The organism is Arcanobacterium haemolyticum DSM 20595, assembly GCF_000092365.1.
GTDB classification, from domain to species: Bacteria; Actinomycetota; Actinomycetes; order Actinomycetales; family Actinomycetaceae; genus Arcanobacterium; species Arcanobacterium haemolyticum.
Genome location: NC_014218.1, coordinates 576715 through 634385, shown reverse-complemented (window position 1 = coordinate 634385; position 57671 = coordinate 576715). Strand labels below are relative to the sequence as shown.

Genomic DNA, 57671 nt, shown 5'->3' with positions numbered 1-57671 from the left:
CCAGTTGTTGTTGCGCTTCGATGATCCGTCTGCCGGGCGCGTACTGGTGAATGGCGTGGACGCACGCACGATCCGCCTTGATGAACTGCGTTCACACATCGCATTAGTAACCCAGAAGAATCAGATCTTGGACGCCACGATTGCCGATAACGTTCGGTTGGGTAAGCCAGATGCTACCGATGAAGAAGTATGGGCAGCCCTTGAGATGGCCGAGTTTGCAGGCGAAGTGCGCGATATGCCAGACGGCCTGGCAACTCGCACCGGCCAGGACGGCACCCAACTATCGGGCGGTCAAGTGCAGCGTTTGGCCCTTGCCCGTGCGTTGATTACCAAACCATCCGTGCTGGTGTTGGACGAATTCTCTGCCAACTTGAACGTTGAACTGGATGCCCGCATCCGCGAGCGCCTTGCTGCAGAACTCCCCGGTGTCACGATCATCGAGATCAGCCATCGGTTGGCACATACCGAAGGCACCGATCAGGTTGTGAGTTTCGGATAAAGTTTGCCAACCTGCCCACCAACCTGCCGGAACACCGGATCTCCTCCCAACACTCCGGTTTTACCCGGCGCGCCGGCACTAAAAAGCGGCTGGGAGAACAGGAGTGCTCTATATGGCACTCCTGTTCTCCCAGCCGCTTTTATGTCCCCTGCTAGAGTGGTGCACATGGCTACGATTGGTTTTATTGGTGCAGGTTAGATGGCGGCGGCGATCATGCATGGGCTGGTTGCTCACGCGCCGGGGCATGATCTCCTATTTTCTCGCCGCAATCAGCAGGCAGGGAAAGCTCTGGTTACTGAACTTGGTGCAACTTATGTTCCCGATAATCGTGAGGTAGCAGCTCACTCCCATATCCTTATCGTTGCAGTGAAGCCCCACAATGTTGGCCAGGTGCTTGACGAAATTCGAGACGTGGTTGATCCAACCAGCGTGGTTGTCTCCATTGCGGCCGGGGTTTCACTCGACACGCTGGCGTCCCACTTACCTGCCTCGCAGGCGATCAGGCGATCGCGGGATGCTCCCCTGCGTGGACCTACACATATATTGATGCCCTTGCACGCGCGGCTTTGGCCGAAGGAATGACGAAGAAGGATGCAGTTCGATGCGCCGCACAAGCCGTCATGGGATCTGCTCAGATGGTGTTAGATCAGATCGATTCGGCTGTGCCTACAGAGCTTATTGATCGCGTAACCTCTCCCGGCGGAACTACGATCGCCGGCTTGCTTGCTATGGAAGAGGCCGGGTTCTCTCCGGCTGTTGTGGCAGGTGTACGGGCTGCCGTTGCACGCGTTAAAGCCTAGCCTGTGGAGAACTGCAGTTATCCACCAATGAGGTAACGTGACACCTGCCACCCGGAAGTATATCGAGAACACGCGCGTAAACATGGAACAATAGAACCATGACTGAAAATAATTCCGCATTGCTCGATAACACCGAGGTTCCGGACAAGGTATCACTCGAAGGCCTCGAAGGCCGCTGGGGTACGGCTTGGGCCGAGAACGGCACCTACCGATTCAATAAAGAGACCACGCGCGCGCAGGTCTACTCGATTGATACTCCTCCCCCAACCGTCTCCGGTTCGCTTCACGTGGGCCACGTGTTCAGCTACACGCACACTGATACGGTTGCGCGTTACAAGCGAATGCAAGGAATGAATGTCTTTTACCCCATGGGCTGGGATGATAACGGCCTTCCAACCGAACGCCGTGTACAGAACTACTACGGCGTGCGCGTGGATCCGTCCCTGCCATACGTTCCAGATTTTGTTCCACCACATGATGGCGGCGATGGAAAATCGATCAAGTTCGCAGATCAGATGCCTATTTCCCGGCCTAACTTCATCGAACTGTGCTGGAAGCTCACTCAGGAAGATGAACAGCAGTTCGAAGCTCTCTGGCGCCACCTTGGCCTTTCCGTGGATTGGGAGCAGAATTACCAAACCATCGGCGCGAAGGCGCAAAAGGTTGCTCAGGCGGCTTTCATTAAGAACTTAGAACGCGGCGAAGCCTACCAGGCTCAGGCCCCTGGCCTGTGGGATATTACGTTCCAAACCGCAGTTGCTCAGGCAGAACTTGAAGCTCGCGAATACCCAGGCGCATACCACGCCTTGGCCTTCCACCGTACTGATGGTGGAGATGATGTCATCATTGAAACCACCCGCCCAGAACTCTTGCCTGCGTGTGTGGCCCTGATTGCTCACCCAGATGACGATCGCTACAAGGACTTGTTCGGTACCACCGTTCGTTCGGCCGTGTTCGGTGTGGAAATCCCAGTGTTGCCACACCCACAGGCTGAAATGGACAAGGGCGCTGGCATCGCTATGTGCTGTACGTTCGGTGATGTTACTGATGTGGTGTGGTGGCGTGAACTCGATCTGCCAATGCGTTCCGTGCTTGGCAAGGATGGCCGCCTGCTCAACGAAACCCCAGAATGGATCACCGATCCAGCTGGCGTTGCGATGTATGAAGAAATGGCTGGCAAGACAACCTTCTCTGCCCGCAAAGCTCTGGTTGAAAAGCTGGTTGAAACTGGCGAAATGATTGGCGATCCAAAACCAACCACGCGTATGACCAACTTCTTCGAAAAGGGCGATAAGCCACTTGAAATCGTTACGTCCCGCCAGTGGTACATCCGCAACGGTGGCCGCGCCCACGAAGAAGCTAACGGCAAGGATCTACGCGATAACCTGCTGGCTCGTGGCGAAGAAGTTGCTTTCCACCCTGATTTCATGCGCGTGCGCTACAACAACTGGGTTGAAGGTTTGAACACTGACTGGCTGGTTTCCCGCCAGCGCTTCTTCGGCGTCCCACTGCCACTCTGGTACCGCGTTACCGAAGCCGGCGATGTCGATTATGACGATGTGATTGTTCCATCCATCGATCAACTTCCAATCGATCCAACCACCGATGTTCCTGCAGGTTTCACTGCTCAGCAGCGCGGTGTGGCTGGTGGCTTCGTTGGTGAAGTTGACATCATGGATACCTGGGCAACATCGTCCCTCACCCCACAGATTGCTGGTGGCTGGCTCACGGATGAAGATCTCTTCTCCAAGGTCTACCCAATGGATGTTCGCCCACAAGGCCAGGACATCATCCGCACCTGGCTCTTCTCTACCATGGTTCGTGCGCATCTTGAATTCAACGATGTGCCATGGAAACATGCGGCAATCTCCGGCTGGATTTTGGATCCAGATCGCAAGAAGATGAGTAAGTCAAAGGGCAACGTTGTTACCCCAATGGGCTTGCTTGAAAAGCACGGTTCTGATGCTGTTCGTTATTGGGCTGCATCGGCTCGCCTCGGTACGGATGCTGCGTTCGATGAACAGCAGATGAAGATCGGCCGCCGTTTGGCCATGAAGCTTCTGAACGCATCTAAGTTCGCATTGCAGATGGGCGGCGCTGGAGTCAAGGTTGATCTTGATTCTTCCGCGGTTACTGAACCAATCGATCGCGCCATGTTGGCTGAACTTGCTGGCGTTGTGGAACAGGCAACCCAGGCATACGAAAACTACGATCACACCCGTGCACTCGAAGTTTCCGAAACCTGCTTCTGGACCTTCTGCGATGATTACCTCGAATTGGTGAAGGATCGTGCATACGATCGCGATGGCAAGTATGCACAAGCAGGCCAGGAAGGCGCAGTCCGTTCCGCCCGCGTCGCGCTCAACTTGGCTGTTGATACGTTCGTTCGCCTCTTCGCTCCAGTTCTTCCATACGCTACGGAAGAAGTCTGGTCCTGGTACCGTTCCGGTTCCGTTCACCACGCACAGTGGCCATCGATCGTTCCACTCGCCCAGGCTAGTGGCGATGCCGATCCTGCAACCCTGTCTGCAGCAGGCGTGGCTTTGGCCGCACTGCGCAAGGTGAAGTCCGAAAACAAGGTTTCCCAGCGCACGCCATTCCTAGAAGTCACCCTCTCTGTTCCAGAGCAGGATGAAGCAAAGGTAAAGGCAGTTCTTGGCGATCTTACCGCAGCCGCTCACGTGGCTGGTGATTTCACGGTTGAAGTCAGCGATGTTGACGCCGCAACTGTTGGCGCTTACATCCTGGCAGAACCAGAACCCAAGAAGTAAGTAACTCGCTTGGTGGGCGTATCAGAAAAGGCTTTCTGATACGCCCACCATCACATTAAGCACGATCAAGCTGGAAAGAAAACATGGACGAACTCATTGAGTATTTGAGTCTGACTCCTGTGGAAGCCGCGGGCGTTGTTATCGGAACCATCGTGATGTATGCGCTGTTCGGCATCATCTTGCACATGTGGGGTTCACGCCTACGCGCATCAAACTCCCCCATCACTATGGCTGTAGCCGCCCTCATGGGCGCCATTGCCGCTCGCTCCACACTTGGCCCCAACCCCACAATGCTTGCAGGCATCATTGCCCTCGCTACCCTCTTGATCATGGAACGCCTCTTCGGACGAATCCGCCAGGCCACCAAACATATTCATTTCCATCAACCACACGAATCAAAAGCAACCCCGCAATCACGTACGCCTTCGGACGAAGCGAGCGCACGACGTCGTCGTCAAATATCCCTTTCCCGCCGATCCAAGTAGGCTAAAGAAAGATTGCCGTAAATCACGCGGTTAAAATGTCACCACAACCTCTAAACTTACGGTATCGTAAGGATAGGTAATGTTTTAAGGAAGGATAACCGTGAGCAAGTTTATTGAAGATGAGGGCGTTGCTTTCATCCCCGGACTCGTCAAAATCTCCGAAAGCATGACAGTTCCAGGAACCATCCGCCGCTTCGGTGAAGAACGCGCGAAACAAGTTGTGATCGAACGTAAATCCAACCTAGGCAACAACTGGGTCCCAGTCACCTGGCACCAACTCATCGAAGAAGTACGCGCACTTGCCCGCGGGTTCATCGCCATGGGCGTCAAACCAGGCGATTGCATCGCAATCATGGCACACACGTCCTACGAATGGACCCTCTTCGATTTCGCCATCCAATTCGCAGGCGCTCACTCCATCCCAATCTATGAAACCTCCTCCACATCGCAAGCAGAATGGATCGTTGAAGATGCCAACATTCGCTTCGCCGTGGTTGAAAACCGAGGAATGTATAACGTACTTTCCCCCGTCCTAGCCAAATTCGATCACTTCGAAGATATTTTCGTGATTTCCGAAGATGCCCAGGGGCGAATCTCCGATCGCGGCTCTATGGCAGACGATCACATCATCGACGAACGTATCGATTCTCTTAAGGCCGACGATCTCTGGACCGTCATCTACACCTCCGGCACCACCGGCCGTCCAAAGGGCGCCGAACTCACCCACCGCAACGTGCTTCATGTTGCCATGAACGGCCCGATCGATGAAGGCCTCACTAACGTGATCTCCTACAAGGGATCCCGTACCCTGCTCTTCCTGCCACAAGCCCACGTGTTCGCGCGCTTTATTAACCTTGTTGCCATGTTCGCCAACGCCACAGTCGGATATTGCGACACGAAGAACCTCGTGGCAGACATGCAATCGTTTAAGCCAACCTTCATCCTGGCTGTTCCGCGTATCTTCGAAAAGATCTACAATTCTGCTGATGCGAAGGCTGGCAAGGGCGTGAAACTGCGCTTGTTCCGTACGTTCGCCAAGGTAGCTATCGAATATTCGCGTGCACTCGGCACGCCAGAAGGACCATCCGCCAAGCTTTCTGCCCAGCACCGTCTAGGTGACAAGCTGGTGTACTCCAAGCTACGTGAAATCACGGGCGGCAAGTTGCGATACGCGATTTCGGGCGGTGCACCATTAGGCGAACGCCTCGGTTCATTCTTCCGCGGCATCGGCTTGACTGTACTGGAAGGCTACGGCCTAACCGAAACCTCTGCCCCAACCACGGTGAACCGTTCGAACGCCATGCGCGTTGGGTCTGTTGGCCCAGCCTACCCAGGCTGCTACGTGAAGATCGCTGAGGATGGCGAAATCCTTATCAAGGGTGATCACGTATTCCGTGGCTACCGCAACAACCCCGAAGCCACGAAGGCCGCCTTCACTGAAGACGGCTGGTTCCGCACCGGCGATATTGGCCGTATTGACGACGACGATTTCGTTTGGATCACCGGCCGCAAGAAGGAACTGATCGTTACTGCGGGTGGTAAGAATGTGGCTCCAGCTGAACTTGAAGATCGTTTGCGCTCCCACCCGATCATTTCGCAGGTGGTTGTTGTTGGCGATCAGAAGCCGTTCATCGGCGCGCTTGTAACGCTGGACGCTGAGGCGCTGCCACAGTGGCTAGCTAACCACAACCTCCCATCCATGACCGTGGCTGATGCGGTGAAGGATCCGCAAGTGTTCGCGGCTATCGATCGTGCAGTGAAGCGCGTGAATGAAAAGGTTTCCCGCGCAGAATCCATCCGCAAGTTCACGATCCTCCCAACGGATTTCACGGTAGAGAATGGATACCTCACCCCATCGCTCAAGCTAAAGCGCAATGTTGTTCTTGAAGCGTTCGCGGGTAAGGTCCGGGAGATCTACGGCGAATAATTGGGTTGGCTTTCTTTAACCGTACGCTGATATGTGGGACGATTAGCACAAGCTAATCGTCCCACATATCGTTATCTCACGGTTGAACAATCAGACGCTGATGAATTCCAGAATGAACCTTTGGCCATCCCGCAAGAATCGATCCTTTATATCGAACATCCAAAGGAGTCCCATCAATCCGAGTGATGTTGACTCCGGTTTCCTGACAGATTAAGAGCGCAGCAGCTATGTCCCACGGAGACACCCAAAGGTGAACAAAGGCACCTGCACGAGAGGACGCCACTTCAACCAGTTCCAAGGCTGCAGAACCATAGCGCCTATGCCCACGCGATTCTCGTAAAATTTCTTCGAGCCGCGGAAGAGCACATATTTCTTTAAGATCTGTAATGATAACTACGTCTGTGTAGTCTCGATCGTCTTGGACCTCAGAAATGGCCTCGTCGTTACAGTAGGCTCCTTCACCTCGAATAGCCGTATATATTTTCGCTCCAGCAACATCTGCTACAACAGCTACCACTGGTATACCGTTTTCACATAGTGCCAATGAGATAGCATAATCTCGATGAGTTTCTATATAATTCATCGTCCCGTCAATCGGATCGAGCACCCAGACCCGCCCCGAAAATGTATCGATCGTATGGCTCTCTTCCCCAAGGAGCGGATAGCCTGTTTTCTCTGTAAGGCGTTCTGCAATATATTCTTCGATTTCTTTATCGACTGCCGTAACCAGATCGTTTCGTGATGTTTTGGTAGAGACAGCAAGCTTCATGCCAGGATTCGATGCAATGTTACTTGCCTCTTTCACAACGTCGATTGCTATGTCACGTAAGTTTCTATGAGTTAGATCGGTATTCATAACCCCTCCTATGTTAATTGCAAACTATCACACGGCAGAATTTCGCTTATCCTCACGCAACATTCGTTCTTCAAAAAATGCGACGATAGACAAGCATACTAATCCAAGGCAAGCCGAGATGATGAGCACAGTGAAGGTTGAGCCCCAACCGTGAAAAACATGCCCAAATAGTGTCAGACCGTCCTTTTGGGGATCTGCGATACGTCCTAATAGAACTTTTGCCATCGAATCGCCGAAGACGTACCCAAATGCTCTAGGAACTGCATTGACCACAACAGTGGCATTTTTCGGTGCGAAACCAATGACACAAATTCCGATCAGAGTGACCGGTCCAAAAATTAAGAAGCCGATAAAGAATAGTGCAGAATAAACCACTACCGGAGTCGTAGCATATGAGTATAGCCAAATGGGGAAAATAACTAACGCAATACCGATGGCTGCGGTAAATGCGCGACGTCCGCCGAGTTTATCGGAGAAATATCCCCAGAGAAGCGAGCCGCATAAGCCACCAATTTCCAACGCGAATGTTGTATTTACAGCTGTGTACTGAGAAAAGCCAAGCTCACTTTGAGTATAGAGAACATTCCAATTATCAATACCAATACGGACCGTATAGGCTGCAACATTAGCAATACATAACAACCATACGGCCGGGTTCTTCACAACATATCGATAGAGAATTTGTCCCTTAGTCATCTCTGTTGACACGGTATCTACATGTGCCCGTGGCTCATCAAAAATCTCTTCTGGGGTGTTCCAGCCTAATTCTGCAGGATCATCTTTTCCATAATAGTAGGCCCAGATTCCGATTGGGATGGCAACAACACCTGGAACGATGAACATTCCCGCAACAGATCCTTCAAAAAAAGTATTAGCTCCCCATACGGCTAAAATTCCTGCGATCATTGCACCTAAGTTGTGAGACGCATTCCACCATCCGATAAAACGTCCGCGCATTTTTCGTGGAGTCCACCGGTTCATTGTTGAGTTCGAGCAAGGGCCTCCTGGCGCTTGAAATAGGCCATTAATTGACCATAGTAAGATCAAAAATCCGTACGGATGACGCATCGTCATAAGTACAAGGCCAATAATGACCGATAAAAGTCCGGCCGCAGTAACTAAGAATCCCAGTGCTTTCTTCGTGTTTTTCCCGTCAAAGTAGAAGCCCAAAAACAGACCGCCAAACCCATACGTTAAAGAGAATGCGAATCCGATTAGCCCTAGCTCTGTCGTTGAGAATCCAGCCTGGCTCATCAATTCCGGTTGAGCTGCTTTAAAGTTTGTGCGAAGAAGATAAAATGCTCCGTATCCGATCACGAGCACAGAATAAACTTTGACAAATTCAGACAGCCACTTTTTCCGTTGCTCGCGCAGAGCAAGTCCTGCTGATTCGCGTCTATTTATGGCAAAGAGAGTACGTTTTTTCATGCGCCTACAACTCCTTTGTTGTATCTTTCTCTTCATTGAGAATGAATGAACATGACATTTACACGTCACGATGTGACACTTAAATAATATTCAAACGATTGAATAGAGTCAATAAGCAAATTCTAATTGTTCAGACATACAGAATTAAGGTTTTACAAATAGGTAAAATGCGCATCTCCGATTGAGCCAATGCGCTATCGTCTCATCAACGACGACGTGTACTGCCCCGAATCACCGCATACCCATCAACGCGATGTTGACACGTTTCAATCTGTGCTTTCGATCTACGCTCAATCACTCGTTTAATAGCGATCTGGGAAATAGAGTGTGCTCTCCGATCAATTGATGTGAGATCGAAAGCGCGAGATTTCGCAATAGACGAATTGTCACAACCTGCAACTGCCACATACTCAGGCACGCGAATTCCAGAACGTACCAATGCCATGACTGCTCCTTGAGCACATTGATCGTTATAGCAAATAAGAGCAACCGGATCGTGTATATCGCGCAACATGTCGCGCCTATCCGGTAGGAGATTCTGGCTCATCAGCTCATGAACTGACTGGTATCCATCATCAACCTGGTTTCCGGCTGCAACCCGTTTAACACCTATGCCCTCTCGGGCGGCAGCAGCATCTAATGCGCTCTTCCTCACTTGTGCCGAAATACCATCAGGACCATCAAGATAAAAAACCTTACGATATCCCTGTTCTTTTAGATGCGCAAGAAGTTCTTCCATGCCCCGTTCATTTGACGATGTCACTAAATCGGTGTTGATCCATGGCGACCATTGCCCAATAACAAGCGAAGGCTCAAGACTTTCCGGTACTTGAGCTAACGAATACGGATTGACAACAATCGTGTCACTAATTCGGAATTGTGCTAAACGCTCAAGAGCCTCTTTATATCCACCAGAAACTCCAACATCCTCAGCAACGATGTGATATCCATACTCGCTTGCAACCTGCTGCATGTGCAACACGTATTCGGAATGAAGCTCTTGGGTCAATTCCGCCACAACACCAATGATCCGCGGATGGTTAGTCCGCAATAACGCGCCAGTGATATCGGGGCGATATCCCAGATCGTTAGCTATAGAACGAACCTGTTCTTTCGTTTCTAACGTTAATCTAGGATCGTCACGTAACGCGAGAGAAACTGTGGATACTGAAATATTCAGATGCTCTGCGATATCCCGCATCGTCACTCGCGATTGTTTCACTACCCCAACCTTCTATTCCAGTTTCCCTCCGGTTGCTCAAGCAGTCTGTCCCTTAGCGCCGCGAAGAACACAGCGCGGCTCAGCATCCCCGGCTACAACATCTTCGTCGATAACAACCCGTTCCACATCATCGCGCGACGGGATGTCGAACATGAGCTCGCGCAACAGGTTTTCCATAATAGAGCGAAGACCGCGTGCTCCGGTGCCTCGGGCGATCGCTTCCTCGGCGATCGCCCGCAACGCGGCCGGCGTCATATCCAGAATCACCCCGTCTAGAGCGAACATTTTTTGGTACTGCTTGAGCAGGGCATTCTTGGGGGTGGTGAGGATTTGTACGAGGTCGTCTACGGTGAGTTCTTCAACGTTGGTGATGATTGGCAGGCGCCCGATGAGTTCGGGGATGATGCCGAATTTGTGGAGATCTTCCGGCGTGACCTCGCGGAAGACTTCTGCTCCGTGATCGGCTTCATGTAGTTTGGCGCCAAACCCGATGCCTCGCCGCCCGGTGCGTGAGGAAACAATATCTTCCATCCCGGCAAACGCCCCGGCAACGATGAACAGCACGTTGGACGTATCGATGTCGATGAATTCTTGTTGCGGGTGTTTGCGCCCGCCCTGCGGAGGCACGGATGCAACGGTTCCTTCGATGATTTTTAGGAGGGCTTGCTGCACGCCTTCGCCCGATACGTCGCGGGTGATGGATGGATTTTCAGATTTGCGGGAGATTTTGTCGATTTCGTCGATGTAGATGATGCCACGTTGGGCGCGTTCGACGTCGTCTCCTGCCGCCTGGATGAGTTTGAGCAGGATGTTTTCTACGTCTTCACCTACGTATCCGGCTTCAGTGAGCGCGGTGGCGTCAGCAATTGCGAATGGAACATCGAGCATTTTGGCGAGCGATTGTGCCAGATAGGTTTTCCCGGTTCCAGTTGGCCCCATCAGGAGGATGTTGGACTTGCCGATTTCAACGTCGTTTGGTGATTGCTTCGCGAGCGATGAGCCTTGTTGTGAGCGGATTCGCTTGTAGTGGTTGTACACTGCCACAGCGAGTGTTCGTTTGGCGCGTTCTTGCCCTACCACGTATTGGTTGAGGAATTCGAAGATCTCGGCGGGTTTTGGTAGCGGTTTTTCATCATGTTTTTGGGCATCGTTGCCAAATTCTTCTTCGATGATTTCATTACAGAGTTCGATACACTCGTTGCAAATGTAGACTCCCGATCCTGTGATGAGCTTGCGCACCTGGCGCTGGCTTTTTTGGCAGAAGGAACACTTGAGGGTGTCTGCCGCGTCGGCCGTGCGTGTCACGGGAAGTCTCCATTCGTTGCAAGTTTTGTTCAGCTTCTATTCCACACCATATTTGGCGCGGTGGGAAGTGTTTGGGTTTTGGGCGTGTATTGGACAACGACGACGGGGCCAAACGTTACGTCCAGCCCCGTCACCTTGGGTTTATGCATGTTGTTCTGTGCTAATCACTGTGCAATTTGTGGGTTTACGGCTTTGCGTGAGGTAAGTACCTGATCGACCAGGCCGTATTCCTTGGCTTGCTGTGCTGTGAGGATCTTGTCACGGGCAATATCCTTCTTGATAAGTTCACGATCACGGCCGCTGTGTGCGGCGAGTGTATCGATCAGCCAGTCGTTCATACGATCGATTTCATCTGCCACGATGGCGATGTCGGAAGCTTGGCCTTGAACGCCTTCCATGGCTGGCTGGTGGATGAGCACCCGCGCGTTTGGCAGCGCGAGGCGGCGGCCTGGTGCGCCAGCAGCAAGAAGGACTGCTGCCGCGGAGGCTGCTTGGCCAAGGCATACTGTCTGGATCTGTGGCTTGATGTATTGCATCGTGTCGTAGATCGCGGTGAGCGCAGTGAAGGATCCACCTGGCGAGTTGATGTACATGGTGATTGGCGATTCTGGATCGATTGATTCCAAGACGAGCAACTGTGCCATGACGTCGTCAGCAGAGGCATCGTCCACCTGAACACCAAGGAACACGATGCGATCTTCAAATAGCTTCGCGTATGGATCTTGGCGCTTGTAGCCGTATGGTGTGCGCTCTTCAAAGTTTGGGAGGATGTAGCGGTTGGATGGCATCATTGGTGCGGTGCCGCCTGGCATCATTGAGCCCATCATCTGATTCGGGTTGATCATGTGCGTGTCCTTCCTCAGTTTTCGCCTAGTTCGGCTGCATTGCGGTCTACTCCGCCGCCGCCAACTACGGATGATGAGTCTTCGATAATGTGATCCACGAAGCCGTATTCGAGTGCTTCGCGTGCGGTGAACCAGTGGTCACGATCGGAGTCAACGAGGATCTGTTCTACGGACTTTCCAGTGTGCTTCGCGTTGAGTTCGGAAAGTTCCTGCTTCATTTGAAGGATGAGATCGGCGTTGATACGGATTTCGGTTGCGGTACCGCCAGCGCCACCGAGTGGCTGGTGCATCAGGACACGGGTGTGTGGGGTGATGTAACGCTTGCCCTTGGCGCCTGCCGTGAGGAGGAACTGCCCCATGGATGCCGCAAGGCCCATGCCCACGGTTGCCACGTCTGGCTTGATGTATTGCATGGTGTCGAAAATTGCCATACCTGCGGTAACGGAGCCGCCTGGCGAGTTGATGTAGAGGTAGATGTCTTTTTCTGGATCCTCAGCGGCAAGCAAGAGCAGCTGGGCGCAGATCATGTTGGCGTTCTCATCCTTGACCTGATCGCCAAGCCAGATGATGCGCTCTTTGAGGAGTCGGTTGTAGATTGAATCGCCGAGTCCGAGGCCGTTGGAGCTGCCTCCGGCGAGCTGTGGCGTGGTAGTCACGTATTCCCCTTCGTTGTGGCGTTTATGCCGTGCTTCTTCATGAGTGGCGTTAGAGGCAGAAAAGTTTTCTTGCATGGCGCTCACACATCCATATATGAGAGTACCGTGCTACCGGTCTTCTTTCCTTGATTGCCCATCACTTTTCGCTCATGGCGTTGGAAGATGAGGGAAGGGCCGCGCGAACGCGGCCCTTCCCCGTGGCACTAATAATCAGTCAGCAAGTGCCATGATGGTCTTGCGGGCCTTGCCAGCCTTTTCGGCGTCGAGTACGCGTGCCTTTTCGGCGTCGTCAGCAGATTCGATGTAGGCAATGACTTCGTCAACCTTGTGAGCGGATGGATCGAATTCGCCAGCTTCAGCAGTAGCTTCAGCCTTCTCCTCTACCTTGTCAGCCTTCTTTTCGGACTTGGCAACAACCTTGACTTTCTTTTCCTGTGCGGAGAAGTCTGGCACGGTTTCGCCTTCTGGAGCTTCGCCGAGGATGTCGGTTACGTCAATGACGGTGCCGTTTTCGTCCTCAACCTTTGCCAAACGCAGAGCTGCGATGAGGCCCTTGTTGCGGGCGATTTCGCCGGCGAATGCGCCGATCTGGTTGGTCTGTGCTGCAGCCTGGATGAACTGGTTTGGATCCATGCCGTACATCTGTGCCTGGGACACGAGGAACTCGATGAGTTCGTCTTGTGCAACGTCAACGTTGAATGCCTTGGCGTATGCGTCAAGGAGAAGCTGGGTGCGGAGTGCTCCTTCAACTTCGCCACGGATTTCTTCGCCGTGAGCGTCGTCTGCTTCCTTGCCTTCGCGTTCGAGGTGGTTCTTCACTTCTTCAGCAACAACGGATTCTGGGAGTGGGAACTGGACGGCTTCGAGCAGCGCGTCAGCAAGCTTCTGGGTGCCTTCTGCCACGGCGTCGTTGCCCTTGTTCTTGCCTGCAGCCTTACGCAGGTCTTCCTTGAGTTCGTCGAGGGTGTCGAATTCGGAAGCGAGCTGAGCGAATTCGTCGTCGGCTTCTGGAAGAACGGATTCCTTGACGGTGTGAACGGTGATCTTGACCTGTGCTTCTTCACCTTCGTGTGCGCCACCCATGAGCTTGGCGGTGAATTCAACTTCGTCGCCAGCCTTTGCGCCGGTGAGGGCTTCGTCCTGACCAGCGAGCATGTTGCCTTCGCCAATCTTGTAGGAGATGCCTGCAACGTCGTCGATTTCTTCGCCGTCGATCGTGGCAACCATATCGATGGTCACGTGATCGCCCTTGGCTGCTGCACGCTCAACAGTGTTGAGTGTTGCGAAACGTTCGCGGAGGGCGTCGAGTTCTGCGTCAACGTCAGCGTCAGAAACCTCAACGGACGCAACCTTCACGGTGAGCGTGGCTGGGTCTGCGAGGATGATTTCTGGGCGTACATCAACTTCAACGGTGAACTTGAGGGCGGTGGTGTCACCCTTGCCCTTCATTTCTGGGACTTCGTCGATAGCGATTTCTGGGCGGGACATTGGGAACACGTCAGCTTCGGCAACGGCCTGCTGGTAGTACTTGTCCATACCATCGTTGATGGCCTGTTCAATGATGTAGCCCTTGCCGATCTTGGCTTCGAGGATGCGGCGTGGCGCGTGACCTGGGCGGAAGCCTGGAATGTTGACCTGCTTTGCGAGGGTCTTGGCGGCCTTCTCGTATTCTGGGGCAAATTCTTCAGCCGTTACTTCGACGGCAAGCTTGACGCGGGTCTCGCTGAGGTACTCAACGGAATTCTTCACTGGGATTTCTCCACTCACGTTTGTCGGGGGCCGAAGCCCATTGGGTTCGCCGCGGTGGCGAACGTCTGATCGAGGCGCGAGGCTTTCATTTCCAGCCTTTAACGTAACGACGCCGGAGGGGCACGTTGCGTTTGCGCATACCGTTCCATGATAAAACATTCCGAGGTTTTATAGTGAGTTCGCACGCATGAATGTAGACACAGAATATGAATGGAGCCAATGATCCTTCATCTCCTTTAGGAGTGACCGAAAGATGGTGCCCCTATCTACACAACCAGTCGATTAACTAGGGACTAGCTTTCCTATATATAAGGAATAAGAATCTACGCACAAACATTAATAAAAACCTCTTTAGGGTAACTCATTGCTATTTATGAGAGAGCGAAGACGCAGAAGAGACCGTGAGAGTCTCAGCAATATATTATTCATTTCCCTGAAAGGATCTGGTAAGAAGATTCCTTACATCTTACCTTTCAGATCTTTCAGCAGTTCCTCAACAACTTTCCCACCAGACCACCAGTGAGTGATTTTAGAGTATGCGCCCGCTCTATGAGCGATAGGAAAATCAGAAGAATCTCAGGCGTAGCCACTAGTTCTAGCTATGGCACAAGCAAGAGAAAGTGTCCCCTACCGGACACATGGCGCGAAACATCCACACCCAAAAACAGCCACCCCACCCGAAAACACCAGACCAAAACATAAAAAGTCCCCCGACATATGTGCGCATATGTCGGGGGACTTCACATGGTCGGGATAGCGGGATTTGAACCCACGACCTTCCGCTCCCAAAGCGGACGCGCTACCAACCTGCGCTATATCCCGTCTGCTCTAAAAACTTTAGACAAGTTTTTTCAAAAAACCTAATCAGATTCATTTTTGAGGCTCGGATCACGTTGAAGCGGGATTTTTTGCATCCCTAGAATGGAACCTGCTATTATTACGGAGTCGGTTTAGGCCGGCAAAGCGAGTGTAGCTTAATGGTAAAGCCTCTGCCTTCCAAGCAGATGACGCGAGTTCGATTCTCGTCACTCGCTCTTTTCATACCCTTTCACTTATCTCCTGAAGAATTCCCGCGAGACCACTCCGCTTGTTTGCGAGTTCACACATTTTACACGGCACCCCAACACCCGGACTTTTCCTTAACTTCTCAAGGCTTCTGCCGTGATCAGTCAACTTAACATTGTGAGACACCCCTTGAAGAACTTCAAGAAGAGTGCCGCGCTAAGAAGGGCGAACTCGCCAAGACCGGCGTTACCGTTGGCGCACTTGCAGGCGTTGCGGCCCTCGCAACCCTTGGCGGTGCAGCAGCTCTCCGCCGCCGCAACCACTGACAACCGGCAGCTCTCATTTCTTCTCGTACTAGAAGAAAACGTCTAACCCGCACGTAAACTAGAGCATGTTTGAGGCCCGCAGGATTTCCTGCGGGCCTCATCAACACCACGAAAGATCAAGCAGTATCAGCGTGATTCCTTGAATTCAACATGTTTGCGCACAACCGGATCATACTTCTTAAGCACCATACGATCTGGGGTGTTGCGGCGGTTTTTCTTGGTCACATAGGTGTAACCAGTACCCGCTGTTGAGACGAGCTTGATAATCGGACGGACGTCAGCTGCCTTAGCCATTTTTACCTCACAATTCTCCGCGTCGCTTTAAATCAGCAACAACAGATTCGATCCCCTTAGAATCGATAGTCTTGATACCCTTCGCAGAAACAGTCAAGGAGATTGTCCGCTTCAACGATGGAACATAATACTTCTTGGTTTGCAGATTTGGATTAAAACGGCGGCTAGTGCGCTTATGTGAATGCGAAACCGTTTTACCAAACTGCGGCTTACGGCCGGTAACCTGGCAGTATGTGGCCATTATCCTTGCCTTCCCTTAAATTTCGGGTTCAATTTATTGATGACGTACACGCGGCCATGCCGGCGAACCACTTTAGAACCTGGCTGATTTTTCAGACTTTTTAACGATGCACGGACTTTCATTATTCCGGTCCCCTTTCACCAGGACGACTTGGTGATGCCTGGCAAAAGGCCTTCGTGGGCCATCTTGCGGAAACGCACGCGGGAAAGCCCGAATTTTCCAACAAAACCACGCGGGCGGCCATCAACCACGTCACGGTTACGCAACCGTGTTGGGGATGCGTTTCGCGGTAGGGCATGCAATTTCGCCATCGCAGCCTCGCGTTCTTCCGCGGACAAATTTACGTCCACAGACGCCTTTTTAAGTTCTGCTCGGCGCTCCGCATACTTTGCTACAGTTTCACGCCGGCGCTGATCGGCTACGATCTTGGATCGCTTTGCCATCTACATCACCTCTTGAGAATTGTTCTCACATATTTACTCTGCAATAATAGAGAATAGTTCTCATTAATACAACTGCTGTCCACCGAAAGGGCGATATGAACACGCACACTCTTCACGTGATTTCCTGTACCGATCCCCTGCTCACCGATGTCCTTGGGCTCGCGTTAAACACCGATCCTTCCGCTACGTGGCACGCACGTATTGAGATTAACGACGACGAAGCTGACCACATCGGCATTCTCTCCATCACATCCGCTACCGGCGATCGCTTCACCACAAACCTGAATGGAAGTTGCATCACCTGTGCTGTGCGAGCCGGCATGATCGAATTCCTAGAGGGCGCCACAAGTAACGATCACTACTTCTTCCTTCCCGCAGGAATCGAATTAGCACACCTCTGCCCCGGTTTAGCTAATGAGCTACACGCTATCAACATGCAACTCGGAACAGTCATGCACGCTATTGATTCAACTAACGCCACCACCGAACTTCTCACCCATATTCCAGTGGCTGAACACGAAGCAGGACTGACTCCAGATGACGAACGGTGCCTTGCCGAAATCCATGCCCTTAACTTAGGATATGCAGATCTTATCCTCCTAACCGGCGGACATGATACTCAAGGTGGCGAACTGGTAGAGCATCTGCGGGCACACGATACCCTCATGGCCGATCCATTCGAAGATAACATCCTTGCCATCACGCAAGGAATTACACACGATCCACACGCAGCACTCGAACGCATCCACCCCGCCACCGTGCAAGCTTGGGGTGGCCCAGATGGCCACGGAACGTGGACTCTTGACCTCACTTCGGAACGCGCATTCCATCCAGAGCGCCTGTTCGATTTCGCAGAAAGCCTTGGAAGCCATGGCGTGTGTGCACGTGGTTGCTTCTGGCTAGCCTCCCGCCCGTCCACTATTTGCTCTTGGGATGCTTTAGGTGGCCAAGTTGCGATTTCATCCGCAGGAGAATGGGACGCCTCAGAAGCCCACACTCATATCATTATTGTGGGAATTGGCGATTCGTCAGTCACAGACGCAATCGAAGCAGGCTTCATGAGTGCGCTTGCAACGCAAGAAGAAATGCTCTTCTCAGAAGTAGAAGACGGGCTCGATCAGTGGCTCGGTTCCCAAACACCTAACTACTAAACCTGGAGCAACACAATCATCACAGTGAATCCTCCAATGAGCGCTGTGTGAAGTTTCCAGTTAAACATCATCGATGCCACAAACTCCCGCAAAAACGCGGTAGGAATATAGTACATCGCGGTTGGGGCGCCAAAAACATTCCAATCAAGCCCCAACCTGCGCGCAAAACCACCCGCACGCAACGCATGATAATTGCTGGTTACCACAGCGACCTTCTGCCCATCCCCTAACTCGGATTCGATAAAGGCTAAGCTGAAGCAAAGATTCTGCTGCGTCGTCGTCGATTTATCTTCCTTCAACAAACGAAACTCGCCCGGCGCAACGCTCTCCACATACCGTGCCATCGCCTCCGCTTCAGAAACCACTTCATCAGGCCCCTGCCCGCCAGAACACACAATCGTTCCCGCACCCGCAGACCGCGCAACCGCAATCCCACGATCCAAACGCGACGCAAGCAGTGGACTCACACGCTCCCCAATCAGACCGGCGCCCAAAACCACGGACACATACCACACTGTCACGATGATAATTGGGGCTGATTACTCCACTGGAACATGTTCCAGACCACCAAGCCATACCCAGCAAACACAGCCAACCCAGCAAATAACGGCAACGAATGCGAAACTGAAACCCCTCACGCTTCATCACATAATAACCATTCACAACAAGCGCAAAACTCACCAAAAAAACGAGAAAAATACTCGCCGCCACACCGCCAAAACCCAGAACTACCCCCAGCATGCGAACTCATGTTATAAAGCAAAGCCGTGCCATACAACCACATCATCACCAAACCAAGAAGAAGAATTTTGCCTGTATTGCGCTGGCGGCGATCATGTCAAATACGAAACACACCCCACCCGAAGATCAGCGTACCAGCCGACACCAACACCATCGGTATCAGATTTTCTTCTATCCAGACTCCTCTTCCCCACATACTTAGTCAATCTTTTCACAATGGCGTAATGCGTGAACAAAATGGTGGGGCCGCGTCGGGAAGAGCGCGGCCCCACTGTGGTGGCTATAAGGTGGTGTGAATTCGCAGCCGTCACAACTGCCGACGCCACCAAAACCCATTCCCCACATTGTTTGAATGCAGGGAACAATATTATTTGCTATCACAGAACACTATACTAGATCCCCCGCGCTTCATGCAGGACCAAAGAACTGATATTAAAATGAGGACACACACGAAAGGACCACCAATGAAACCTATACGCTACAAGCTCGATTACGATTGGGTGTGGTCACACAACTCACTCGGCACACGCACATTACGCTTAATCATCAAAGATGATGATCCAGCAAAACTTCGCACCGCAGTCACCTCCTACATCCGCTCCCTTCCAACAGACGCCAACGGAATCGCTGGCCGAGGCGGATGGGCTATCTACCCAAACGTGAACGAATCAACGCCGAACGCGATCGTCATCGATATAGTTTCTGGAGGCGAAGACGTAGCCGACGGAATCGAAGACGGCGCCGACTACGCCTACAACCACCTACGCAAAACTGCCGGAATCACACTCGAATGGCGCCAGCTCGAAGACTGACGCCATTTCACAACCTAATCGTTACGGCGCACCCGCTCATACACAACCTGGTACTGAATCGGAATGGTAACCGCAACCGAAAGCGCAGTCAGGACAAGCCCGGATAAAATCATCACACCCATCACATTCAAATTCGACCAATTATTCAACACCGGATTCGCCAACGCAGGAAGCAACGAAAGCGCAACCAAAATCGCCGAAACTGCAACCAAAGGTAACAACACCTGAATAAAACGAGCCCGAATCAACGTAGTAACCGGCGTTCCCACATGCACTAACGTACGCGCCTCCCCAGCACGATCAAACACATCCGACGATTGGTGGATCAACGTTGATACCGCGCCAATAATCAACGCGAAAGCAAACGCAATCATCACACCTTGCCGAATATCATGCGCGATCATTTCCTGAATACTCGCCCCAGTGCTATCGACGTCCTGACTCAAAGTCACAAACGATAGGGTTGAAGCCAACGTCGCCACCACACCCATCAACGCGATCGCACTAATATTGCGCCACGCCCCGCGCGAATCAGACACAACACGACGGATCCCCACCAAAAGAGCAGGAGAAGACGTGAGAACCAACGGACGCATCGTCAACTGAATCAACAACGGACCCGCAAACGAAATCCCGCCAATAAAAAGCAAGAACGTAACGCCAATCGAAATAATCTGACCAACTGCAACCTGGCTAGGCGAAAAGAGTGACGTCATATACAACACCCCCACCAGAGTCGCTGCCAAAACAGCCATCCGCCACATCTTTACACTCGGTGGAATAATGCGATGTGCAACCCCCAAAGGCGAAATAGACACACGTTGCAAACCAATAACGGTAGAAAGCGCAGCAATCACCGCCATAAGGAAGAAAGTCGCACACAATGCCCACCAAGGCAACAACATCTGAGACGGATTAATCGGTAACGTCCCAAACGTCAACATCTTCCACGCAGGAAGCGAACCAAAATACGCCACAAGACCAATCACAAAACCAAGCGACGCCTGCAAAACACTCTCAAGAACCGACATGCCTAGCACTTGACGAGAGCTCATACCAATCAGACGCAACGACGCCAAACGCCTCTCACGGCCACCAGCGCCCAAACGCGCAGCGGCACCGCCCAACGATAACAACGGAACCGTAAGCAAAGCAAGCGCCACAACCGCCAACGCAAAATACGACTGCCCCAGGCCATCATTCAAAATACCTTCACCAAAACGCGAAGCCACAGCCGCATTCACCGCATCAGTATTGTGCCAGAACATGTAAACGCCACCCAACGTTGTGAGCGTGAGCCACGACGAAAAAGAAAAAGCCACAACCGCCAACACGTCCAACACACCAGTGCCAGACCGCGCACGAAGCCGGGCTCGGGTAAGCATACCCGCTAAACCGAACGTATTCATCGCGTAACCGCCCCATCATAGTGAATCAACCCGTCACGAATTTCAATCAAACGCTCACACCACGATGCAACTTTTGTATCATGCGTAATAACAACAAGCGTGGTGCCATTCATCTTCGCGGTAGCAGTAAGTAGCTGCATCACTTCGTGGCCTGTAGCCTGATCCAACGCCCCCGTGGGCTCATCTGCAAACAAAACGGCAGGATCATGCACCAGCGCACGCGCAATCGCAACACGTTGGGCCTGACCGCCAGACATTTCACCCGGCCGTTTATTCGCTTGGCTACGAACGCCTAGCCGCTCCAACCAACTATCTGCTGTTTTCATTGCTTTACGGCGCGAAATACCCGTAAGAAGTAACGGGAACGCCACATTTTCTCGGGCAGTTAGCTCCGGAACCAGCTGGCCATCTTGAAATACGAAACCCAGCACGCGGCGGCGCAACTCCGATCGCTTGGCATCATTTAGGCCAGACACGGCAATAGAACCGATCGTTACCTGCCCCTCATCCGGGGTAAGAATTCCTGAAAGTACATGGAGAAGCGTAGATTTGCCCGAACCCGATGGGCCCATAATCGCCACATGTTCACCATGTGCAATATCAATATCAACACCAGCAAGTGCGTTGACGTCACCATAAGTCTTGTGTAAACCGCGTCCGCGGAGATTCATTTCGTTCATAGTGTTTATTCTGCCCGCCATGCACCGCCATGCACCATGGTGCTACCTCTCTAGTTTTCGGTAGAGCTAAGTCTACCTTTATCCCTCCTTTTCCGAGGCCTCCCTCCTTACCAGCACCTTTCTATCTTCCAGGCGGCGCCCGATCGGCGGCTGGGAGAACAGGAGGGCGATATAGGGCGCTGCTGTGTTCCTGGTCGCCGATCCAGCCCCGGATACCCCAGATACCTCCTGATCCAGCCCCGGATACTCCAGATACCTCCTGGCCCAGCCCCACCGCGAAGTAGAGCACCCCTCCACTCGCCTCATCTTCCCCGTACGATAGATTCCATGTGGTTATCCAAGAAGCACAGGCAACGTCCTGTGGCAGAAGAAATCGCCAAACTGACTGAATCCCGCCGGGAGATCGTTGCGGCGTTTGAGATCGAGCGCCGCCGCATCGAACGTGATCTGCACGATGGCGCCCAACAGTACATTGTGGCTACCGGGATGGCTTTGGGAGAGATGGAGCTGGTGGTAGCAATGGCAGATCTGCCGGCAGAGTTGGCAGATCTGCCAGCGATTATTTCGCGCGCCCAGTCCGCCAATGAACGGGGCTTGGCGTCCTTGCGTGAAACGGTAAACAATGTTCATCCGAAAATTCTTTCGGATATGGGGCTGGAATCTGCGGTTCGTGATGCGGCGGAGCGCAGTGAGGTAAACGTGCGAGTGAATGTGCCGCACCCGCTGCCACAGTTGCCGGAGGGTGTGGTGGCTGCGGCCTATTTTTTGGTGGCTGAAGCGTTGACGAATACGGCGAAATATGCGCCTCATGCTTCCGCGAGCGTGATGTTAGCTGCCGATACTGATCTGCTGGTGTCCATTGTGGATACGGGGCCAGGTGGAGCGGTCGTTAAGCCGGGGCACGGGTTGGGTGGGATGCGCGAGCGGTTGGCTGCTTTTGGAGGCAGTTTAGATGTGCGATCGCCGGCGGGCGGGCCTACGGTTGTGCAGGGTAAGATTCCGCTGTTGTTGCGGACGGGTGAATCGTCTGTGGTTTTGGATGATGTTAAGGAGTGAGGGTATGAAAATTTTTATTGCCGACGACGCTGCTCTCATGCGCGAAGGCCTTTCTGGGATTTTGCAACGGGTTGGATTTGAGATTGTGGGCCATGCGGAAAATGCACCTGATTTAGTGGCTGGGGTTCGTAGGATTTTCAACGATGGTGGTGTGATCGATGTTGTTCTTACCGATGTTCGGATGCCTCCTACTTTGACCGATGATGGATTGCGTGCGGCAGCTGAACTTCGGCATGATTTCCCGGATTTGGCTGTGTTGCTGTTGTCTCAGTATGTTGCTCCGGCGTATGCGACTGCGTTGTTTAGTTCGGATGATGGCTTGGCGCGTGGTGGTATTGGGTATTTGTTGAAGGAACGGGTATCGAAGATTACGGATTTTGTTGCATCGTTGACTATGGTTGCCGGCGGTGGCGTAGTGGTTGATCCTGATGTTGCGGCGGGGCTAGTTCGGGGGCGTTCTACAGCGTTGGCTGGTTTGACTCCGCGTGAACGTGAAGTGTTGGAGTTGATGGCGCGTGGCTTGTCTAATTCGCAGATTCAAGAGGTCCTCTTTTTGTCTGCGGCGGCTGTATCGAAGCATGTAGCGAATGTGTTTACGAAGCTGGATCTTCCTCCGGGGGAAGATAATCGCCGTGTTCGAGCAGTGTTGACGTATTTGACTGAGGTTGGCGAACGTCCGTAAATGTATTTGTGTAATAACCCTTTGCGTCAGATGTGACGTAGAGAGAAAAACGTTGTATAGTGAAGTGGTTGCTTCGCAATATGCGGGTGTAGTTCATCGGTAGAATGGCAGCTTCCCAAGCTGCAGAGGCGGGTTCGATTCCCGTCACCCGCTCCACTATGACGTCGAAAATGATAAGTGCCCTTTTGCGTTAGCGAGTATCGCTTAGGAGGGTGTGAAAAATCGCTTGCGTTAGCGAGTGTATAGCGCGTTAGCTCTGACCTGCGGAAACGCTTCCGATTCACTATGTTTTCTATCTGTTGCAGTTTTAAACAACTAAGAATCCTGTTGATGCTTGTGCATCAGCACTTTGAATAAAGGGCGTTACTCCTTTTCTATCAGCAGCAAGTGTTCGGTACCGCAATTGAGTATTTACCCTGATTTGCTTACCGTGCACTCATGAAGAACCTCGTATTCCTTGGTCAACCATCTCTAATACGGGGGCGAGATCCAGTAATCTTGCTGATAAATCAATAAGTAGGGCACTCACGTATCATCGTGTCACACTGATATTCGTCAGAGTAGATCGCCCCCTAACGAACATCAGTGTTTTCCTTTACTACGGCACCGCTAAACTTCATTTGTACAAGCAGAGAGCACTCACGAGAGAATGCCGTTTCCACGAGAGTGTTCTGCGCAAGCGGAGAGAGCTAAGGAGTGTCTCGTGAATTTTTCGCCGTATTCCTGGAGATTAGGAATGACAAGTCTGGTTCTGAGTATGGGGCTCACAATGTTCCCATTACCCGTAACAACCGATTCTGCTAACGGATTCACCCCTCACGAGTTAGCAATCACCGCCCTTTTGCCGACGTGGAAGCCCGTGAAGTGCTTTTTATTCCCAAATCTGTCAGAATGTAAGAGTGCCCATAAGTAAGACAAACTGGCGCGTCCGGCAAACAGTACAAGCTCTCCCGTCAGATGCATTTCCATTACACCTGTTAGGCAATTTCACGTATCCGCTTATTGCCGTAATATTCGTGTTTGCAGAAGGATTAATCAATCCCTCAGTTACTGCTTTTGATCGTCCACAATTGTGGATTATTCTCACCTTTGGAACACTCCTCGCGACAAGCGCGTGGACACCCGTCGCGCAGATTCTGTACATGATCTGCTTCGCAGCAACTTCTTACTGGCCTGCTACCGCAGACCTCACGTTTCCTGTACTTGGGGTCTACATTATCTGCATCGCTTGGATTATTCGAGGCTGGATGATTCCAGCTTTCGCTACGCTAGCCGCCGTTGGGATACTACTCGTCAACTCCAGTTCCCGTATGAGTTCCCAGATCATCAGCACACTAGTGATGTTTACGCTGATCTCTTCAACAGGTTTGGTGCTGCGGTCTCTGGTTCGCAAAATACACACGTCTGCTCAACAACTCCGCGCAGCCCAGGAAGCCAGCACCGCAATTCGTGCGGATCTTGCCACACAACTTCATGACACCATCGCAAAAGATCTGGCTCGAATCTCGATTACCACACAAAATATCGCACTCAACCATCCCGATCTCGCCAACGAGCTCGTTCCCCTAGCAGACATAGTGCAAAACATGGCCCGTCGAATTCGCCCTATCATCTTGGATCTTGATGTTCTGGCAAACCGACATAGCCTAGATCGGTCCATTGCGATGTCGGCACAGATGCTCACCACTCGTTCCATCACACTAAGCACTGATAGTGAGGCAAACCTCGATGCCAAGCTCGATCGAGAAACCACCACTCTAGCCTCGCTCTTCGTGCGCGAATCTGCTACAAATGCGCTCAAGTACGCGCCGTCCGCAAGCAATGTTGATCTCATTATCGAGTTAGCCCCAGAGATTCTTAGCCTCACTATGCGAAACGATGTTGCTGCTTTACCTCAAGCAGGGTCAATAACAGGCGGTTTCGGACTTTCTAACCTTCGACAACGCATCGAAGCCAGCGGCGGGAGCCTTACGTTCGTTCATAACGACAACGAATGGGTCATCATCGCCTCAATCCCCTATTCGAGATGAGAAACCAATGACTGAATCACTCCGAATCGTGATCGCTGACGACGACGCAATCGTCCGTAGTGGCCTTGCTAACCTACTGAACCATCAAGATGGCATCAGCGTTGTAGCAACAGCGGCAAACGGGTCCGAAGCGCTGACGGCGATTTCACGCGCACAGCCCGATGTCGCACTTATCGACGTCGATATGCCCATTCTTGACGGAATCTCCACCGCGAAAATCCTCTCCCAAGAATACCCGCGCATCGCCATCGTCATGCTCACTGCATTCGAACACGAAGAATCCCTTGCCAAATCACTAGCAGCGAACGCACGCGGATTCCTTACAAAAGACATTCCTGCTGCGCAACTTGCCGAACTTATCAAGCAAGCACACGCAGGTATGAATGTCATTAGCCCCCGCCCCACGCAAATACTTGCGGAAGCCTACATAAAAGCCCAAGCGAACCAAGAAAAATACCAAGATTTCATCGACACAATCGAGCACTTGCCACGCTATCTGCGCGCAGTCTTTAACCTCGTCATCAAAGCCAAACCCAACAAAACCATCGCTAAAGAACTCAACATCACCGAAGCAACGACACGCGCCTACATCAGCGAACTCTTCACAGCCACAGGCTTTACCAACCGCGGCGAACTCACCATCACCGCACTCAAAGCTGGATACTAGCAGCACGCCACTGCTAGTAACGCACTAATACTTCTCGGGCGAACAGCCACCTAAGCCATCCGCCCGAAAAGTGATAGTGACGATCAGGAATCAATCCTTTTTCTTCGAATGAATATACCTCCATACTCCAACACATAGGACGATCAAAGCGATAGCTACCATAATAGACACAATGATCGCTAGAGATCCTGAAAACACAGCCGCATTCATGTCAGTTTTCCTTCCTAAATAATCTCGGGTTAGTTATTGGTCGTATATGCAGTTGAGCCATTAACATTCGCCTGCATCCAAGCGGTCCATCCCGCTGGGAATCCCTTAAACGCCACATCAAAATCTGCGGACAGACGGACTTGCGTGTTGCTTATGCGGTCAAACCGAAAGTTACTGAGCGACCCTCCAAAAATGTGATGAAAGTATGACCGGTAACCAGTGATCTTACTACCGATATCGCGAATCGATTGATAATCAAACAAGAACCCCATTCTCACAACAACAAGATTTACATCTGCCGTGCAATTCTTCCAGTAACTTGCATAATTACCACCAGATGAATATTTGCATCCATAAACGCTACGGAATTGTGGTGTCTCGTTAGCGCTATTAGTAATGGATTCCTTCTTGGCTGCTTCTAGGTTAGAGGTAGTCTCTACCGCGATGGAACCATCAGAATACGTTCGTATGACTTCAACAACGTCCCCCAAGTCCTTGCTGGTAGTTGATATGGGCTGCATGCCTGACTTCATTGAATCCAGCAACTGACCAGATTCATACTTCTCAACGAGTGCCCGTGCAATAGAGTCATTAACGCCGTAGTCGACAAACTCGTCGATTATAGATTGCCTTTCAAAATCTGTGAGAATGATACCCTTATCCGCCGCCACAGCAGGTTTATTATCTCCTAGAGTATGACTAACTCGGTAAGCATTCAGATTTGTAGATCCTTCAACTGCCAAAGCTGGGCCTGCTGTCGTAGCGGCAAGCATCCCAGCGGTAGCTAATCCAGTGCCCACATAAGCGAAAATTCTCCTCGTTTCCATATTTATCACTCCCTTGTGACTTGAATATCTGTGACCACCGTTTCCCTTATACGGTACCGCGCACATCGAAAACGTGCTATTAGTAAAACACTGCACCAGCTTTGCGTAACACTGATTGTTGTCAGGGTATTCATGTCGAACTTGCGAAAACATCGGCAACAACTGCCTTGCAAGCTAGCGTTTTCACCCCTAGAGCCAGATCGTCACTTCCTCGCCAACTCGGAACACGAACCGGATCGTATCCTCGGTGACGATGGCGTGGTCGATGAGTGCGCTCCACTGCGCGGGCTGAAAATCTCTCACAGGTTCGCCCGCCAGATCATTCAGGGTTGTGGTGATGGCGGCGTGCTTGGCAGCGTTCGCCATCGCAATCGGACTATAGCCAACCAGCCCGTCAAAGCCCAGCCCTGGAATATGGAGCACGTCGCGGGCGGCCAGGGTGACGTTTTCAAATCGCCCGGTTGGTTCGTCCCACGTACGCTGATACTCGTAATAGAGTCGCCCGGCCTCATCCCTTCCCACGGTCATGCGGTTCGGCATGAGCGGATACAAGCCAATCACTTCATCTTTACCGTTGCGCAGCACTTGGGCGAACGCATTACCCCAAAGAAGCAAATGCGTCATCAGAGTTTCCCTAAAGACAAAGGATGTCATTTCAGGGTTCGGCTCATCATGAAGAAGCCGATACAACGGATGATCGAGCGCCTTCACCTTCGCACCATCAGCACTCTGCTGATAGACTTGTAACGGCAGCCCAGCAATCGCCTCGGCGAGGATACGCACGCACGAGTAGACGGCGGTCATTTGCATCGCAGAGCGCTCCGTTACCGGACGACCCGATGAGGTCGCTCCGAAAAAGAACGAGTACCCACCACCCGTCAGGGCATGGTGGTCAGCCTTACGAGCGGAATCGCCACGCAGCCAGGAAAGAAACCCCATTGAAATCCCCCTCAAGAATCAGGAAAATGAATCCATGACGCGAAATAGTTGGAAAACCGCACTCAAAGAAGCTCTAGAAAGGGAAGACCCTGATCAGAAGCTCAAAGGCCACTCGATTTTTGCGCGCGTTAACAACGAGTCCAGCCCGAGTCTTGAGATCGTTCCTGACCCCGCGAAGCCAAATGAACTTCGGTTGCTATTAACGCACTATCGCCCAGAAAAACCTAAGGGCGATCATGTTGTCGTGATCGGGATGAATCCCTCGAACGCACGTGCTTTTTCAGGACGGGTCCAAACCGAGAGTGGGTGGGTGCCGGCAACGGACCAGACGACACTTATAGTGGGAGGGTGGCTCCACAACACCGAGCTGGACAACACGCAGCGTCTTACGATGATGAACCTTGTACCCATTATCGACAAGAATAGCGATGCAGTTCAGCAACGCATCAATGACTGGACAGGACCAAATCTCGAACAGATTTTCAAAGAAACCCTTGAAACAATCCTAGAGTCCTCAAAAACCTCATCACAGAATGTCCGAATCATTTGCGCCTGGGGATCTTCAGCCAAACACGCATGGGTAAAACAAGGCGAGAAATGGTTCACGGATTTTATTAAGTGTTCGCGCAATCACCACATTACTGATGGCATCCTCGTCTGTCGTCTCAAGTTCAAGAAAAAGACTGACACTGAACCTGCGTATCCTCCGCATCCCATAGGCAGCTGGGGACTGAATGATGGCAACGATCTCATACCCTTCCCCTAGGCAGCTTGAGACTGGATGATAATGGCAACGATCTCACGTGCGTGCCTGTATAACCAAATTCAGATAAGCAATAGTCCGCGCTCGTCGTAGACGGAACCGGCGTGGTGGTCACTGCCGTTTCGGATGGCGCGGTCGAGCGCCATAATGGTGGCCACCACGCCGTCGATCTTCTCGGTGCTCTTTTGTTTGTCGGGTTTGATATTGCCTGCCGGGTCAGTTCGCACGTGAATGTTGTCGACCATCCATGACAGGACTGGATGCCCGCCATGAGCCAGGTGACCTTCGAGTGCGAGCTTCATCAGCTCCTTCGACGGTGGGCTCATATCCTTAAACCCCTGCCCGAACGGAACGACGGTGAAACCGAGCGCTTCGAGGTTTTGGCTCATTTGCACAGCACCCCACCGGTCGAAAGAAATCTCCCTGATATCGAAGCGTTCGCCTAGCTGTTCAATGAAGGCTTCGATCGCGCCGTAGTGGACGACGTTGCCTTCCGTGGTTTGCAGAAACCCTTGCTGCTCCCACAGGTCGTAGGGCACGTGGTCACGGTTAACGCGCAGTTTGAGGTTGTCTTCGGGTATCCAGAACCACGGTGCAATCACATAGGGCTCGTCGCCGGTTTGCGGTGGGAAGACGAGCACGAACGCCGTGATATCCGTCGTTGACGCAAGATCCAGCCCGCCGTAACACACGCGGCCCTCAAGGTCGGACAGGTCAACAGGTGCGTTGTTAGCGTTCCAGACGTGCATGGGCATCCACCGCACGCTTTGTTTGACCCATTGGTTGAGGCGTAGTTGTCGGAAGGTGTTTTCTTCGGCAGGGTTTTGCTTCGCCGAGTTGCAGGCGACCTGCACCTTCTCGACAGGGATAGTCACCCCGAGACTCGGATTTGCCTTATGCCACACGGCCTCGTCAGTCCAGTCATCCTCACGGCCAGCACCGTAAATCACTGGATAGAACGTCGGGTCAATCTTTTTGCCTGCGAGGATGTCTTCGGCTTTCTCATGCTGCTCATAACAAATACTGTGCGTGTCGGTTCCTGCGGTGGTGATAAGGAAGTACAGGGGTTGGGTGCGGGCATCACCGCTGCCTTTGGTCATCACGTCGAACAATGCCCTGTTGGGTTGGGTATGCAGCTCGTCAAAGACGACACCGGAGATGTTGAACCCATGCTTGCTGTATGCCTCCACTGAGAGGACTTGGTAGAAGGAGTTGGTGGGCTTGTAAATAATCCGCTTTTGCGAGGCAAGAATCTTGACACGCTTGGACAGGGCGGGGCTCATGCGCACCATGTCCGCCGCCACCTCGAACACAATGGATGCTTGCTGGCGGTCTGCCGCGCACCCATACACTTCGGCGCGTTCCTCGCCATCGCCACACGTCAGCAGCAGCGCGACCGCAGCGGCGAGCTCACTTTTGCCCATCTTCTTGGGTATCTCGACATAGGCGGTGGTGAATTGGCGGTAGCCGTCTTCTTTGACGGTGCCGAACAAGTCACGGATGATTTGCTCTTGCCAGTCGATGAGCTGGAAGGGCTGTCCTGACCAGCGGCCCTTCGTATGCTTCAAAGCTTGAATGAAGGCGACCGCGAAGTCGGCTTTACGCTTGTCATAGCGTGAACCATCAGCCATGAACCGAGTCGGTGTGTAGGTGTCGAGAGTGCGCATCACACCCTTCAGGCTCCTTCCTGTGCTGGCTAGTTAGTGTGGGCAAGCGCCCAGGCGATGGCGTGGCCGGCGTCTTCGAACAGTTCGTCAGCCTCGGCGACCAGGGTAAGTTCGCATTCAATGAAACTGCGGGCGTCCGGTCCCCAGCCGCCGATGGGCTGCTCGGCGAGCTTGTAGACGCGGGCGTCGTTTCCGATCCGGCCTTTGCCCAGGTGGCGATAGACCGAGGCGAGCACGAAGTCTCCGTAGGCGATCACCGTGCCGTAGCTGTCGGTCGCCATCTGCAGCAGCTCCATCGTGACCTTGTCGTTGTTCATGACCTCGCTCCTTTATTTCTTGTTCGGTCATGTACATACAGCCATAGGTGCGGGTGCTTATCCAGTCATTTTCGCCCTGAATATCAACGACAAAGAGAGATGATCATCCCTGCCGTTCAACATCCTTCACCACATCCAGATACGCGAGCTGTTTACCGTCGCGTAGGCAGGTAATTCCTGCTGCGTCCCCGGTGTGTTCGGCGTAGCGGCGCAGAATAACGCTCGCGTATTTTTCGTCAAGCTCCATCGCATGACAGATGCGGTCGGTTGTCTCGCACGCCATCAATGTCGAACCTGAGCCTGCGAAGGTGTCGAGCACGATCGCGTTGGCCTGGGTGGAGTTCTGAAGCGGATACGCCAACAAGTCCAGTGGCTTGCTGGTTGGGTGGTCAGCGTTGCGGCGGGGCTTGGCGAAGTTCCAGATCGTGGTCTGCTTGCGATCCGCATACCAGCGATGCTTACCGGTCTTGACCCAGCCGTAGAGCACGGGTTCGTGTTGCCATTGGTAGGGAGAGCGTCCGAGGACAAGGGAATCCTTGACCCAGATGCAACATCCCGACAGGTAGAAACCAGCATCTTGAAAAGCGCGGCGGAAGTTCAAGCCTTCAGTGTCAGCGTGGAAGACGTAGGCGCTCGCGCCTTTCTCACACACCGCCGCCATGTTCGTAAACGCCGATAGCAGGAAGTTGTAGAACTTCTCGCGATCCATTTTGTCGTTCTTGATGGACAAGCCCGAGCCTGATTCGAAGGCGACATTGTATGGCGGGTCCGTGAGCACAAGGTTCGCGCGCTTCCCATCCATCAAAGCCTCAACGTCGGTTTGTGAGGTGGCGTCGCCGCACACCAGTCGGTGGCGGCCGACTGCCCAGATATCCCCGCGCTCAACGAAAGCGGCCGCTTCGAGTGCGACGGTGAGGTCGAAATCATCATTGGCCACCTCACCCTCATCCAATGAGCCGATCAACTGCTGGATTTCGGCGTCGTCGAAACCGGTCAGTTCAGCGTCGAAATCACTCGCGTCCAGATCAGCAATCAGCAGGGCGAGTTTGGACTCGTCCCACTCGCCGCTGATCTTGTTCATCGCAACGTTCAGCGCCTTTTCGCGCATTTCGTCAAGCTCGACGACGACGCAGTCCACGGTTTCTTGTCCCACGTGTTTGAGAACGGACAGTCGCTGATGACCAGAGATGACGGTGTTGTCGTTCGCCGCGTTAACCACCACTAGCTCGACGTAGCCGAACTCGCTCAGGGAGCGCTTGAGCTTTTCAAACTCAGCATCGCCAGGCTTGAGTTCCTTACGCGGGTTATATGCGGCAGGCCGAAGATCAGCTATCGGTAGCTGCTTGATTATCATGGACATAGGTGGAGCCTTTCTTGAATAAGAAGTTGGCTGATGCCCCAATCGCCAATAAGTTCGTAGACACGTTTCGTTTCTGCTTCAACCTTCGGGTGGCACGAGCGGCAAAGAACTGCGAGATTATTGCCCCAGCGCTCGCCTCCACATTTGGTTGGGATGATGTGGTGCACAATGAGATTGCGCCTGCTTCCACACCGTCTGCAGATCCCGCGTTTGCGAAGCTTTTGAGAGAGTTGCTGCCAGTGATAGTCATAGGGACCATACGTGCGCATCGCCTGAGGCCTGCCGAGACTTTCTTTCTAAACTCAGGATCTTTGTTCTTTTCAATGAGGTCTTTGCGGCTCTTTTGCCATTCATTTTGACAAGGCACTGAACAAAAGAATTGAGAAGGCACCCGATTTCGGGCATACCTACGCGTTCCCCGCACACCGCATGTGGCGCATTCGTATTCAACCTTCATGTCTTGTAATCGCTTTCTTTAGCGCGTCAACGTGAGCGAACGAGTTTTCCCAATGCAGACCTGTGTGGCCGAAGTGTCCGTAGGTTGAGTACCTTGTAAAACCAGGCTTGCGAAGGTTCAAAGCATCGATGATTCCACCGGGGCGTAGCGGAAACACCTCGGCTGCGGCCTTGGTGAGGATCTGGTCGGAGTATTCGCCTGTGCCGAGCGTGTCGATTTGGAACGCGACTGGATCAGCCTTCCCAATCGCATAACTGATCGCCATCTGGCATTCGGTGGCGAGGCGGGCGTCGACGATCGTGCGGGCGATCAGGCGCGCCAGGTACGCGCCCGTCCGGTCGACCTTGGACGGGTCTTTACCCGAGAACGCGCCACCGCCGCGCGGGCCGAGCCCACCGTAGGTGTCAACCATGAGCTTCCGTCCCGTTAGCCCCGTGTCAGCTTTCGGGCCGCCAACCGTAAACATGTCAGAGGGGTTGATGAGAATCTCGGTGTTGGCACTGATCGGCAGATACGGCTTACGCGCGGGTGCAACGATGAGGGTTTTCACCTCCGCCGCAAGCTCATCCAGATCCTTCGCCGCGTCGTGTTGGATCGATACCACCACGGTCTCAACCGCCACGGGACTACCAGCAGCGTCGTAGCGCACCGACTCACGAATACGCGGACGAACCTTCGAAGTAATCTCACCAGTCACAATAACCCTGTGGCCAGATGCCATCACTTCTACTGCAACGCGTGCGGCTGGGTCCTCGTAGAGAATGTCGTCGAGAATGGTGTCGGCGATTAGGTCGCAGAGCTTATCGGGATGGCCGATACACACGGCCTCAGCAGTCTTCGTAACAGACATACATACTCACTTTCCAAGGAATCGGGACATAGAAAAGTGCCCACCCATCTCGGGCAGGCACACGAAAATCAAAGGGGTGTTAGGAGCGGGCTTGCAGCAGGCGCTCCATCACCTCATCACCTGGAGCCGCCCCCGAATAGTCACTAGTGCAGTTAGCCCGCACAATCTCAAAAATCTCATACCAATACACGTTCGCTTGCTTCTCGAAAGACTGGGACATCGCAACGAAAGGATACGCGATCGCAGCCCCTGTGGTTGGGTGTTTGCCGAGCAGGCCGAACTTGGAGATCGCTTGCTCGCATTGCACATAGCGTGCGAACGCCTGCGCATAGGATTCGATCAAGCGCGGTGTGACGAACTGCGAACACCCACGAGCGTCGAGCCATTGCCATGTTTCCCGGTAGACGAGGTCAGCGCCCAGGGGTTTGCCGTCACGCTGGATGTCAGAGAGGTAGTCCGAGGGTTCGGGCATGGTCTCGCCAGCGAGCACCGCACCATCACCAACATCTGCACCAATGAAGTCAAACGGCTCGTTCAGCGGATCATCAAGCCGCGTGGTTGGGCGGCCTGCGGCGAGCTTCTCGTTCAGCGGCTCTGGTTTCGCTCCTGCTCTGACGCGGCGCCCACCGCGATTGGTTCCATCTTTCGCCACTGAAGTAAGCCTTACTGTTAAAATATGATTTTGAAAATGGTTCGAGAGATTTTGGTAAGTATGCGGACAAATCGTACGTATTCCAATCGCAACGCTGTACGGCTGTGTTTTCTGCTTGCCTCCCTGCTGGGTCTTCTCATGTTTGTAGCGCAGGTTTATTATTCAAAAGGTGGTGTGGTGCGGGGTGCTCCTATCCTGCTAATAGGAAAACCTGTCAATATTCTGCTACTTCCTGCCGCTATTTACCTAGTTGTGTCAGTTTTAGCTTTAATCTTGCTTATCACTACGCTGAAGCAAACAAATAGTGACATTAAAAAGAGACGGGTAAAAGCAATTCTCATGGTTGCGTTCCTAACAGGCACAGCAGCTTTTGCAGGGACTGTCATTAACATGGACAGTTACGGCATAGTTCCTTCTAAGCAAGACGATACCAATTGTCGAGTTATCTATTCGTGGGGAAATAGCTCGATGCATCACAGATTTGGGCGATTCTATACCATGTCGAACAATTTTCATCTTGGCGTCAAAACGCCGTATTCGTGGTCGGCCAAAGGCTCAGGAAAAATACATGACACCGCTTGGGAAGTGCGCTGGGAATCAGGATACGGGACACTCCACACTTATTCGAGTATCGGAATAGACCCTGACACAGATATCCCAGCGCGCTTCACCTGCGACGAGTGAATGTGCTTTAGCCTTTACTTAGACACGTTGCATAGATGTATGCAAGACGATTCGCTTCGCTTTGATCAGGCAAACGATCAGCATGAGCAGCCATAGTGAGCGGACCTCCCAAAACTGGAACTGTGGTTCCAGCCCAACTATCGATTAGATTCCAGAAAGCCTTTTTCAGATTATCTGGTGGGCGAGGATTACTTTTATTGTAACCTGGAATACATTGACAATATGTCCCACGTCACATAAGCTAAAGTAGTGTAGCTAAGGTAGTCCAGCCTTAGAGGGTCTCGGCTACCCCTCTTTCCGACACTCAATCTCGATATCGGCCAAACGAAAGGAATGGACAATGAGTGGATCGTCAAATAGTGTGTCAGCGGAACACGGCAACTCAAAACGGCTTATCGTCGCATTGTTGTTTGTGTCGATTGGATTTCAAGCTCTAGCATTTGCAGTTCCGGGGGATACTTTCAGCTTAACCTTCCGGCTTGTTGGAGTACTGTCACTTGTTGTGGCTATTTCTTTAGGCATGAAGAGTAAGACTGAAAACAAGCCTTTGCTTACTGTTGGGATTGGCGTGGTTACATGTTTGACTGCTATTGCTTTAGTGGCAACACAGACTTACGCTGCTCAAGCTGCAGGGTCGGATAATTATTCTTCTATTAGGTCAGAAACAATCACCTATAAGGAACCAGACTTGAACGCTATTGCGAACACTAACAAGTCGCTGGTTGAACTTAAGGGCGTGGATTTAGAAGAACAAGTCCTCTCTGCCAAAGAATTGAAGTATTCGCCAAAGAGTGGCGCAACCCCTATGTGGTCTGCTGCGCAAGCTTATACTCTTGATTCGAAGAAGATCGTAGCTGTACCACTTGAGTCAGAGCTGTCCCTCGCAAACAAGATTTTGTTTATATGGGAGAACGGTAAACTTGTGACGCAGGAAGTCTATGGTGAAATGCTGTCTGACAACAAGGTTCAGGTTCGTCTGTGGAACGATGGCAAGCTATCGGCAAATAAAACGGTTGTGAATCTCGATACCGGAAGCAAGGGAGGAATTGAGCCGCTAGGCATGAACTGGGGAAAGCTGAACCAGTGTTTGAACAGTATTGGGATTAATTGGGCAGTACTGGCAGTTATCTCAGTTGCATGTGGTTGGGCCTGCGCTTTGACCGCTGGTGCCGGATGCATTTATTGTCTTAGTGCCGCCACGGGTTGGACCGGTGGCAGCATCTCCAGTTGTGTATATCGAGCGTGGGAGTAGATTCATCGCTTCTAATAAAACCGAAGAGGAATTAACTGCAACGATAAGCACGAATGGAGCGCTAGTCAGATAGCTATTGATATATTGCCGACGGTAAACTGGGTTCTCTTGTTGAACTATCGGTTGAGTTCGCGCAATAGTAGCAAAAGCCATCTGCTCACCCTAGTTTGGGCGTTATTTCGCAATGAGATAACGCCCAAACTTTTGTGCCTACCAACGAGGAAAACACCCCCCCCACCGAACAAAGTTGCCCCCAAACCAGGTTTGTATCAAAATGAGAGTGTAAGTAACCACAAGGCTCCTTGGATAATGCCATGCACGTTACTGCTCGAATCGGTTTTGCTGATTCCGTTCGGCCAACGATTCTTGAAGCGTGAGCGTGTCCCATCCGGTTCGACCATTCTCTAGAACCGAACCCTGTTTTTGTTTTATATGTGGTATTTAGCCACTGCTGGGTTTTTAGCACCATCTGATCCATGAGAAAACTCCTCACTCGATTTATTGATATAAAAAACCCAACACCCACACCTCTTCAATAATTAGAAAAGACGTGAATGCTGGGGGCCTAATAAAACCGCTTAAGCCTTTGTGTCGCTACTGAGAGACAACCAAGGCTTCGCAACAAGTAAAACCGCAGGTAGGTTAATACCCTGTTTGATTCAGGAACTTTGCACGCGGTTGGCCCCGCCCGCTGACCTTCCCAACACTTGTAGAGATCGGGAGCCCCAACCCCTCACCACGCTTTCGACGTTGCCCCGTGTCCAACGAACATCATCAAGATGGTTTTGAGAGGTTCCAGATGATCGACGCGGCAGCGGGCAACGTGTGGGCTCGTCAGTAGGTGTAGACCCTGGGTGTTCACCTCCATCGGTCATCGTCCAAGGATGTCTGTCTCGAGTGGCAGGGCTTACACAGCGAGCGAAGGTTATCAAAGTCGTGGGTGCCGCCGTGTTCGAGCGGGAGAACGTGGTGGACTTCCTGCACGGGTGTGTAGCGACCGGCTTCGAGGCAGTCTTCGCAGAGCGGGTGCTGGGCGACGTAGGCAGAGCGGATCTTACGCCACCGTGAGCCGTAGCGGCGGTTGATCTTCGGATCACGCTGATACTTCCGATACCGAGCGTCCTCTGCCTTGGTGTGGGCCTCGCAGTAGCGTTCGTGGGTGAGCTCAGGGCAGGCGGGGTGGGAGCACGGGGAGGCGGGTTTGATTGGCATCGCACTGGCTCCTTTCCCTAGCATGGTGAAGCCCCAAGTTCCCGTGTGGGTTCTTGGGGCTTCTCCTAGTTTTCAACCACTTACATGTTCTCACACCGATATGCGGTTTTCTATCGCATGTTTCGGATACCCGCTAACGCTAGAGCTGTCCATACAAGGCGGTGGCGAACCTGTCGAGGGCCCGGTTCTTGCGCCGATAGACCGTGTCACGCTCGACGTAGAAATGATCGGCTATCATCGACACCTTCTCATCTTGCCTCCCCTCGCTGAGGAAGAAGCCTTCGAGGATGAAGCGGTCGTCTTCAGCGATGACCTCCCACGCAGGCAAGAACCAGTCCATGTACTGGCGAGCCTGTAGGTAGCGAGCCTTGTACGCATCTATTCGCTCAATGCTCGCCACGATCCGATTCTCCGAAGCGTGCAGGTCGCCTGATGGTGGTGTGCCATACGTGGGGATGCTGGGCTCGCTGCATCAGCATAAGCCGCCTTGATCTGCTCGTCGGTACTCTCGATAATCTGTTCCATCACCGCATAATCCTGCAGAGCGGCGATCGCAGCTTTCCTTGTGGCGAGGTATTTCGTCATCACATGCATGAGCTTGTCCTTTCAGTGGTTGTGCGGATTTCGTATACGACCGCGTCAATCAACGCAGCCTGCGTAGCGTCTTTCGCATCAAGAGCTTTCAGGACAGCTTCATCGAGCGTTCCTTCAGAGATCAGGTGCGTGATGGTGACCGGCTCTAACTGGCCTTGCCGATAAAGCCGTGCGTTCGTCTGTTGATAGAGCTCCAGACTCCAGGTCAGTGAGAACCACACCAGCAGATGCCCGCTCGCCTGCAAGTTCAGCCCGTGGCCAGCCGACGCGGGGTGAATCAGTCCGAGGGTTATCTCGCCCTGGTTCCATGCCTCGATATCGGCCGAGGTCTTCAGCTCGCGAGCCTGCGGGAAGCGGGAGACGATGCGTTCGCGGTCGTGAGTGAACCAATAGGCCACGAGCAGTGGATTGCCGTTGGCTGCCTCGACGAGGTCTTCGAGAGCGTCGAGCTTCCGCTCATGAACCGCCGTCCACTGACCATCGCCCGTGTAGATCGCGCCCGATGCCAACTGCAGCAACTTGCCCGACAATGCAGCAGCATTCGCAGCGTCGATTGTCGCCTCACCGAGGTCGAGGACAAGATCAGATTTCAACTGCTCATACATGCGTCGTTCTTTCGGCTCCAGCACCACAGGCATTGTCGTCACCGTCAATTCCGGTAGCTGCAGGTGGTCGGTGGTTCTCATCGACAACGTCATGTCACCAATCGCCGCATAGATCTCATCCTCAGCACCCACACGGGGCTTGTAGCTGAACACCTGCATCCCGTTCCTTTTGTCGGGTACGAACCAACGATCGCGATAACGAGTGATGAACCTGCCCAAACGCTTGCCGCCGTCGATGAGACGGAATTGCGCCCATACATCCATGAGCCCATTCGACGCGGGCGTTCCGGTCAGCCCAACCCAGCGCTTAACGTGCGGCCGCATTTTCACCAATGCCGTGAACCTCTTCGCACGATGGTTCTTGAAAGAGGAGAGTTCGTCGATGATAACCATGTCGAACGGCCAGCTCCCGTTACTTTGTTGAGGAGTCCTGATTCCTGGGATGATGGGCTTGTTGGCTGGATGGCTCCGGCATGATTATTTTCCCCTGTCTATTTAATGATCCGGGGGTGCCACCGGGGCTGGACAGACGCTTTCGTGATTGCTCATCAGGGGCGTGGTCGTTAAAGACCTGTCGTAACGTGGGTGTAAGACGGATGCGTTTGCCTACACGCCAACATGAAACCACCTGTTTCTACCTCGAAGGCGAGGCGCACAATGTCACCGGAAGATTTCGATATGTGGCTTGGTATCGATGTGGGAAAGACCGATCACTGGGCAACTGCTGTCAATATGGCAGGCGAGCTGATCTACTCCCACTCACTACCGAACGACGAGATCAAACTCCGACAAATTTACACTGAGCTCACCGCGCAAGGCCGAGTGCTGGCGGTAGTGGACCAGCCAGCAACCATCGGTGCTTTGGCTGTTGCGGTTGCCCAAGCAATGAATGTTGCCGTGGCGTATTTGCCAGGATTGGCAATGAGGCGGATTGCTGATCTCTACCCGGGCAATGCAAAAACGGATCAACGAGATGCGTTCATCATTGCTCAAGCTGCACGAACGATGCCGCATACACGTCGGACTCTTCGTGCTTTGGACGAAGACGAAGCTGAACTGGGAATGCTCACAGGCTTTGATGACGATCTAGCTCGGCAAATCACCCAGACCCGTAATCGTGTTCGCGGGTTGTATACACAAATCCATCCCGGACTTGAACGCGTGATTGGGCCACGGACCATCCAGCCATTTTGGCCGTGGCCCAAACATGGCCTGTTCCACGTGCGTTAACCAAAGCTGGTAGAGCACGTATTGGTGCTAAGCTCAAGAAAAACGGAGCTAGGCGCTGGCAGGTCTGGGCTAATGAAATCATTGAGGCGCTAGCCACACAGACAGTGACTGTTACCGGCACCAGCGCAGCCGCAGTGGTTATCCCTCACCTAGCTACTACGCTTCACGAGCTCTACAAGCAGCGGTCAGATATCGAGAGCCAGATTGAAGATCTGGTGACCGAGCACCCTCTTTTTCTGGTCCTCACCTCCATGCCCGGAGTTGGGGTGAGGACCGCAGCTGTGCTCATTGCCGAAATGGCGGGCAAAGACTTTGAATCTGCTGCCCACCTCGCCTCCTACGCTGGACTAACACCTCGAACACGACAATCAGGGGCTTCAATCAAGTCCGAGACGGTCTCCCACACCGGCAACAAACGCCTCAAACGGGCTTCCTCTCTGCTTTCGCATCCTTACGGGCAGATCCCGTCTCCCGTCGGTACTACGATAAGAAACGCCTTGCGGGGAAGCACGTTACTTTCATTGTTTGAGGAATTGACGGTAGAGCGTGGTAAAAAAGGTGATTTGTTATTACTAGATTCACAAGCGGGTTTTGTCGTATGCGCAATGAGCGAACCCGAAACAGATGGTGAAGCTGAATTAGGGTTTGGAGCGTCACATTCCTTGAGAATCGCTTCTGAAAGAGCAATCACTGAATTACAACAAATACGATCGTCAATAACGCATGGCTCAACGTGGGCGGACAATGGTGCTTCCACTTCTGGTGAGCTCGATGAGTACCCAAATATGAAGAAATTAGCTTCTCGCCATTTTCAACTTCCAAAACGTGGCGGTGAAACGGTTGAAGTCCCCCTCAATGTCGAGTTTACGGGATCTCCGGTTATTCAATTAAGAGAAAATGGATACGTCCCGCTGGGGAGAATGATTTGGAGCGATACAATTGATATTGGATCAATAATAGTGGCTCAGGCAGTAGTTCCTGGATTAGAGACATTAAATAATTTGATTTTTAATCGCCCGATTCTGCCTCTCGGGAGATTACGATCTGCCTCCAGTATCGACTTTTTACTGAAAAGGAAATAATGAATTCATTTGTCCAGTCTCAAGGGAAACTGCTTAAAGCTCGTCGTCTGATAATTATTGGCTTGATTGCTTCTGTATTTGGCAATTATGTCGTTGAAGCCGGATTCAGTGCTTTCACAGCCTCGGGAACTATAGCTGTCTCTTCCTTAGTTCTTTTGAAAACCATTGAACAAATTATTGTCTTTGCATTTCCACTTTATGCACGGATTGTTGGGAAATTCAGCCCCGATAAAGCGCTTATCACTGTGGACCTCACTGAAGCAGGAATGAGCGCACTGGCATTATGCTTGACGGTTATCAAACCAGAGTTCGCCATAGGCTGCTTATTCCTTTATATGCTGCTTGACGCTCTAGTAGCGCCTGTGAGCGATTTAGCAGATGAGTTTTACGGGGCTGCACTCGCTGAGATTGACGAAAAGGCGGCACTGGCTTTTAATGCAACGTTGTATTCGGCTCTTGCTTTTCTGGGGTTTGTTGTTGGCGGTCCTCTAGGGTCTTTTTTTGCTTCGGTTTCTGTTGAGATTCTACTGCTTACCAACATAATTTTGTCCTTGTGCGGTGCAGGACTACGAGGTTTTGCACGTACTAAGTTTGCGGCTACGCCGATCCTCGAAATTGATGATGAAGAATATCTAGCGACAGGTTCGCGTTTACCCGTGAAAGACTTCGTAAGAGATTTATTTGTTTCTGGTCCGGCATCGCCTCTCCTGTCTCTATTAATTAGAATCGCTAGTGCGATGACTGGCGAGCTCTTTTTGCTGTGGGTGGCAGGAGTATCTGCAGAAAGAAACTCAACTCTAAACGCTTTCTCTGGAATGGCGATAGTACTGGCAGTCTTTGGGTTTGGAGCGATGCTCGGGCCATTAGTGGGGCGTTGGCTGAGGAAAATGAGTTCCGCAAGAATGGTGCTTTTTGCATCGGCCATATTCGCAGGCCTGCTTATTTTACTCTTCGCTTGTTATGAAGCAATCGTTGGTAGCAAATTAGTTTGGGCCCTATCGTTGGTTTTTCTTATCACCGTGCTTAATCGTGCTCGACTCGTTGTTCTTGAAACTTATCGACAAACAGAGTTTAAAGGAACTAGGTTCGTTCGCATTATGAGCTGGTCATACTCTTTCGGTGCCCTCGGAACAATCCTAGGTCTCCAGATTGGATACTGGCTCAAGCTTGCCTCGAATCCGGTTCCATGCCTGTTGGTAGGTGGGGTCCTGTGGATTTTCATCGGAATTATCGTAAATCTACGAATTGGAATTTCGAAAAAGACTTCACAAGGTGTGTTATGTGAATCACAATGATATTGGGTTCGATAATCATTGGGCCGTACACAGTGTACAGTATCCCAATTTAGTGTTTAGGAGCCAATATGGGTAACACAAAGTCTGAAGTGCCTCGGGTTTACTTCCTAGGCGTTTGCCCTGGTTTTCATTTTCTCTGATGTGCTCGCGATGCGCCAGTAGTAGTTCTCAACCTCGACCGGGGTGCGGTAGTTAAGGGCTTGGTGGAGCCGGGTCTGGTTCCACCAGGTCACCCATTCGAAGGTAGCGATCTCGACCTCAAGAACGTCTTTCCATCGATGGTTATTGATCAGCTCGTTCTTATATGAGCTGTTGACGTTCTCGGCTAGTGCGTTGTCGTAGGAATCCCCAACCGTCCCGGTTGATGGAGTGATACCAGCATCTGTGAGCCGATCGTTATACACAATCGACACATACTGCGATCCGTGGTCTGAGTGATGTATCACCCCGGCCGTTTCCTTCGCGCTCGTGATCGCCTGATTCAACGCCTGCAACGGTAATGCCTCGGTCCGCATGGAATCTGATAGTGCCCAGCCCACGATCTTGCGAGAGAACACGTCCGTCACAAACGCCGCATAAACGAACCCTTGAGCGGTTCGAACATAAGTAATGTCCGCGACCCACAGCCGGTTCGGACCAGCGGCGTGAAACTCGCGATGAACCAAACCTGGTCTGGTATCTTCCCTCCGGGCTTTGTGTGTCGTGATCGGGGAACGTCCCTTGCCCTTCCCGGATACTCCTGCCAGACGCATGAGCCTCGCGGTCTGCTCGCGGCCGACCCGCACGCCACGGCGGGAGAGCGCGTGCCACATTTTCCGCACACCGTAGACACCATAGTTCTCCCCATGGATCTGGAGAACCTTGGCAACCAGCTCACGGTCCCAGACGCTCCTAGCGCTCGGCGTACCATATGCGTTACGATAGCCGCGGGAAGTGATGACACTCTCCCTGACGTTGCTCATTTAACGTCGCACAAATGAACACGGGCTGTGAAACGATCACGATACTCGTCAATAAACGCGATCAAATACGGACGTTGGGGGCCTGGTTCTGACGCGAAAAAAGCCGACGCGGCCTTCAACAACTCGTTCGTATCGCGCAGTTCTTGATTCTCCCGGCGCAGCCGAGCATTCTCAGCCACAAGGTCTTCCTCAGCCCGTGTGACCTGACCGGTCTTGCGTGCTTGCTGTAACGCCGGGCAGTGTGCCACGAAACCCCAAGCTTGGGCGCGACTACCTGACACGCGTCTTGAATCGAGAGCCCCTCAGCAAGGATCCGATCCTCCACCAACCAGACAACCCGATCCTTCGCTTCCTGATCAAATTTCATGCGGCTCTCCAGATTTTCCCATCCACTCAAACGGAAGAAAACCTGGGGCACTTCAGAGGTTGAGCAGCCTAGTGAGGGTGCTGCGGCCGGTTTCGGGTGCTTCGGTGAACCGCCCGCCAGATCCGCGACGGCACCTTCCTCAAAGACCTCCTCTGACGGCGTTCGGTATTGAGGTACGACCTAGTTAGGTCGCAGGTCATTCCTCGATCAGCGATCGGAAGAAGGGTGGCAGCGCCCGCGACGTGCTGTTAGGGCTGCTGTGCCTCCAGGGTGATGACCGTGTCGTAGAGACCGAGGATGCGTTGCTGCTCGGGGTGGGATCGAATACCGGTGTAGTGTAGGGAGGCGTCCTCGTAGCGGCGGAACGCGAAGACCGCCTGGTTCATGTGGATGGAGTTGAAGACTCCAAGGTTCACGAGCAGGTTGAAGTCAGCCACTGACAGGCCGGTGACCTTCTTGAACAGGTCTGGCTCAATCTTGGTGATGACGTCGTGGAGCGTGTTCTCACGGAAGTCGGTGAGGTACATGAAGGCGGGGATCCGGGTAGCGAACTTGATGAGTTTTTCCTGGATCTGCTTGCGCTTGGACTTGTACTCCTTCTCTTCCTCGGTGAGTTCCTTCTTCTCCTTCTTGGTCAGGTCGCCACCCTTTTCTTTCTTGGTGGCGGAGACCTTTTCGCTCTTGTTGACGACCGTTTCAAAGATGTCCGAGCCCAGCGCACGAAAGCCCTCAATGTTCATAATGGCTTCCATGGCTGCCTGGTTGTCCATGATCTTGCGCAGAGTCATGTTGTCGACGTTCACCAGGATCGCGGATTCCCACTTCTTGGCCAGCAAGGTGGCTGAGGTACCGGACATGGCGATGTCGAGGATTTCGCCGGCGTTGATCTCCTTCATGTTCGCCCCGTCGTAGGCGAGCACCGGGAGGAATTTCACCAGGTCCGCCACAGCCCGCTCGGGGCTTTCAGCGGTGGGGTTCAGGCCGCTGGCGTAGTCGGCCATCTGTCGTAGTGCCCGGGTGGGAGCGAAGTCGAAAACGAAGGCGACCGGCTTGAGGACCTCCTCCTCGTGCGGGTTGTCACCGTTGGGGTTGGTGATCGCCCACGGGGACTGCACCCGGAACGCGGCTTGGAAGTAGGTTTCGGGGCTGGTGAGGTTACGCAGCATGAGAATCGCGGACCACTGCTTGACTGTCACGCCCGTGGTGAGTTTGCCGCACGAGAGCGTGATGGTCTTCGTGTCGTAGCCATCGTCGATTGCTTCGCGCACGGGCGGCAGGGCTGCCACACCGATGCCGGCCTTTACTCCCGCGGCAACGATGACGTCGTAGGAGTGCCAGTAGGTGTTGTGGCGGGCGCGCAGCAGGTTGGCCATCGCGAAGCACGAGGCGACCGAGGGCAGGAACCAAAACGAGTGCTGCATGTAGGGCAGCAAGCGAGCGTCCGCATACGGGAAGGGTGGCCTGCTACCGGCTTTGAGGGAGTCGAGCTGGGTGGGTGCGTGTTCACCGCGGATGAGGTCAAGCCACTTCTGTACATCCGACTCGTGGACGAAGCGGGCAGCGTCGCCCTCCCCAGTGGCTTCAAAGAAGGTGTTGAGGTCGAACTCGTCGAACTCGCCCTGTGCGGCCACCGAGAGGATGTCATCGGGCATCTGATAGGTCAGCAGCCGCATCTCCGGCAGCGCCCCGTAGGGGTTTCGTTCACCCTGGCGCTCGAGCTCCCAGCGGGCCTTGGCTTCCTGCTCGTCGGTGTAGGTCCAGTTGAAGATCTGCTCCTCAATGAACTCACCCGTTGCCAGAGCCTTGAACGGAGTGCCGGAAAGGTAGAGGTAGGCGCGAGTGGTAATGGGCAAGAACTCTGCCTCGTCACTGCCCAACTCATCGAGCTCGGTGTCAAAGGCGTCCAGCGCGCCATCGGCGAACTCGACCGCCAACTCCTTGTCGGCTACCTTCTGATCCTCGCCCTCGAACAGAGCCTTAGCCGATTCGCGCCATGCACCGAAGTGGTACTCGTCGAAGATGACCAGGTCCCAGTTGATGGTGTGAACCCACTCGTTCTTCGATTTAATCAGCCCGGTCTTTCTATCCCGGCCAAGCAGATCCTGGAAGGAGCCGAAGTACACCAGCGGCTCGTCCGGGTCACCGGGACCGCGCTCAGCCATGAGATCGGTGTTGCGGTATTGCCAGCTATCAAAGTCAACATGGCTGGCTAGATCCTCATGCCAGGCGTCCTGCACGGCAGGCTTGAACGTCACCACGAGGACGCGCTTGGCTCCCATGCGCTTGGCGAGCTGGTAGGAGGTGAAGGTCTTACCAAAGCGCATCTTCGCGTTCCACAAGAAGCGCGGCACAGCGTTGATGTCTTCTTCCCAGATCGACTTGTAGTAGCCGATCGTTTGTTCCACGGCCCGGGCCTGCTCAGGGCGCATCCCGAAAGTCTGGTAGTGGTGGCCAGTGAAGACCACCCCCTTACGCAGTTCCGCAATCGCCGAAAGAACGTCGCGCGGCTTGCAACGCACCCACTCAGTTGCGGACCCGAAGTGAGGGTTCTCAAAGCCCTTTGCCTTGAGCCGTTCGATGACGTCCTTGTCGCGGAAAAGTGACCCATCGTCACGTTGGGCGATCTCATCGGCATACAGCGTGAACTCTTGCTGCACCTGGCCCTGGGACTCGCGGATCCGCTCCCGCACGTCCTCCCGAGTGGTCTGGCCGACCTTGATGAGCCCCTCATACTCAGGCGCCGGGTTCTTCGGAGACCACGCATAAATCCGCAGCCGTGCCGATGGACGAGGTGGGAGCAACACCTCCGCCGAGCGAGCCATCACTCATCCTCCATCGGGCGCACAATCGACTCAATGAAGGCGATATCCTCATCCGTCAGCCCGTACTTGGCGTACAACTCCGCATCCGTCCAAGTCCGATCCCAGGATTGCTGAGGTATAAACGCATAGACACGGCGCGGCGCATCTTGAGTGGACTTGCGAAGTGAAACGAGGAACCGGGCGAATCGAGTCCGAATATACGATGCGACGGATTGAGCCTCGCTCTCAGAGCTGAACGCGCCAGCAATGACATATGTTTCAGTGCAAGCCGTTCCAGGCCCGGCAATAATTGGTTTTGACAAGAACTTCGTTTCTACGGCAGCACTGGTGCCCTGCACCCGTGTCATCAACACTTTCCAAGTGTCAACAAGTTCGATATTGAGTGGAAGATCGTCACGCTCGATCCACGAAACCTTCTGAGATCCGAACAACTGAATCGGGTCAGTTTGGCCCGTTGGGGATTCCGCACCGTGAACGAAAGTTCGCAGCCCGAAGGGCTTGTTTGCCGAGACCATTTGGTCCATCGTGGGCTCGGAGAGTGACTGGACTTTTCGCAGGATGGATACGGCTTCATTCTGGCGAACCAGAACGTCAAACTCATCAAGGTATCGCTCGGCCTCAGGCCCGAGTGGTTTGCCGTCCCACATAGTTTGTACCGAGCATGGGCCATCGTGGTTTCGATCCCACAGGAAGTATGAGACGCCGCCACGTATCTTCACGCCGGGAAATGCTTCGTAGAGCTTCGGGTAGTCGACCAAGCGCCGCAGTCGATGATCGTGAAGCATCTGGTCACGGTAATCGTCCAGTCCCTTACCGCCCGCGAACCATCGAGAGGGGGTGACCATGGTGACGTAGCTGGGATCAAGGTCGAACGCTTTCTGCACAAAGAGCTGGTAGATCGGACTTGCCGAGGCGTTGTGCCCGCCGTCGCTCAGCTGGTATGGCGGATTTCCGATCACGATGTCGAAGTGCATGGCGGCTCCAAAAATTTCGTTGATACGTTGCTTGATGTTGTCAGTGTGGATGAACGCGTAGGCGTGCGTTTCAAGCTCGTCTCCTCGCCCGTAGTCGTTCTCTCCAGCGCCGCAGTAGGAGCACTTGCGCCCCGTGTAGATGAAGATTTCGTCCCCGGTGAGTGGGTCTACTCGACTCTCGCGCGTTCCGCCAGTCCAAGTATGTTCGGTGCGTTCGAACCAGATGTTTCCGTCCGGGGCGTCAAAGCCGGTGCAAATCGAGTGCCCGCCACTCGCACGCTTGGAGCAGTAAACGCTCCGTCGAGCCATGAGCGCAGTGAGCTCGGTGATCGCGATCCCGTACACCTGTTTGGTCAGCACGTGGTTGACCCGCTCCTGCAGGTCTGGAATCTGTGCCTCGAGTCCTTCGACGAGGCGGCGAGTGATCTCCCGGAGGAACACGCCCGTCTTGGTGAACGGGTCGAGGAACGTCACGTTCGGGTTTGCCCACAGGTTCTTACCGTCATGGTCGGCCGCCCACGCCTCAGCAACCATATCGAGCATGGCGCTGGCCATCTCCGGCGGGGTGAAGACCTCATCGTTGGACAGGTTCGCGATGCAGGTGAGCACGTCAGGGTTGTGTGCGCGTCCGAGCAGCCCCTCCATGGTCACGACTCCAGTGCAGCGATGTCGGCCACGCTCATCGTGGGGAACGACGTGGTGGGAGTGAAGATGTCGGCGATCTCCATGTTTCCGAAGAGAGTGTCCTCACCGAAGGCGGATCGTTTAGCAAGGTCGCCGTAGAGGAAGTCGCGGCGCTGGAAGCGTCCTTTACCGAGGTACCCCCACTCTGCGAAGGCGATCGCCTCGCCGTTAGAAAGTTTCATGGTGAGTGCGTCGGCTTGGACGATATTGGTCTTGAGGACCACGCGGGCTGCTTGTGTCCACTCGGGCTTTGCGTCTGGGCCGAGGAAGTCCACGAAGATTGCGTGCAGGTTGTCGCGGCAGATCTGGGCGTTGTCCTCGAGCAGTTCGATGCCGTAGATGCACATGAGTCCCAGCAGGGCGTAGTGGTCGCGCTCGAACTCATTCCTGCCGTACCTAGCTTGGCAGGTGGTGAGCTTGCGCCGCAGCACCTCTTGGAGGAATGCGCCTTCACCGCAGGCTGGCTCGAGGATGCGGGCGTCGATGCGCTCAGACTCGTCTTTGACGAGGTCGAGCATGTCGTTGACCATCCAGGAAGGAGTGAATACTTCGCCATGGTCGGCAACTCGCTGCTTGGATTTCACGAGGTTGTCGTCTTGGCTCATTCGGGCTGCTCCTGGTCGGGTACGTCACTGATATCGGGGCGACCAATGGCGCGGGTGGTGTTGAATTCTTTGCGCACGATTGTGCGTAAAAACTGCTTCTCAAATTATCACCATGGCTACCTCATGGTGTTGAGGACGCGCCGCGAAGGCTAGAGGAGAAGTAGTGGCCAGCGTCGCCACTTGATCGAGATCGCAATTGAGGGTGTTGCAGATCTGAAGTGGTCTGGGTTTTCTTCCTAGGCGTTTGCCTTGTTTTCCATTATTACTGATGCCTTGTATTGTTGCCAGTATTGACTCTCGATTTCTTCTGGTGTTTGATAGTTGAGCTTCTCGTGGAACCGGCCAGGTAACCCATTAAAAGGTCACGATCTCGACTTCGAACATATTATCCCAACACCGATTACGTATCAGCTCATTCTTATTATGTATCAGCTCGTTCTTAAACGAACCATTGACGTTTCCTGCTAGCGCTTTATCGTAACAATCCCCACCACTGCCTGTAGATTCAGTAATTCCGGCAGCTGTGACATCACGTTGTACTACATCCGCACGAGTATCAGAAGTCTTTGCTTTACCAGTGGTCACCGGCATTTTACCTTTACCCGTGCCACACCCATCGACCACCCAGCATATTAAAAACAAGTATGGGTAACCGCACACGCGATTACCCACACTTAGATCAGAGTTGTAGAGAGCTTAGCCCCGACGATGACGCGCGGTGTAGCGCGAAGCCCCGAACAGCCCCGCACCACCCAGAAGCGCCATGAGCGAGAACGCCACAGCGTTACCCGTCTCAGCACCCGTGCGAGCCAGCTGCGAGCCAGCCTTCTCCTTCGGTGCAGCAGATCCGGCAACAACCTTATCCTTCACACCAGGCTTCTCCGCACCCGCAGGCTTCTGCGGGTCAGCAGGCTTGGATGGAGGAACTGGCTTCTCTGCATCCGCTGGCTTCTGAGGCTCGCACGTTGGCAGAGCCTCAATCTCGTTCAGCTTGCTGTTCGCAACCTTGAGCGCACCATCAGCATCCGACGCAACCTGAACAGCCTTGTTGAAGACTGCCTCAACAGAAGCAAGGGCATCCTTAGCATTCTGAACGGCATCCCGCGCAGCCTCATTAGCAATATTTGCCTCAGAAACTGCTGCACTAGCAGCCTTCTCGCCATCCTTCGCCTGTGCAAGCTTATCCTTAAGGACATTGGCGTCGCCAGCCTCAAGGGATGCCTTATTAGCATCAGCCATTGCCTTATTCAGCTTAGCCACATGCTCAGCAGCCTTCTGCGCAGCCACAAGCTCCGCTTCAACTGCCTTAGGCTTAGCGGCATGGTAAGCATCGTATGCTTGCTGTGCCTTAGCCTCCGCTGCTTCAGCGCGCTTATGATCCTCGACAGCCTTCTTCAGCACTGCATCCGCAGCAGCCTCAGCCTTTTCCTTAGCCTCAAAATCCGCCTGAGCAGAAGCCACACGGGCGTCAGCTTCCTTTTCCGCCTGCTCTGCAGCAACTAGAGCATCCTGCTTCTCCTTAGCGAGTTTATCAGCAGTGGCCTCCTTACCCTGAAGAGCCTCAACCTTTCTGTCTGCAGCTGCCCAGGTACGCGCAGCTTCATTCCTGGCCTCTTCGAGCTGGTCGGGGTCACCTGCCTTCTGCGAGACCTCGAGCGCGTCCTCCATCACCTTGCGAAGCTTATCCGCTTCGGCTGCCTTCGCTTCAGCCGCTTCAAGAGCGCGGCGCACTTGAATGTGATCAATCTTGCTGTATTCAGCCTCGGCTGCCTCAGCCTTAGCCTTCAAAGCCGCGTGATCCTTGGCAGCCTTCTCTGCCTCCTGTGCCTCCCAGTAAACCTTGTTAGCTGCGAGTAGTTCCTGCTTCGCTTGCTCAAACGCGTCATTTGCCGCTTGCTTTTCCTGCGTCGCTTTTGTCAGCTCCTGCGTCGCCTTTTCCAGCCTCTGCGTCGCGTCTTTAACTTTCCTCTTGGCCTCTTCGATTTCTGTCGCGTCGTTGCTCTGTTCCGCCCTGGTTAGGTTGGATTCAGCAAAATTCTTCACGTTCTTAGCCGTTTCAGCAGTAGTCTTGGCTTTTTCAACAGCCTTCTCGGCATCCGTGAGCTTGTTGGAGGCTTCTTTGGTCTTATTCTCAGCCTTTTCTTGGGCAGCCTTAGCGTCGGCGAGCTTCTTCGGGTCAAAGTCACTGCCTGCTTTCATCAAAGCCTGCTGTGCCTCGACCAGTGCCTCGCGGCGCTTTTCTGCATCTTCTGCAGCAGCCTTTGCCTTCTTGAGGTTCTCAACAACAGCAACCGGGTTTATCCGGGTGTATGCAGCTTCAGCCTCATCGTATGCCTTCCATGCAGCCTTGGCAGACTCAAACGCCTTGTGAGCTTCCGTTACTGCCTTATCGGCCTTATCGCGTTCCTCTACGGCGGTCTTGACCGCCTCACCAGCAGCAATCGCAGCCTTATTCGCCTTGTCGCGATCAGCCTTAGCCTTGCTGGTCTTCTCAGCCGCAGCAACCGCAGCCTTATTCGCCTCGTCGCGAGCAGTCTTAGCCTTGCTGGTCTTGTCTGCTGCGGCAATCGCTTCCTTGTTTGCCTTGACCATCTCACGGCGAAGCGCCTCTGCATCGCCTGCCTCAACGGAGGCCTTATTCGCATCAAGCATTGCCTTCTCAAGTTCGACCACACGCGCACTAGCCTTCTTAGCCGCCTCAAGGCGCGCAGCTACCTCATCAGGCTTAGCCGCCTGATAAGCATCGTAGGCATCCTTCGCAGCCTTCTCAGCAGCGACTGCGGCATCATAAGCGCTCTGCGCAGCCTTCACGGCCGACTTCGCCTTGACAAGCTCACCTTTTGCCTTTGCCAGACTGTCCGCTGTCTTATCAGCCTGCCGTTGCGCCGCATCGTAAACGGCCTGTGCTTCATCCACATGGGACTTCGCTGCCTCCACAGCAGCCCGTGCCTCAACAACCTTTGCACGAGCAGCTTCTACCGCTTGGCGCGCACGCTCAAGCTGTTCCTTCTTTACCTGCTCCGTCGGGCAAACAATAACCTTCGCAGCATCAGCATCCGTGGCTGGGGCAGCAAAAGCAGGCGCCCCCCCTGCGATGACAACGCCGCTGAGCGTGGCAGCAAGCGCGGCTCGCATTGCCAGTGAATTTTTGGTGTTCATGGACGTAACTCCTGTATATAGAAAAACTAGACGCTACCTACGGCACCGTATATTAAACTAGATAATTGTCCGATTATTCATATGCATACTACGCTATAAAAACTACCAACCCAAAACCAAAACACACAAAAATGGCATTACTTACAAACACAGTCAACCTATTGCACCTAGAAGGCCTTTATGCCGAACACGACGATTTATTGCCAATCGCGAAGGTGAACAACGCCAGCCCAAGATGGCCGATCTTCGAAGTAATCGCGATGTCGATGCCGTTGGCCTTCGGAAAAGCGGAAAACGCAATAGCCGAGAACAGCACCGCCGCAGCGCCAAGGGCCCCTGATCTTGATTTGGCCAAAAATCATGCCGATACCAATTTTGTGTGCGGTACGGCCAAATAAGCGCCCAGCTGGTCAACAGTGCTCTATCAGACCCTCCTGTATTGTCTCCCGCCGATCGGGCCCCATATTATTTTCTACCCTTGCGCCCACATCAAGAATTCTTCAGCAGAATAGATAGGTTTGCCCCATCTAGCAGCATTGCGCGTTTTCCGGCGAGTTTTGCTTCTAGCAACCGAGCAACGTCTTCAGGCGATCCGATAGGCACAATCTCAAAATTTCGAGTGAGCAAATACCCCACAGTAATCTCATCCAGCGGCTGATAAATCGCGGCATCCGTATCCACTCCAGATCCGTTCAACGAATCGATGGTATCCTTGCGCGTTTCGCGCATCCGATGATCAGAAGCTGTAATTTCGTATTCTTGAGCCGATGTTCCACTATCGCGCGTAGGATTTTACAAGCGATTCGATCGTTGTTCCATCTGGATATGCCACAGCAATATCAATTGGCCGAATCAAGGCGGACTTTCCCGTACCCCTACCCGTAAGGAACAAATGCGAACCCGCATCAAGCACATCGAGAGCTTCTCTAAACTCGTCCGTGACAACCAATTCGCCCATATTCCATCGCCCTTTATCCGTTCAACGACGCGTCAACTTCACCACATAGCCCATCTCATTTTCTTCAGGAACAAGGTGAAGAACGGATACGCCACGATCAATATCAATCTGCGCAACGCCACCGCCTAGAATACTAGCTTCCGCCACGTCAACATCTATCATAACCGACGCGGCGCTACATGCTCCGTCGCTTGGAACCCCATATAGATACAAAGTATCGCTTTTCTCCACCACAAACCAATCATGATCTGCGCCTGATTTCTGAACCACACGAGGAGGCGCCGCCAAAGCACGCGTGCCATAAATACCCTCACCATGGTTACACATCCAGCCGCCTAGTTCGCGCAGCCCTCGCTCAACATGAACAGATAATGCCCCCGACGAATCCGGGCCAAACCCAACCAGATAATTTCCGCCACGAGCGACAATCCGTAAGAGATTTGCAACAATTTCCCACGTAGGACGAGCAGGTTCATCCTTCATGGTCGAACACCACGTACGAGTCCAGGTCATACAAGATTCCCACGGATAGTCCACATACCGATCTGGAAGCTCTTGCTCAGGAGTCCGATAGTTTTCATGCGGCCCATGAACCTCACGGTCAACGATCAAGATCCCCGGCTGAATCGACCGGGCCAGAGCCGCCAACTGATCAATCTTAAAATCTTCCCGAGGAGCACGCACCCATCCCGCATCAAGCCACAACACATTCATCGGCCCATAATTACTCAACAATTCAGCAATTTGTGCATGGCTAAAATCAACAAACCGATCCCAGCGGCCCGATTCTTCTTTCGTATCATAATTTGCGAAACGATCATGAAGCGGACGTGCCAGGTCCCAATAGTCTGGCCGTGCCCAGTCAGCCTTCGAAAAATACACGCCCGTTTCCATGCCATGCGCACGAAACGCGGATGTTACTTCACCAAAAATATCGCGGCTCAACGGGCAATCTTCCGCAGTGGACTTCATGTTAGACAAAGCCGTGTCATACATAGCGAATCCATCATGATGCTTTGTGGTGAATACGACGTACTTCATTCCCGCATCTGCACACAAAGTCGCCCACCGATCAGCATCAAAATCGTCTCCCACAAAGCTATGCCGCTGCTCGTAGTACCACCGATGGTAATCGGCGTCGGACCCGACAAAATCGTCCGGAGGATCAGTAAACTCCCCCAACCGATCACGATGCAAAGACCACGAACCGGCCTGCCCAATCGCCGTATAAATACCCCAATGGATAATCACGCCAAACTTCAAATCGCGCCAATGTTCAAGTGACGCACCAATCTGCGGATCGTCCGGATACTCATATCCGGGATCAAACGTTGGGCTCAACGCGCCAGCAGCCTCCAAATTATCTGGAGTGAAATCAAAATCAGCCATCACTATCAGGGCCTAGAATTTCAGCCCGCCCTCCTCAATGCCTCGGAAGAAATACTTCTGGGTAGAAAAATACACAGCCAGGACCGGAATCAACGCCACAATCGCACCTGCAAGAACCACTCGATAATCTGTACCAAAATCAGATTGCAACCGAGCGATACCAAGCATCATCGTATTTTTCTCATCAGACTGGATATTGAGCAACGGCCACAAGTAGTCCTGCCACGCAAAAATAAACGCAGTCAATCCCACAATCACTAACGATCCCTTGGTCTGCGGAAGCATCACACGCCAGAACCGTTTCCATTCGCCTGCCCCATCAATCAAGGCCGCATCTTCAATCTCATCTGGAATTCCCCGGAAGGCCGCCATCATCAAAAACAAATGGAAAGGCCCCATCATCCCCGGAAGCCACACGCCAATTAACGTATCGTAAAAACCCATGGCCCTCACCTGTGCGTAGAGCGAAAGCATGATCGATTCAAAGGGGAAAATCAACGCGCTCATCAAGAAGGCCATAACAACTTTCCGACCACGCCATCCCTTACGGGAAATCATGTACCCACCCGTGGTGGAAAAAACGAGTGCAGAGACAACGTTTAAACCACACACAACAAGCGAATTCCCGATAAAAATCAGAATATTCGTATCAGTGAAAAGCTTTGTGAACGCGGCCAGTGACCATTCGTGTGGAATCATACTGGCACCGGGCCCGAATAACGGTTCATTCGGGCCTTTGAACGCGCTAAGGAGCGGCCCAACAATTGGCCCTACCAAAACGATCAACACCACAACAAGAGTGATGTAACGTCGAACAAGTTTCCATCCATGAATACGTTGAACTGCGTGAGCGCTCGATTGACGATTTTTCTTCACAGCAGTATTCGCGCCTCGTGCTGGAAGCTGGTCAGTTGGCTGCGAGGTTGTTGTTGCAATACTCATCATCGTCACCTATCGTTCGATAACCGCTGGGATAGAACGATGAACCCAACAGTCATAAAGAAAAGAAATACCGCTGCTGCTGAGCCCGCGCCAAGAGATCCATACATCGGATCGAGGCCTTCATTTCTGATATACATTGTGAGAGTTTCTGACCTCCCGCCAATACCACCAGTGCCGTTTGACAAAAGCTGAACTTCGGTAAAGATTTTCAAACATCCGATCGAAACAAGAGTAGCCACGAGCGCCATCATCATTCGAACTCCTGGGATGGTCACCGTGAAGAATCTCCGGATTGGCCCTGCGCCATCAACTTCGGCAGCCTCATACAGCGTCCGATCAACATTCGCGAGCGCCGCCATATACATGAGCATGTAATAGGGGATGCCTTGCCAGAGTGTAATGAGCATTGCTGAAATGAGAAGCATCCACCGGCCTGTGAGGAATGGTACCGGCTGTTCAATTACTCCAATGTAGTGGAGAAGGTTGTTAACCACGCCGTCGTCTTTGAGCATTGCTCTCCACGCGAGCGATATAACCACAAGCGATGAGACTGCGGGAATATAGTAAAGCGATCTGAACAAACCGATGCCTGGTATCCATTCTTTGACAAGGACGGCAAGGAATAACGGTATGAGGGTCATGAGTGGGACCACTATGAGCGCATAAACAACCGAGTTAAAAGTAGCGTTCCAAAACATTGGGTCCCGGAACATGTCGATGTAGTTTTGGAATCCGACGTTTTGGCCTTGGCCGGAAAGCGGATCTGCATCTGTAAATGAGAGAACAAAGGTGTTGATGAATGGGAATATATAGAAAGCAAACACCAAAATGATTGGAATTCCTACCCATAGCCAGGGCATCCACCAGGTGCGGTAGCGTGCTGCTCCGTTGATCGTTTCAGTTCGTTGGCGCTGTTTACTTTTTTTCACGTCGTTGTGAACAGTTGTACTCATATCACGTCTCTTCGTGCTTTATGTGAAGTAATGGGTTGGGCAGGCGTCGTGTGCCTGCCCAACCGTTCGTGTTATTTGTTGAGCTTTTTGAGAAGCTTGTTCATTTCTGCTTGTGCAGTGTCCAGTGCTTCTTGTGGTGACATTTCGCCGACAACCGCAAGGTTGACGTTCTTTTGGAGCGAATCAGCCACTGCTCCAGTGACGTAGAAGAGTGGGATATACGCTTCGGCGTCGAGGGCTTCTTCTGCTGCAAGGCGGCGGGCTTGTTCAAAGACTCCGTTTCCTTCGACGGCGGAGAGCGACGGATCTTTCAAAGCTTCGGTTGTTGCCGGGAAGACTACCGCTAGGCCGGTGTCGATCCCAAATCGCGCCCATTCGAGCCCTGCTTCTGGGGAGGTGAAGAATTTTGCCCATTCGGTTGCGAGTGGTGCGTTCTTAGTTGTAACGGACACTGCTAGGTATTGCCCATCGAAAATTGGCTTCATTCCCTTGTTAAGTGCTTCTTTGCCAACTCCTGTGACGTCGTAGGTTGCTTGGGCGTTGGTTTTGACGTTGCGTAGGAATGATGCATTTGGCGTTCCATATGCGAGGTTTCCTTCGCCGTATGCGAGAGACATATCCATGTCACCAGTCATGGAATCTGGTGGAATTGCGCCTTCTTTGTAGAGGTCAGCCATGTGAGTAACCCACGCTAACGCGGCTTTGTCTTTAGCAAATGTGAATTCAGAATGGTCAGAGTTCATCATTTCTACACCGATTGCACGCCATTGCGGAACCATGTACCAAGAAGTATTTCCGTAGAGTGAATAAGCTCCGGTTTTTGCGGCAGCAATCTTGTGCGCGTTGTCAAAGTATTCGTCCATTGTGGCAGGAGCTTTTTCTGGATCAAGTCCTGCTTTTTCAAAGATCTGCTTGTTGTAGGTGGTCAGGAATGGGCCGAAGTACCAAGGGTAGGCTGTGTGTGATTCGCCTGCACCAAACTTCACGCTGTTCCACACGCCTGGAATAAATTCTTTGCCTACATCTGGGGTTTTGACGTCGAAGTTGAGTAGGAGGTTTGCTTTAGACAAGGCTAAAACTGTTGAGCTAGCAATATTGACAACATCAGCCATTGAGCAGTTTGACGCTTGGGTGATCATTGTGGTGTCAAAATCAGGACCGCCTGGGATATCGGTCCATTTAATTTTGGTTCCTGGGTGAAGTTTTTCAAAGTCTGCGATCTTCTTGTTAACGAAATCGTCAAATGTTCCTTTGAGCCCCTGGGTTTGGAAGGTGATTTCCCCTTCAATTTTGTCACTCTTGACTGGCTTGTTATTAATGTTTGCTTCTGGAATTTCACAGTTGACTTTTGGGGTGGGAATATCTGATGAAGAGTCAGCGTTCGTTGCTTTCCCCGATCCTCCCATGCATCCAGACAATGCAAGTAAAGCCGCAGTTGCAATAGCGGCTGTGTTTGTCAGTTTTCTTTCCATTGCGCATATCCTCCATTGGCTATATATCACCGAAAGATCTCCGTTGACCTTTCAGTCGCGCTAGTGCCACTATGATAACGCTGAGATAAGGTGTGCGCAACGAAAATTTCCCCCTTCGCCTTTACAAAACTTCCTTTTCAACTGGCGAATCAACGTTTCACATATGTGAACTATGCTGTAATTAATCAAGCAACATAGGTCTATTATGGACGGTATGGTTACAGCAGCAATTGTTCGCATTTCGGATAGCGTCACTTCCACTGAGCAGATCGATCCGTTGATAGCCAGAGTAGTTCAGGCTTTTTCAA

Annotated in this window: 55 protein-coding genes, 3 tRNA genes and 4 pseudogenes (2 of these 62 only partly in view); 23 read left to right on the top strand and 39 right to left on the bottom strand. The window is 52.8% G+C overall.

The genetic code is table 11. The features are described from left to right. The 6 genes from ARCH_RS02815 to ARCH_RS02795 all read left to right on the top strand — a co-directional run. Positions 1–499, top strand: partial view of an amino acid ABC transporter ATP-binding/permease protein gene (locus ARCH_RS02815; RefSeq protein WP_013169790.1) — the final stretch only. Its footprint begins 1175 nt before the window's first position; only the last 499 of its 1674 coding nucleotides appear in the window; the start codon falls outside the window, past its left edge; its stop codon occupies positions 497–499. Between the two features lie 198 nt (positions 500–697). Continuing rightward, the gene (locus ARCH_RS10305; RefSeq protein WP_049765808.1) at positions 698–1081 is read left to right on the top strand and encodes a pyrroline-5-carboxylate reductase family protein; all 384 of its coding nucleotides are present in this window, start codon (positions 698–700) and stop codon (positions 1079–1081) included. Beyond that, positions 1006–1299, top strand: coding sequence for a pyrroline-5-carboxylate reductase dimerization domain-containing protein (locus ARCH_RS10300; protein ID WP_081440743.1), 294 nt, complete (start codon positions 1006–1008; stop codon positions 1297–1299). The genes ARCH_RS10305 and ARCH_RS10300 overlap by 76 nt, the downstream gene beginning before the upstream one ends. A 98-nt stretch (positions 1300–1397) precedes the next feature. Continuing rightward, complete coding sequence (valS, locus tag ARCH_RS02805; protein WP_013169789.1) at positions 1398–4070, top strand: valine--tRNA ligase; 2673 nt, start codon at positions 1398–1400, stop codon at positions 4068–4070. An 83-nt stretch (positions 4071–4153) separates the two neighbouring features. Further along, the gene (locus ARCH_RS02800) at positions 4154–4555 is read left to right on the top strand and encodes a hypothetical protein (protein WP_013169788.1); all 402 of its coding nucleotides are present in this window, start codon (positions 4154–4156) and stop codon (positions 4553–4555) included. Between the two features lie 100 nt (positions 4556–4655). Next, entirely contained in the window at positions 4656–6482 is a 1827-nt protein-coding gene (locus ARCH_RS02795; protein ID WP_013169787.1) for an AMP-dependent synthetase/ligase, read from the top strand. A gap of 76 nt (positions 6483–6558) precedes the next feature. On the opposite strand, the gene ARCH_RS02790 is transcribed toward ARCH_RS02795, so the two are convergent. The 8 genes from ARCH_RS02790 to ARCH_RS02755 all read right to left on the bottom strand — a co-directional run bounded on the left by ARCH_RS02790 (position 6559) and on the right by ARCH_RS02755 (position 15365). Beyond that, complete coding sequence (locus tag ARCH_RS02790; RefSeq protein ID WP_013169786.1) at positions 6559–7338, bottom strand: inositol monophosphatase family protein; 780 nt, start codon at positions 7336–7338, stop codon at positions 6559–6561. 27 nt (positions 7339–7365) lie between these two features. After that, positions 7366–8766 (bottom strand): hexose-6-phosphate:phosphate antiporter, encoded by a 1401-nt coding sequence (gene uhpT, locus ARCH_RS02785; protein WP_013169785.1) that lies wholly within the window; start codon positions 8764–8766, stop codon positions 7366–7368. 205 nt (positions 8767–8971) lie between these two features. After that, entirely contained in the window at positions 8972–9988 is a 1017-nt protein-coding gene (locus ARCH_RS02780; protein WP_138975052.1) for a LacI family DNA-binding transcriptional regulator, read from the bottom strand. A gap of 36 nt (positions 9989–10024) precedes the next feature. Continuing rightward, complete coding sequence (clpX, locus tag ARCH_RS02775; RefSeq protein WP_013169783.1) at positions 10025–11293, bottom strand: ATP-dependent Clp protease ATP-binding subunit ClpX; 1269 nt, start codon at positions 11291–11293, stop codon at positions 10025–10027. A gap of 164 nt (positions 11294–11457) precedes the next feature. Then, a complete protein-coding gene (locus ARCH_RS02770) occupies positions 11458–12138 on the bottom strand; it encodes an ATP-dependent Clp protease proteolytic subunit (RefSeq protein ID WP_013169782.1) in 681 nt (226 codons plus the stop codon). A gap of 14 nt (positions 12139–12152) precedes the next feature. Then, positions 12153–12869, bottom strand: a complete 717-nt coding sequence (locus ARCH_RS02765; RefSeq protein ID WP_013169781.1) for an ATP-dependent Clp protease proteolytic subunit — start codon at positions 12867–12869, stop codon at positions 12153–12155. 135 nt (positions 12870–13004) lie between these two features. Beyond that, on the bottom strand, positions 13005–14543 hold the full coding sequence (gene tig / locus ARCH_RS02760; protein WP_013169780.1) for a trigger factor: 1539 nt from the start codon (positions 14541–14543) through the stop codon (positions 13005–13007). Positions 14544–15288: 745 nt separating this feature from the next. Next, positions 15289–15365, bottom strand: a tRNA-Pro gene (locus ARCH_RS02755). A 141-nt stretch (positions 15366–15506) separates the two neighbouring features. Between ARCH_RS02755 and ARCH_RS02750 the strand changes: the two genes are divergently transcribed. Beyond that, a tRNA-Gly gene (locus tag ARCH_RS02750) sits at positions 15507–15577 on the top strand. Between the two features lie 210 nt (positions 15578–15787). Further along, positions 15788–15874 (top strand): annotated as a pseudogene (locus ARCH_RS10440) (LPXTG cell wall anchor domain-containing protein); the annotation flags it as partial. Between the two features lie 126 nt (positions 15875–16000). Here ARCH_RS10440 and rpmG read toward each other — a convergent pair. From rpmG to rpsN, 4 genes are read right to left on the bottom strand one after another with little or no spacing between them, the layout of a single operon-like run. Then, positions 16001–16168 (bottom strand): 50S ribosomal protein L33, encoded by a 168-nt coding sequence (gene rpmG / locus ARCH_RS02745; protein WP_013169779.1) that lies wholly within the window; start codon positions 16166–16168, stop codon positions 16001–16003. Positions 16169–16175: 7 nt separating this feature from the next. After that, a complete protein-coding gene (gene rpmB / locus ARCH_RS02740) occupies positions 16176–16409 on the bottom strand; it encodes a 50S ribosomal protein L28 (RefSeq protein ID WP_013169778.1) in 234 nt (77 codons plus the stop codon). Continuing rightward, positions 16409–16531 (bottom strand): type B 50S ribosomal protein L36, encoded by a 123-nt coding sequence (ykgO, locus tag ARCH_RS09620; RefSeq protein ID WP_013169777.1) that lies wholly within the window; start codon positions 16529–16531, stop codon positions 16409–16411. The genes rpmB and ykgO overlap by 1 nt, the downstream gene beginning before the upstream one ends. Before the next feature lie 15 nt (positions 16532–16546). Next, the gene (rpsN, locus tag ARCH_RS02735; RefSeq protein ID WP_013169776.1) at positions 16547–16852 is read right to left on the bottom strand and encodes a 30S ribosomal protein S14; all 306 of its coding nucleotides are present in this window, start codon (positions 16850–16852) and stop codon (positions 16547–16549) included. A gap of 95 nt (positions 16853–16947) precedes the next feature. Here rpsN and ARCH_RS02730 point away from each other — a divergent pair, with 95 nt between their 5' ends. Beyond that, on the top strand, positions 16948–18003 hold the full coding sequence (locus ARCH_RS02730; RefSeq protein ID WP_013169775.1) for a CobW C-terminal domain-containing protein: 1056 nt from the start codon (positions 16948–16950) through the stop codon (positions 18001–18003). Here ARCH_RS02730 and ARCH_RS10185 read toward each other — a convergent pair. After that, positions 18000–18524, bottom strand: coding sequence for a YdcF family protein (locus ARCH_RS10185; protein WP_049765806.1), 525 nt, complete (start codon positions 18522–18524; stop codon positions 18000–18002). The two genes, ARCH_RS02730 and ARCH_RS10185, sit on opposite strands and share 4 nt — an antisense overlap. A gap of 684 nt (positions 18525–19208) precedes the next feature. On the opposite strand from ARCH_RS10185, the gene ARCH_RS09295 reads away from it, so the two are divergent. Next, the gene (locus ARCH_RS09295) at positions 19209–19556 is read left to right on the top strand and encodes a hypothetical protein (protein ID WP_013169774.1); all 348 of its coding nucleotides are present in this window, start codon (positions 19209–19211) and stop codon (positions 19554–19556) included. 14 nt (positions 19557–19570) lie between these two features. Here the strand turns inward: ARCH_RS09295 and ARCH_RS02715 are convergent, their stop codons facing one another. Together ARCH_RS02715 and ARCH_RS02710 are read right to left on the bottom strand one after the other, a co-directional pair. Continuing rightward, the gene (locus ARCH_RS02715; protein ID WP_013169773.1) at positions 19571–20965 is read right to left on the bottom strand and encodes an FtsX-like permease family protein; all 1395 of its coding nucleotides are present in this window, start codon (positions 20963–20965) and stop codon (positions 19571–19573) included. Then, positions 20962–21645: an ABC transporter ATP-binding protein gene (locus tag ARCH_RS02710; protein WP_041640323.1), complete on the bottom strand. Its 684-nt coding sequence runs from the start codon at positions 21643–21645 to the stop codon at positions 20962–20964. Before ARCH_RS02710 ends, ARCH_RS02715 begins: the two co-directional genes overlap by 4 nt. Before the next feature lie 327 nt (positions 21646–21972). Here ARCH_RS02710 and ARCH_RS02700 point away from each other — a divergent pair, with 327 nt between their 5' ends. From ARCH_RS02700 to ARCH_RS02680, 5 genes are all read left to right on the top strand, one after another. Beyond that, positions 21973–22701, top strand: a complete 729-nt coding sequence (locus ARCH_RS02700) for a sensor histidine kinase (protein WP_013169771.1) — start codon at positions 21973–21975, stop codon at positions 22699–22701. Between the two features lie 4 nt (positions 22702–22705). Beyond that, complete coding sequence (locus ARCH_RS02695; protein ID WP_013169770.1) at positions 22706–23383, top strand: response regulator transcription factor; 678 nt, start codon at positions 22706–22708, stop codon at positions 23381–23383. A gap of 82 nt (positions 23384–23465) precedes the next feature. Then, positions 23466–23539, top strand: a tRNA-Gly gene (locus ARCH_RS02690). A gap of 986 nt (positions 23540–24525) precedes the next feature. Beyond that, positions 24526–25413 (top strand): sensor histidine kinase, encoded by an 888-nt coding sequence (locus ARCH_RS09290; RefSeq protein WP_138975051.1) that lies wholly within the window; start codon positions 24526–24528, stop codon positions 25411–25413. 7 nt (positions 25414–25420) lie between these two features. Continuing rightward, the gene (locus ARCH_RS02680) at positions 25421–26080 is read left to right on the top strand and encodes a response regulator transcription factor (RefSeq protein WP_013169767.1); all 660 of its coding nucleotides are present in this window, start codon (positions 25421–25423) and stop codon (positions 26078–26080) included. 239 nt (positions 26081–26319) lie between these two features. Here the strand turns inward: ARCH_RS02680 and ARCH_RS02675 are convergent, their stop codons facing one another. Together ARCH_RS02675 and ARCH_RS02670 are read right to left on the bottom strand one after the other, a co-directional pair. Continuing rightward, the gene (locus tag ARCH_RS02675; RefSeq protein WP_197712417.1) at positions 26320–27090 is read right to left on the bottom strand and encodes a hypothetical protein; all 771 of its coding nucleotides are present in this window, start codon (positions 27088–27090) and stop codon (positions 26320–26322) included. Between the two features lie 216 nt (positions 27091–27306). Next, complete coding sequence (locus tag ARCH_RS02670; RefSeq protein ID WP_013169764.1) at positions 27307–28056, bottom strand: phage portal protein; 750 nt, start codon at positions 28054–28056, stop codon at positions 27307–27309. Between the two features lie 34 nt (positions 28057–28090). Between ARCH_RS02670 and ARCH_RS02665 the strand changes: the two genes are divergently transcribed. Then, complete coding sequence (locus ARCH_RS02665) at positions 28091–28822, top strand: DUF1643 domain-containing protein (RefSeq protein ID WP_013169763.1); 732 nt, start codon at positions 28091–28093, stop codon at positions 28820–28822. 59 nt (positions 28823–28881) lie between these two features. Here ARCH_RS02665 and ARCH_RS02660 read toward each other — a convergent pair whose 3' ends face one another. The 6 genes from ARCH_RS02660 to ARCH_RS02635 all read right to left on the bottom strand — a co-directional run bounded on the left by ARCH_RS02660 (position 28882) and on the right by ARCH_RS02635 (position 34122). Then, the gene (locus ARCH_RS02660; RefSeq protein WP_041640319.1) at positions 28882–30486 is read right to left on the bottom strand and encodes a terminase large subunit; all 1605 of its coding nucleotides are present in this window, start codon (positions 30484–30486) and stop codon (positions 28882–28884) included. Positions 30487–30515: 29 nt separating this feature from the next. Further along, entirely contained in the window at positions 30516–30803 is a 288-nt protein-coding gene (locus tag ARCH_RS02655; RefSeq protein WP_013169761.1) for an Nmad4 family putative nucleotide modification protein, read from the bottom strand. Between the two features lie 103 nt (positions 30804–30906). Then, positions 30907–32157, bottom strand: a complete 1251-nt coding sequence (locus tag ARCH_RS02650) for a site-specific DNA-methyltransferase (RefSeq protein WP_013169760.1) — start codon at positions 32155–32157, stop codon at positions 30907–30909. Continuing rightward, positions 32154–32432, bottom strand: a complete 279-nt coding sequence (locus tag ARCH_RS10435; protein ID WP_041640318.1) for an HNH endonuclease — start codon at positions 32430–32432, stop codon at positions 32154–32156. The genes ARCH_RS02650 and ARCH_RS10435 overlap by 4 nt, the downstream gene beginning before the upstream one ends. Positions 32433–32609: 177 nt before the next feature. Next, positions 32610–33470, bottom strand: coding sequence for a methionine adenosyltransferase domain-containing protein (locus tag ARCH_RS02640; protein WP_013169758.1), 861 nt, complete (start codon positions 33468–33470; stop codon positions 32610–32612). Positions 33471–33549: 79 nt separating this feature from the next. Further along, the gene (locus tag ARCH_RS02635) at positions 33550–34122 is read right to left on the bottom strand and encodes a P27 family phage terminase small subunit (RefSeq protein WP_013169757.1); all 573 of its coding nucleotides are present in this window, start codon (positions 34120–34122) and stop codon (positions 33550–33552) included. Between the two features lie 24 nt (positions 34123–34146). On the opposite strand from ARCH_RS02635, the gene ARCH_RS02630 reads away from it, so the two are divergent. Together ARCH_RS02630 and ARCH_RS02625 are read left to right on the top strand one after the other, a co-directional pair. After that, positions 34147–34806, top strand: a complete 660-nt coding sequence (locus ARCH_RS02630; protein ID WP_041640316.1) for a hypothetical protein — start codon at positions 34147–34149, stop codon at positions 34804–34806. Between the two features lie 340 nt (positions 34807–35146). Continuing rightward, entirely contained in the window at positions 35147–36058 is a 912-nt protein-coding gene (locus tag ARCH_RS02625) for a hypothetical protein (protein WP_013169755.1), read from the top strand. Positions 36059–36916: 858 nt separating this feature from the next. On the opposite strand, the gene ARCH_RS09600 is transcribed toward ARCH_RS02625, so the two are convergent. The 4 genes and pseudogenes from ARCH_RS09600 to ARCH_RS02610 form a co-directional block, all read right to left on the bottom strand. After that, positions 36917–37270 (bottom strand): HNH endonuclease, encoded by a 354-nt coding sequence (locus ARCH_RS09600; RefSeq protein ID WP_013169753.1) that lies wholly within the window; start codon positions 37268–37270, stop codon positions 36917–36919. 139 nt (positions 37271–37409) lie between these two features. Beyond that, on the bottom strand, positions 37410–37670 hold the full coding sequence (locus tag ARCH_RS10295; protein WP_231957960.1) for a hypothetical protein: 261 nt from the start codon (positions 37668–37670) through the stop codon (positions 37410–37412). After that, positions 37649–37864 (bottom strand): hypothetical protein, encoded by a 216-nt coding sequence (locus ARCH_RS10290; RefSeq protein ID WP_231957961.1) that lies wholly within the window; start codon positions 37862–37864, stop codon positions 37649–37651. The genes ARCH_RS10295 and ARCH_RS10290 overlap by 22 nt, the downstream gene beginning before the upstream one ends. After that, positions 37855–38889, bottom strand: a pseudogene (locus ARCH_RS02610) (SNF2-related protein); the annotation flags it as partial. The pseudogene ARCH_RS02610 and the gene ARCH_RS10290, both read right to left, overlap by 10 nt. 237 nt (positions 38890–39126) lie before the next feature. Here ARCH_RS02610 and ARCH_RS10285 point away from each other — a divergent pair. The 3 genes and pseudogenes from ARCH_RS10285 to ARCH_RS02595 form a co-directional block, all read left to right on the top strand. After that, positions 39127–40207 (top strand): annotated as a pseudogene (locus tag ARCH_RS10285) (IS110 family transposase); the annotation flags it as partial. Next, positions 40197–40781 carry a YcaO-like family protein gene (locus ARCH_RS10280; RefSeq protein WP_261974471.1) on the top strand — a complete coding sequence of 195 codons (585 nt, stop codon included), beginning with the start codon at positions 40197–40199 and terminating at the stop codon, positions 40779–40781. The pseudogene ARCH_RS10285 and the gene ARCH_RS10280, both read left to right, overlap by 11 nt. Continuing rightward, positions 40781–42076, top strand: coding sequence for an MFS transporter (locus tag ARCH_RS02595; RefSeq protein WP_013169752.1), 1296 nt, complete (start codon positions 40781–40783; stop codon positions 42074–42076). Before ARCH_RS10280 ends, ARCH_RS02595 begins: the two co-directional genes overlap by 1 nt. Positions 42077–42183: 107 nt before the next feature. Here ARCH_RS02595 and ARCH_RS02590 read toward each other — a convergent pair. The 6 genes and pseudogenes from ARCH_RS02590 to ARCH_RS02560 all read right to left on the bottom strand — a co-directional run bounded on the left by ARCH_RS02590 (position 42184) and on the right by ARCH_RS02560 (position 51649). Beyond that, positions 42184–43405: pseudogene (locus tag ARCH_RS02590) on the bottom strand (IS3 family transposase). A 248-nt stretch (positions 43406–43653) separates the two neighbouring features. Further along, a complete protein-coding gene (locus tag ARCH_RS02580) occupies positions 43654–46227 on the bottom strand; it encodes a DEAD/DEAH box helicase family protein (protein ID WP_013169750.1) in 2574 nt (857 codons plus the stop codon). Then, a complete protein-coding gene (locus ARCH_RS02575) occupies positions 46227–47846 on the bottom strand; it encodes an Eco57I restriction-modification methylase domain-containing protein (RefSeq protein WP_013169749.1) in 1620 nt (539 codons plus the stop codon). The genes ARCH_RS02580 and ARCH_RS02575 overlap by 1 nt, the downstream gene beginning before the upstream one ends. Positions 47847–47848: 2 nt before the next feature. Next, positions 47849–48490 carry an N-6 DNA methylase gene (locus tag ARCH_RS02570; protein WP_013169748.1) on the bottom strand — a complete coding sequence of 214 codons (642 nt, stop codon included), beginning with the start codon at positions 48488–48490 and terminating at the stop codon, positions 47849–47851. Between the two features lie 354 nt (positions 48491–48844). Next, the gene (locus ARCH_RS09270) at positions 48845–49075 is read right to left on the bottom strand and encodes a hypothetical protein (protein WP_148214495.1); all 231 of its coding nucleotides are present in this window, start codon (positions 49073–49075) and stop codon (positions 48845–48847) included. Positions 49076–49186: 111 nt separating this feature from the next. Then, complete coding sequence (locus ARCH_RS02560) at positions 49187–51649, bottom strand: hypothetical protein (protein WP_013169747.1); 2463 nt, start codon at positions 51647–51649, stop codon at positions 49187–49189. A 131-nt stretch (positions 51650–51780) separates the two neighbouring features. Here ARCH_RS02560 and ARCH_RS10390 point away from each other — a divergent pair, with 131 nt between their 5' ends. Continuing rightward, positions 51781–52047: a hypothetical protein gene (locus ARCH_RS10390; RefSeq protein ID WP_013169746.1), complete on the top strand. Its 267-nt coding sequence runs from the start codon at positions 51781–51783 to the stop codon at positions 52045–52047. A 91-nt stretch (positions 52048–52138) separates the two neighbouring features. Here ARCH_RS10390 and ARCH_RS02550 read toward each other — a convergent pair whose 3' ends face one another. The 6 genes from ARCH_RS02550 to ARCH_RS02525 all read right to left on the bottom strand — a co-directional run bounded on the left by ARCH_RS02550 (position 52139) and on the right by ARCH_RS02525 (position 57363). After that, a complete protein-coding gene (locus tag ARCH_RS02550) occupies positions 52139–52378 on the bottom strand; it encodes a hypothetical protein (protein ID WP_013169745.1) in 240 nt (79 codons plus the stop codon). A 46-nt stretch (positions 52379–52424) separates the two neighbouring features. Beyond that, positions 52425–52607 carry a hypothetical protein gene (locus ARCH_RS02545; RefSeq protein ID WP_013169744.1) on the bottom strand — a complete coding sequence of 61 codons (183 nt, stop codon included), beginning with the start codon at positions 52605–52607 and terminating at the stop codon, positions 52425–52427. A 21-nt stretch (positions 52608–52628) separates the two neighbouring features. Beyond that, on the bottom strand, positions 52629–53996 hold the full coding sequence (locus ARCH_RS02540; protein ID WP_013169743.1) for an alpha-L-fucosidase: 1368 nt from the start codon (positions 53994–53996) through the stop codon (positions 52629–52631). A gap of 12 nt (positions 53997–54008) precedes the next feature. Continuing rightward, entirely contained in the window at positions 54009–54938 is a 930-nt protein-coding gene (locus ARCH_RS02535; RefSeq protein ID WP_013169742.1) for a carbohydrate ABC transporter permease, read from the bottom strand. Positions 54939–54943: 5 nt separating this feature from the next. Continuing rightward, the gene (locus ARCH_RS02530; protein WP_013169741.1) at positions 54944–55891 is read right to left on the bottom strand and encodes a carbohydrate ABC transporter permease; all 948 of its coding nucleotides are present in this window, start codon (positions 55889–55891) and stop codon (positions 54944–54946) included. 71 nt (positions 55892–55962) lie between these two features. Next, a complete protein-coding gene (locus ARCH_RS02525) occupies positions 55963–57363 on the bottom strand; it encodes an extracellular solute-binding protein (protein WP_013169740.1) in 1401 nt (466 codons plus the stop codon). Positions 57364–57568: 205 nt separating this feature from the next. Here ARCH_RS02525 and ARCH_RS09265 point away from each other — a divergent pair, with 205 nt between their 5' ends. Continuing rightward, a protein-coding gene (locus ARCH_RS09265) for a MogA/MoaB family molybdenum cofactor biosynthesis protein (protein ID WP_013169739.1) crosses the window boundary here: on the top strand, positions 57569–57671 show its start. The gene runs 407 nt beyond the window's last position; only the first 103 of its 510 coding nucleotides appear in the window; the start codon lies at positions 57569–57571; its stop codon lies beyond the right edge, outside the window.

Coding starts and splice junctions, on each gene's coding strand:
- ARCH_RS10305 (WP_049765808.1), top strand. CDS start 698: ATGGCGGCGGCGATCATGCATGGGCTGGTTGCTCACGCGCCGGGGCAT.
- valS (WP_013169789.1), top strand. CDS start 1,398: ATGACTGAAAATAATTCCGCATTGCTCGATAACACCGAGGTTCCGGAC.
- ARCH_RS02800 (WP_013169788.1), top strand. CDS start 4,154: ATGGACGAACTCATTGAGTATTTGAGTCTGACTCCTGTGGAAGCCGCG.
- ARCH_RS02790 (WP_013169786.1), bottom strand. CDS start 7,338: ATGAATACCGATCTAACTCATAGAAACTTACGTGACATAGCAATCGAC.
- uhpT (WP_013169785.1), bottom strand. CDS start 8,766: ATGAAAAAACGTACTCTCTTTGCCATAAATAGACGCGAATCAGCAGGA.
- ARCH_RS02770 (WP_013169782.1), bottom strand. CDS start 12,138: ATGATCAACCCGAATCAGATGATGGGCTCAATGATGCCAGGCGGCACC.
- ARCH_RS02765 (WP_013169781.1), bottom strand. CDS start 12,869: ATGCAAGAAAACTTTTCTGCCTCTAACGCCACTCATGAAGAAGCACGG.
- rpmG (WP_013169779.1), bottom strand. CDS start 16,168: ATGGCTAAGGCAGCTGACGTCCGTCCGATTATCAAGCTCGTCTCAACA.
- rpmB (WP_013169778.1), bottom strand. CDS start 16,409: ATGGCCACATACTGCCAGGTTACCGGCCGTAAGCCGCAGTTTGGTAAA.
- ykgO (WP_013169777.1), bottom strand. CDS start 16,531: ATGAAAGTCCGTGCATCGTTAAAAAGTCTGAAAAATCAGCCAGGTTCT.
- rpsN (WP_013169776.1), bottom strand. CDS start 16,852: ATGGCAAAGCGATCCAAGATCGTAGCCGATCAGCGCCGGCGTGAAACT.
- ARCH_RS02730 (WP_013169775.1), top strand. CDS start 16,948: ATGAACACGCACACTCTTCACGTGATTTCCTGTACCGATCCCCTGCTC.
- ARCH_RS09295 (WP_013169774.1), top strand. CDS start 19,209: ATGAAACCTATACGCTACAAGCTCGATTACGATTGGGTGTGGTCACAC.
- ARCH_RS02715 (WP_013169773.1), bottom strand. CDS start 20,965: ATGAATACGTTCGGTTTAGCGGGTATGCTTACCCGAGCCCGGCTTCGT.
- ARCH_RS02710 (WP_041640323.1), bottom strand. CDS start 21,645: ATGAACGAAATGAATCTCCGCGGACGCGGTTTACACAAGACTTATGGT.
- ARCH_RS02700 (WP_013169771.1), top strand. CDS start 21,973: ATGTGGTTATCCAAGAAGCACAGGCAACGTCCTGTGGCAGAAGAAATC.
- ARCH_RS02695 (WP_013169770.1), top strand. CDS start 22,706: ATGAAAATTTTTATTGCCGACGACGCTGCTCTCATGCGCGAAGGCCTT.
- ARCH_RS09290 (WP_138975051.1), top strand. CDS start 24,526: ATGATCTGCTTCGCAGCAACTTCTTACTGGCCTGCTACCGCAGACCTC.
- ARCH_RS02680 (WP_013169767.1), top strand. CDS start 25,421: ATGACTGAATCACTCCGAATCGTGATCGCTGACGACGACGCAATCGTC.
- ARCH_RS02670 (WP_013169764.1), bottom strand. CDS start 28,056: ATGGGGTTTCTTTCCTGGCTGCGTGGCGATTCCGCTCGTAAGGCTGAC.
- ARCH_RS02665 (WP_013169763.1), top strand. CDS start 28,091: ATGACGCGAAATAGTTGGAAAACCGCACTCAAAGAAGCTCTAGAAAGG.
- ARCH_RS02660 (WP_041640319.1), bottom strand. CDS start 30,486: ATGCGCACTCTCGACACCTACACACCGACTCGGTTCATGGCTGATGGT.
- ARCH_RS02655 (WP_013169761.1), bottom strand. CDS start 30,803: ATGAACAACGACAAGGTCACGATGGAGCTGCTGCAGATGGCGACCGAC.
- ARCH_RS02650 (WP_013169760.1), bottom strand. CDS start 32,157: ATGATAATCAAGCAGCTACCGATAGCTGATCTTCGGCCTGCCGCATAT.
- ARCH_RS10435 (WP_041640318.1), bottom strand. CDS start 32,432: ATGCGCACGTATGGTCCCTATGACTATCACTGGCAGCAACTCTCTCAA.
- ARCH_RS02640 (WP_013169758.1), bottom strand. CDS start 33,470: ATGTCTGTTACGAAGACTGCTGAGGCCGTGTGTATCGGCCATCCCGAT.
- ARCH_RS02630 (WP_041640316.1), top strand. CDS start 34,147: ATGATTTTGAAAATGGTTCGAGAGATTTTGGTAAGTATGCGGACAAAT.
- ARCH_RS02625 (WP_013169755.1), top strand. CDS start 35,147: ATGAGTGGATCGTCAAATAGTGTGTCAGCGGAACACGGCAACTCAAAA.
- ARCH_RS09600 (WP_013169753.1), bottom strand. CDS start 37,270: ATGCCAATCAAACCCGCCTCCCCGTGCTCCCACCCCGCCTGCCCTGAG.
- ARCH_RS10290 (WP_231957961.1), bottom strand. CDS start 37,864: ATGCATGTGATGACGAAATACCTCGCCACAAGGAAAGCTGCGATCGCC.
- ARCH_RS02595 (WP_013169752.1), top strand. CDS start 40,781: ATGAATTCATTTGTCCAGTCTCAAGGGAAACTGCTTAAAGCTCGTCGT.
- ARCH_RS02580 (WP_013169750.1), bottom strand. CDS start 46,227: ATGGCTCGCTCGGCGGAGGTGTTGCTCCCACCTCGTCCATCGGCACGG.
- ARCH_RS02575 (WP_013169749.1), bottom strand. CDS start 47,846: ATGGAGGGGCTGCTCGGACGCGCACACAACCCTGACGTGCTCACCTGC.
- ARCH_RS02570 (WP_013169748.1), bottom strand. CDS start 48,490: ATGAGCCAAGACGACAACCTCGTGAAATCCAAGCAGCGAGTTGCCGAC.
- ARCH_RS02560 (WP_013169747.1), bottom strand. CDS start 51,649: ATGAACACCAAAAATTCACTGGCAATGCGAGCCGCGCTTGCTGCCACG.
- ARCH_RS10390 (WP_013169746.1), top strand. CDS start 51,781: ATGGCATTACTTACAAACACAGTCAACCTATTGCACCTAGAAGGCCTT.
- ARCH_RS02550 (WP_013169745.1), bottom strand. CDS start 52,378: ATGCGCGAAACGCGCAAGGATACCATCGATTCGTTGAACGGATCTGGA.
- ARCH_RS02545 (WP_013169744.1), bottom strand. CDS start 52,607: ATGGGCGAATTGGTTGTCACGGACGAGTTTAGAGAAGCTCTCGATGTG.
- ARCH_RS02540 (WP_013169743.1), bottom strand. CDS start 53,996: ATGGCTGATTTTGATTTCACTCCAGATAATTTGGAGGCTGCTGGCGCG.
- ARCH_RS02535 (WP_013169742.1), bottom strand. CDS start 54,938: ATGAGTATTGCAACAACAACCTCGCAGCCAACTGACCAGCTTCCAGCA.
- ARCH_RS02530 (WP_013169741.1), bottom strand. CDS start 55,891: ATGAGTACAACTGTTCACAACGACGTGAAAAAAAGTAAACAGCGCCAA.
- ARCH_RS02525 (WP_013169740.1), bottom strand. CDS start 57,363: ATGGAAAGAAAACTGACAAACACAGCCGCTATTGCAACTGCGGCTTTA.